The organism is Brevibacterium otitidis (assembly GCF_042429315.1).
GTDB classification, from domain to species: Bacteria; Actinomycetota; Actinomycetes; order Actinomycetales; family Brevibacteriaceae; genus Brevibacterium; species Brevibacterium otitidis.
Window position 1 is genome coordinate 1 of record NZ_JBHMAU010000046.1, and the last position, 57,380, is coordinate 57,380.

A 57,380-nucleotide genomic window follows, 5' to 3' on the forward strand; every position below is an offset into this window, starting at 1 on the left:
CGTGGTAGATCAGGTGGTTAGCGCTTCTGATCCTCGGGGACCTCGACCCCTACCCGCCAACCAGCACCCGACGAACCTCACCCCCACCGGATGTCCGAAGAGCCGTGAAACCCGCCGCGCGAGCGTCCCCGAGCGTGAAGGCTGGCGCAAGTTCGAGTATTGGCATCCGAGCCTCCTAACTCTTGACACATCAAGTGTGCCTGTAGAGGGTTAGGAGGACAATGCATGTGCGCCTCAACCTCGCCGGCTGGCTGACGATGATCCCGCCGCTGCTCGCCATGGCGTGCGTCGTCGGACTGACCAACGGGGCCACCGCCGCCGAGGTGTCGGTCATCGGCTTGTGCCTGGCGATGACCGCCGCCGCGCACGCACTCACGACGATCTCCCCGAAGCGCCTGTCGACCGGCGGCACCTCGGTGTTCGGCACGACGACATTGACGTTCCTCATCGCCGGCATCATCCTCCACACGCTCGTCGCCCACAGCCTGCCGCTGGGCACACGCCGCGAGCGCCTGGCGATCGGCTGAGGCTCCTCAGCCCAGCCGCTTCTCCAGGATCGCGAACTCCAGATCATCTCGCTTGGGGATCCCGAAGCGCTCATCACCGTACGGGAACGGCTCGATCTCGCCGGTGTCCGTGTAGCCGCGGCGCTCGTAATAGGCGATGAGCTCGCTGCGCTGCCGGATGACGCTCATTCGGATCCGGGTGGCACCCCAGTTCTCCTCAACCCACGCCTCGGCCCAGGCCATGAGCTTCGAACCGGTGCCGGTGCCCTGCGCGATCGGAGCGACGGCGAACATGCCGAGGTAGGCACACGCGTTATCGCGTTCGACGAGCTGCACGGTCGCCAGCGGCGTGCTGTCAATTGCGCGCACGAGGAACACGACGGTGCCGGGTTCGGCCAGGGTCTCGGCGGCCAGCTGCTCATCGAGGCGCTGCCCGTTGAGCAGGTCGGCCTCGGTCGTCCAGCCCGCCCGCGAGGCGTCCCCGCGGTAGGCGGACTCGATGAGCGCCACCCAGTCGGGGATGTCGGCTGCGCCCACCTGCACGGGGGCGAAGACCTCTTCTCCTGCCGGTGTCGTCACCGCTCGAGCGCCTCGTACACGGCTGAGGCGATCGCCAGGTCCTCCCACGACATGCCCGAGGTCTTGAAAACCACCGGCTTGTCCGGATCGAGGATCGCGGTGCCCTTGCTCACGACGTCGCGGAAGGTCACGACGTCGTCGATTGTCAGTTCGTTCTCCGCGATCGCCAGCACCAGGTCTCCGCATTCGGCCGCGGCGGTGTGCTTGGCTTCGACGATGACGGTGCCGCGGCCGAGCAGCTCGGCCGGCAGCTCACGGCTGTCCGGGGAATGGGAGCCGATCGCCACGACGACCGCGTCCTTGCGGATGCTGGCGGCATTGAACAGCGGCTCGGAGGCCGAGGTCGCGGTGATGATGAGGTCGCAGTCGGCCAGTGCCTGCTCGGCCCCTTCGCTGCCGGAGAGGATCGGGGAGCCGCTCAGCCCGCGGTCGGCGAGACCGGAGAGCACCTCATCGGCGCGTTCCAGGCTCCTGACGCCGACCTTGACGTCGCGGATCTGCGTGACCGCCGCGGTCGCGTCGACGTGCGGCAGAGCCTGCGGGCCGACTCCGTAGACCGCCAGGCGCACGCCGTCGGGGAACCGCTGCTCGATGACGTCCTTGACGCCGGCCAGTGAGACGGCCGGGGTGCGGATGTTCGTGATCGCGATCCCGTCGAGGTAGGCGAGAGTGGTGTGGTTGTAGGAGTCGAGCAGCAGGTAGCTGCCCTGGATGCGCGGATGCCCGTCATCGGGGTTGTCCGGGGTGACGGTCAGGGCCTTGAACCCGCAGTAGCGGCCGAGTTCGGCTGGCATGAAGAGGAACTCGCCGCGGCTGAGCTCAGCCGACACCCGCGCGGAATCGTCTGCGGGGTCGAAGCCCCCGGCCAGCGCGTTGCGCAGCGCCTCGATCGCCTGTCCGTAATCCATGTGGGCGAGAATCGTGTCACCGTCGATGATCTTCATGGGTCCTCCCGGGTTGGGCCTGCGGCGGTCTCCCACCAGCCTAGCGGGCAGAGCGCCCCGCGTCCGGGCCGCTCGCATGACGGGAGTAGAGTCATCATCTGGATGCTGACTGCGAGCATGACCGTGGTGCTCATCGCCTGGGTGATACCGCGCGTTAGCCAGCATCTGGCCCGCGGATCGCTGCCGGAGTGGAGCCCCCTTCTCATCGTCGGCATCCTCGCAGCCTTGGCCATCAGGCGGATGCTGGCCATTCAGCTCAGTTTCATGATCCCCGGCGCGCTCGTCGAGCGCAGAGTCGCCGACATGCCCGGGCCTGCACCTGTCCGGGTTTTGGACTTTGTTCCGGCCCTCGCCTCTGCGATCGTCAGAATCGGAAGCATCATCTTGTGCCTGCGCGCTTCTGCGGGAATGGCAGAGAACGCCCAGCTCTATGTCAGCGCCGTGCTCGTCGTCACCGGCATCGCCACTGCAGCGCGTGCCATCGGCGACAGCGTGTCGTGGGTGCTGGAGAGGTGCGCGAGCCTGCGCCTCAACACCCTGTACTGGCCAGCTGCCGACACGGCAGCCAGCGCAGCCTGTCTGACCGGTGCAGCACTGTTGACCGGCACCAGCTTCGTCATTAATTTGGGCTCTTGCGCCGCCGCTGTCTGCATTGCCGTAGCCGTGGCCCGTCGCTCCCTGGGCGACAACCGGCACTCCCCCGGACTCCTCGAGACTTTGTGTCCACGCTTCGACCCAGCACCGATTCTGACGAAAAGACGGTTACGCACATGAGCGGCGAGAGGACGGAGACGAATCGGAGCTGCGGAGCCTACTACGACTAAAGTCCAGATTCACCAACCGATCATGCTGGCCTAAATTGAGCGCATGACGACTGCTACGAAACACCGCAGACCCCCTCTCCGCACTAGCCTCATGACCACCTCCACCGCAATCATCTTCGCTCTGACATTCGGGCTTGCCCCGGCAACCGCTGCGCCATCATCCGCCCACGAAAACCATCAGGTGCAGTCATCGTCGGCCCGTTCCACATCTGCGCATCACACGGCATCCAGCGCAGGGCACATCGGAACCGGCATGTCCAGGCTCGCAACCGGCAACATGTACATGTCAGCAGGAAGTCTCTGTGGAATCGCTGCCGCCCCAGCTCCAATGCACACGAAGCGAGACTGCGACCGACAGCATGACCGGGGGGCAGCGCAGTGCCGCCGAATCAAGAACGCAAAGGCCAAGGCGGTATGCTGGAGTGCCTTGATGGTGAGGTACGCAGCCTGCTTGGCTGGTGCAAACGGATGACTGAGCGCGGCTGGCTGACCCGGGAGTATGAACCGGTCAACGGGAAGCGAGTTCACATCTGCGTCTCCTGGCCGCGCAAGGCTCGACCCGAGCCTGACTCGGAGTGGCTGTCCATCGTCCGCTCCCGCGGCTTGAGCACCGACATCGACAAGGAGATCTACGGAGTCGATGAGGTGCAGGCTATGGAACTGGCGATCTACCTCCTCGTCTCACTGGAAGCCAGCAACGGGCTTTCTCTTCCCGACTGACTTAGCCGGCTCGCCCGGACGTGCCAGCCGTGGTCACGTCCGTGCCGGCCGGTAGTATCGAAACCATGGACAACGTCATCAGGTGAGGACACTGCCGTTCCCGAGGCGGTCGAGACGCCCAGCCGGCCGCCGGCAGGCCGACGAAAGGACGCACATGGACATCACCGTCGACTCCGAGACCTTCACCCTGGCCCACGATGCCGAGGCCGGCCGGTACACCATCAGCCATGACGGCGAGCAGATTGGGTTCGCCGACTACCACCAGTCCGGTCAGGCAGCTGCCGGGGGCATCCGCGACTTCGACCACACCGTCGTCTCCCCTGCGTGGGGCGGACGTGGGCTGGCCGGCGCGCTCGTCGACTACGCACTCACCGACACCGTCGATGCCGGCTACCGGATCCGCCCGACGTGTTCGTATGTCGAGGGCTACGTCGGCAAGCACCCGCAGTGGCAGGACCACCTCGCCTGATCCCCCACCCCAGCTGACCGGCTCCTGCGCCGGTCAGCGCTGCGGTGTCTCATGTGCGCTCAGCCCGGCTTCACAATGTGCCGTCGCGGTCTAGACTGGCAGCGGAACCCCGCAGTTCCATACGAACTCTCGTTTCTCAAGGAGGCGAACATGGACATCCAGCCCATTCTGGACAAGGTCAACACCGGTCTCTTCATCAACGGCGAATGGCGCGATGCCGAAGGCGGCAAGACCATCGACGTCGAGAACCCGGCCACCGGCGAGGTCATCGCCAGCGTCGCCGACGGTTCGGCTGAGGACGCTCTCGAGGCGATCCGCGTCGCCGGTGAGAAGCAGGCCGAATGGGCTGCCGTCCCGGCCCGCGAGCGCGGTGAGATCCTGCGCCGCGCCTATGAGCTGCTCATGGAGCGCCAGGAGGACATCGCCGCAGTCATGACGGCTGAGATGGGCAAGGGCCTCGCCGAGTCCCGCGGCGAGGTCGCGTACGGCGCCGAGTTCTTCCGCTGGTTCGCCGAGGAGGCCGTACGCATCACCGGTGACTTCACCCAGTCGCCTGACGGCAAGAATCGCGTCATCGTCTCCCGCGAACCGGTCGGCCCGGCGGTGCTCGTGACCCCGTGGAACTTCCCGCTGGCCATGGGCACCCGCAAGATCGGCCCGGCCATCGCCGCCGGCTGCACGATGGTGTTCAAGCCCGCCAAGCTCACCCCGCTGACCTCCCTCATGCTCGTCGACGTCCTCAAGGACGCCGGCCTGCCGGCAGGTGTGCTCAACGTCGTCACCTCGGCGTCGGCCCGCCGCGTCGTGACCCCGTGGATGGAGTCGAACATCGCCCGCAAGGTCACCTTCACCGGTTCGACCGAGGTGGGCGTCGGGCTGCTGGAGCAGGCCGCCAAGAACGTCATGAAGCCCTCGATGGAGCTCGGCGGCAACGCCCCGTTCGTCGTCTGCGAGGACGCCGACCTGGACAAGGCCGTCGAAGGCGCGATGCAGGCGAAGATGCGCAACATCGGCGAAGCCTGCACGGCAGCCAACCGCTTCTTCGTCCACTCCTCGCTCGCCGAGGAGTTCGCGCAGCGCATCGCTGAGCGGATGGGCCAGCTGACGATCGGCAACGGTCTGGATGAGAACAACTCGGTCGGCCCGCTCGTCGAGGACAAGGCCCGTGAGAAGGTCAGCTCGCTCGTCGACGACGCCGTGGCGAAGGGCGCAACGGTCCTCACCGGCGGCAAGAAGGTCGACGGCCCCGGCTACTTCTACGAGCCGACCGTGCTGACGAACGTCTCGGAGGACTGCGAGATCCGCCGCGAGGAGATCTTCGGCCCCGTCGCCCCGATCTTCACCTTCGACACCGATGAGCAGGCCATCGAGATGGCCAATGAGACTGACTTCGGTCTGGCCGGCTACCTCTTCACCGAGAACCTCTCACGCGGCCTCAAGCTCTCCGAGCAGCTGCAGTGCGGCATGGTCGGCCTCAACACCGGTCTTGTGTCGAACCCGGGTGCGCCCTTCGGCGGCATGAAGCAGTCCGGCCTCGGCCGTGAGGGCGGCCGCGTCGGCATCGAGGAGTTCCTCGAGGTCAAGTACATCGCCACGCCGCGCGCCTGACGCCGGCACCTGCGCAGCTGAAGAGCCCCGAACCACATCGGTTCGGGGCTCTTCTGCGTCTGTGCTGGCAGCGGTCTGTGCCGACCTCAGCCTGTGCTGGTCTCTCTGCGTGTGCTAGTGTGCCGTCGGCCGATGGCGGCCGACGGCTTCACCGGCAGCCGGTTCAGGCGCGGCGCCGGGCGAGCACGTCGTCGATGCTGGCCACGCCAGCGCCGGAGTCCGTGCCGGTGGCCTTGAAGCGGATCGCGGTACGGCCATGGGAGAGCGGGCCGGCTGCGTCATCGTCCCGCGCGGCATCCTCGAGCTCCGGGCGGTAGCCGAGCTCAGCGGCGAACATCTCCGCCAGCGATTCGCGCGACTGCGGTTCCAGCGTGAACGAGCTGGCATCGGCCACGACCGGCTCCGGCTGCTCGCGGGCGACGACCGGGGCGTCGACGTAGGTGGGCTTGGGCAGCGGGTTGGGCTTCCAGCCGGTTGCCTGCAGGCGCTGGGCGAAGGGATCGGCCATCGCCGAGGTGTCGGTCGCCTCGGCGTCCGCGCCAGCCTCAGCATCGTCAGCGATCTCGGCATCGGCTTCGGCATCGTCAGCGGCTTCAGCAGTGGTGGCGGCTGCGTCTGCGGAGTCTTCGGCGGCGCGCGGCTTCGGTCCAAAGCTCAGCGACAGGGACTCCGGGGTGGTCCGCGAGATGGTGACGGAGGTATCCGTCTCCGCTGCGTAGTCCTCGCCGGAGGTGTCCTCGGTGGCTTCCGAGGCCGGGGGGTCCTCAACGGCGGCGGTCTCGGCTTCCGGTGCAGACTCCTCTGCGGCCGGCTGGGCGGTGTCCTTCGCAGCGGCTTCCGCTGCGGTGGACTCGGTCTCAGATGCCGGCGACTCCGGCTGGGCTGCGTCGACATCGATGATGTGACGGGGGAAGCGGCGAGCCTGGGCAGACGGGCGTGGGGCGCGCGCTGCGGCCGGTGCCGGGCGTTCGGCATCGCTCTGGGCAGTCGCCTCAGCCTCCACATCTGCGCGGGCCTGCACGGCCTCGCGGGTCTGCCCGGCTTCGCTGGCCTGGGCGGTCTCATAGGCGCGCGGAGCCTCGGCCACCGGGCTGGCAGCCTCCTTCCGCAGGGCGCGCACCCGCTTGTTGAGCTCACCGACGAGCAGCACCGCACCGCCGGCGAGCACTGCTGCCAGCAGCGGCACAGCCCAGGGCAGCACGCTGAAGGCTGCGAGCACGGCGGTGACGAGGGCAGCGGCGAGCATGCCGAGGAACACGACGGAGATCATCGGGATGACCGAGCGGATGCCGGCGATCTTCTCAGCGGTCTTCGCATCGACCGGGGCAGCCGGCCGGCCCGCGGGGCGAGCGGCACGATCTGCGGGGGCACCGCCTCGGGAACGGTGGGAACCGGGACCACCGACCGGGCCGGCGCTGCCCGAACCCGAGATGCGGGCGCCGGCGGCAGCTCCCGCGGCGCGGGTGCCGGCCGGGCGGGCGGAGTCGAGGTGACGACGCAGGTGAGCCGGCATGGCGGCAGGTCGGCCGCGGTGCGAGGTGGTGGGTCCGGCTTCAGTGGTGTTCGTCATCGTGGCATCCAGAGGGTTGAAGGGTCGGCGGTCGCGTGGCGTCATCGTCTGTGCTGCGGAGTGCAGCTGCGTCAGGGAGAGGGTCTCTCCGACAGCCACCGGGAGTTCGATGCACTCCGGTTCGGCTGCTGGCGCCTGCACCGCATCGGCAGGCTCCGCACCGCCGTCGATGATCGACAGGGTGGGGGCGGGACGGCGCAGGCTCAGCTGGGCCGGTTCGGAGACGACATCGACTGCTGGCGGTGGTGCGAAGCGGACAGCCGGGGTGGAGGCGGTGAAGAGCTCCGGGCGGGCGGGTTCTGCAGTGCAGGGCTCGGCTGCCGGAGGCTGGCAGATCTCGGCGGTTTCCGGCACCTCATTGAGCTCGCGCTGTGCTGCTGCGCGCTCCGTTCGCCGCAGAAGAGCCGGCAACGTGAACGCGAAGAGCACGACGAGTGCGATGAGAATCGTGATGCTTGCCTCCACACCACAACTGTAGGTCCGCAGCGACTGTCACGATCGGATCACGATGGGTGTGTCGAGAATCTGCCGCGGCCGCCGCCTGGCGGCCGGCACAGCCGGCAGTTCAGGGGCACCCGGCTCTGAGGCAGGCCAGCGGCTCAGTGGGCGGCCGGGGGCTGGGCGCGGTTCCGATGCCAGTAGTTGAGCAGTCCGAAGGGCACGTCCTCGCGCAGGAGCGCGAAGCTCGCGTGATCGGCCCAGGCACCGTCGATGTGCATATAGCGTTCGCGCAGTCCCTCATAGCGGAAGCCGAGCTTCTCGACCACCCGCAGGCTGGCGGTGTTCTCCGGGCGGATGTTGATCTCCATCCGGTGCAGTCCCAGCCCGGAGAAGCAGTAGTCGGTCGCCAGTGCCACCGCCGTCGGGGTGTGGCCGCGGCCGGCGAGCTGCTCATCGATCCAATAGCCCAGCTGCGCGCTCATGAGCGAGCTCCACTGGAACCCGGAGACCGTCAGCTGCCCGCGCAGCCGCCCGCCGATGTCGATGACGAAGGGCAGCAGCCGGCCGGATTTCGCCTGCCGGTGCAGCAGCCGGCGCAGATGGTGGAAGTCCGCCGGGTCTCCCCCGCGCGGATCGGTCGCCTCCCACGGGCTCAGCCAGCGGTGGTTGCGGATGCGCACCTCTTTGTAGTCCTTCGCATCGCTCCGGGTCATCGGGCGCAGCAGCACCTCATCGGAGCGCAGCTCGACCGGCCAGAATCCGCTCATCGATCCCTCACCGGTCGCGCGGCGGCCCGCTGGGGGTGCGGTTGAGCGGGACGACCTTGGGCCGCAGGTCGTGGACATCGGCCTCGGTATCGGAGTCGGCGCTGTCGTCTGCGGCTTCCTCGTCGAGTTCGTCGAGGACCTCGAGGATGATCGCCCCGACCTCCTGGATCGCCGACTGCACACCGGTGACGTCATCGGGCAGGCTGAGCACGACGGTGGTGCCGATCCAGCCGCAGACCGGGGACTCGAACACCGCGCGGGCATAGCCGGCGTCGAGCTGGGCGCGGCGGATCGCCTGCACCAGCCCCGGCACCTCAGCGTCGAGCGCACCGCTGAGCGCGGCACTCAGCTCGCAGCCCAACCCCACCCCGAGGCGGCCGACGACGGCCACCGCCCGGATGGGGCTGCCAGCCGCACAGGCGGAGGCGAGCCGCTCATGCAGCTCGTCGCCGACCTCGGCGGCGGTCGTCTCGACGTCGAAACCGTAGTCGTCGAGCATCGTCTTCGCCGCCTCGGCTGCGGCCATGAGCCTGCGGCCGGCCAGCGGGTGGGCCGGGCCGGCGGCGATGACGAGAGCCCGATAGGATTCGACGGCCTGCAGCGGTCCGCCGAAGGTGCTGCCGAACAGTCCGGTCACCTGCGGTCTCAGCTGTCGAGGCCGGCGACGTACTCGCGCAGCCAGCCGTTGAGCTCCTCGCCCAGGTCGTCGCGGCGTCCGGCCAGCGTGATGACGGCCTTGAGGTAGCTGATCTTGTCGCCGGTGTCGTAGCGGTCACCGGAGAATACGACACCGTAGACGCCCGTGGAATTCGGGTCGGCGGCCAGGGTCTGCAGGGCGTCGGTCAGCTGGATCTCATTGCCGCGTCCGGGCGGGGTCTTGTGCAGGACGGGGAAGATCTCCGGGGCGAGCACGTAGCGGCCGATGATCGCCAGGTTGCTCGGCGCCTCGGACGGGTCGGGCTTCTCGACGAGGCCGGTGACGCGCACCGCGCCGTCGACGTCGGTCTCCTCGACTGCCGCGCAGCCGTAGAGGCTGACCTCGTCCTGCGGGACCTCCATGAGCGCGACGACGGAGCCGCCGGTCTGCTGCTGGACGGCGATCATCTTCTCCAGGATCGGATTGGCCTCATCGATGAGATCGTCGCCGAGCATGACGGCGAAGGGCTCACGGCCGACATGCAGTTCGCTCTTGAGGACCGCATGTCCGAGTCCGAGCGGATCGCCCTGGCGCACGTAGTGGATGTTCGCCAGCTCCGAGGAGTGCTGCACGGCAGCGAGCTTCTTCGCATCGCCCTTGGCTTCGAGTGCGCGCTCGAGGCCGTCGACGCGGTCGAAATGGTCCTCCAGCGGGCGCTTGTTGCGGCCGGTGATCATGAGGATGTCGTCGAGTCCGGCGTTGACGGCTTCTTCGACGACGTACTGGATAGCCGGCTTGTCGACGACCGGCAGCATCTCCTTGGGGGTGGCTTTGGTGGCCGGCAGGAAGCGGGTGCCGAGGCCGGCGACGGGGATGACAACCTTGCGCACGGGGGCGTTGCTATTCTCAGTCATGTCCCACAGTCTACGCATGCGAAGGGAACCCCGATGACCCGCACCGGGGATGCAGCGGCCAAGGCGCAGCTGCGCAGCCGCATCCGCGCTGATCGCAGGGCCCGTGACGGCTCCGGCGCCGACTTCGCTCGCGTGCTCGACTCCTGCCTGCCGGACGCCGGTGCGATCCTGGCCTATGCGGCGCTGGCTGGGGAGCCGGATCTCGATGCCTTCCTCAATGCCGCCCGCGCGCGCGGGCGCACAGTCTATCTGCCTGTCACCACCCCTGGTGAGCCGCTGCGCTTCGGCCGGCTGTCCGGCCCGATGGCCGCGCTGCCGCGGGTGGGCCGCTGGCAGATCCGGGAGCCGGAGGCTGAGCTGACCGCCGCCGAGGTGGTGGCTGGGACCGAGCAGCATCCTGCCGTCGGCGTGGTGTTCGTGCCGGGGCTTGCCTACAGTTCCGCAGGCGCCCGGCTGGGCAATGGGGGCGGGTTCTACGATCGGACCTTCGGGCCCCAGGGGCAGGTGCCGGCCGGCTCGGCGGGGGTGCCGTTCATCGGTGTCTGCTACGCCGCTGAGGCCGGGCTGGCGGTGCGGGCCGAGGAGTGGGATCTGCAGGTGAGCGCGGTGGCGACGGAGCTGGGCGTGCGGCCGGTGGCGGCCGGCAGCGGCGCCGGCGCATGCGAGTAGGGCTATACTTCTCTACGGATTTTCGCCCGTCAGAGAGGTCTGCTGTGCCCACCTACGCCTACCGCTGCACCGAGTGCTCCCATCCCTTCGATATTCATCAGGCCTTCACTGACGATGCACTCACCGTCTGCCCGGAGTGCCGCGGACGGCTGCGGAAGGTGTTCGGTTCGATCGGTGTGAGCTTCAAGGGTTCGGGCTTCTACCGCAACGATCACGGTGCGACCTCCGGCGGGTCCGGCTCTGATGGTTCGAGCGGGTCCGGCGCGGACAGCGGTTCCTCCAGCACAGGTAGCGGGAGCGGTTCGGCCTCGGGTGGGTCGGCCTCCGGTGACTCGTCGGCGAGCGGGTCATCGTCGAGTGGGAGCTCCGGTGCGGCGAGCCCGCCATCTGCAGGCGCTGCATCGACCTCGTCGTCCTCTGCGTCATAACCACCCGCCAACATCCCCGTCATTCCGGCATCCCTGCAGGTCAGCACTGCTGACGACCGCCGAACGGCTGTGGATGGACAGGGTGCGCTCATCCACAGGCCACCGGCAGAGCAGCCGCAGATGCCGCACCGGTCCCGCATGCTCGGGTCATGATCTTCTCGCGCATCCGCCGTCTCCTGCCCTTCGGGCAGCCATCGCCGCCTGCCTCCGGGCCCACCGCACACACAGCGACCGGCACCTCGGCTGCGACACACACCGGTGTGTCGCTCAGGCGCCGGCGCATCCTCGGCGCGGCGGCACTGGCGGTGGCGACGATGCTCGCTGTCTGGCTCATCATTCCGCGCACCGGCGGCCAGCAGGTGCTCATCGCCAGCGCGCCGATCGCAGCCGGAGCTGAGATCACCGCCAGCGATGTCTCACTCGCCCGGTTCCCTGCTGAGCTCGTCCCGGAAGGCGCGCTGACCGATGCAGCCGCTGCGGTCGGATCGACGGCGACCGCCCATGTGGCCTCCGGCGCGGTGCTGACCGAGCAGACGATCCTCGCCCCGCGAGCCGAACCGCTGCCGGAGGGCATGGTGGCGCTGCCGGTCGAGGTCGGCGACGCGGCAGCAGCGCACGTCCTGCAGCCGGGACATCATGTGCGAGTGTTCGCCGCCGGGGCCGGTGGCGAGCTGCCCGATGCAGACGGTGATGTGCCGGCAGGTCTGGGGCGCGGCTCAGCGGTCGTCGAGTCGGCGGTGGTGGAGTCTGTGCAGCAGACCGGTGCCGGACGCTCACCGCTGGATCGCTCGACGGTCGTGGTGCTGCGGGTGCATTCGGACGAAGCCGCAGCTTTGGCCGATATCGCCGGTTCCGCCCTCAGCTTCGCGGTGCTAAACTGATCCGCTGCGCACCACCGGAGGCGCAACGATATGACTGTGGTCACGATCCGGTGCCTGAATGCGCATTTCTGCATATATGTGTGCCGCCTGAGGGTTAGTTGAAACCTGAATTCCTGTCCCGTGGCGGGTACGATCTATGTGTCAATGAGACAGTCGGCGTGTGCTTGCGCGCCCAAGCTGCTGTACACCCGAAAGGACTTCCACAATGCTCAAGGGCTTCAGAGACTTCATTCTCCGCGGCAATGTCATCGAACTCGCGACCGCGGTCATCATCGGCGGCGCCTTCACAGCGATCGTCACCGCGATCTCCGACAAGGTCATCAACCCGCTCATCGCTGCGATCGGTTCGGCCGAGTCGCCGGCCCTGTCGTTCTACCTGCGTGAGGGCGTCGAAGCGACCAAGGTCGACATCGGCGCGGTCATCACCTCCTGCATCAACTTCCTCATCGTCGCTGCTGTCGTCTACTTCGTCATCATCATGCCGATGAACAAGATCAACGAGCTGCGCAAGCGCGGCGCCCCGGAGGACGAGGTTCCGCCGACCTCCGAGGAGCTGCTCACCGAGATCCGCGACCTGCTGCAGAACCAGCAGAACGCTGCCGGCGGCGCCGGCCCGGACATGCCGAACTCCGCCGGCGACGGGCAGCCGCGCCACTGATATACGGCCAAGCCTCATGCACAGGGCCGGGAGGGATCATGCGGATCCCTCCCGGCCCTGTGTGTACCCCGTAAAGTGCCCGCGCTCAGCTGTCCTCACTGTGGGCAGCGGACTAATCTGTAGACCATGACCGACAACGAGTGCGGGATCCCCGACGACAACCAGCAGCCCGAACCGGCCGCTGCCCCATCCCCACGCGCCGAACAGCTCACCGACCCCGACGCCGCCGCCCCCGGCACTCCGGCCGCTGCCGAGGAACAGCCGGCCGACACCTCGGGCGCGGCAGCGGAGCAGGCACCTGGCGAGCCGCAGTCGTGGCAGGACGTCGCCCCCTGGCAGGGCAAGGCCACACCGGTGGACAAGCTGCTGCTCTTCGGACTCATGGGCGTGCCGCTGTTCTACATGGTGATGCTGCCGTTCCGCCCGCAGCTCATCGCCAGCCACCCGGTGCTGTTGGAGTTCCTCACCGGCGCGAAGTCCGCGATCGTCGGCGCTGCCGCCTTCGCTCGGATCGGCGAGCTGCCGCTCACCCTCGTGTTCATCGCCGGCCTCATCGGCATGGCGAAGCTCGACTGGATGTTCTGGCTGGCCGGCCGCCGCTGGGGCGATGGCGCCGTGGACCTCTTCGCCCAGTCCGACCGTCAGCGCAAACGCTTCCGGCAGCTGAAGAACGTCCCGACCTGGCTGCTGCTGTTCTTCATCTTCATCTCGCGCGTGCCCGGCTTCCCCGGGCCGATCGCCTGGCTCGTCGCCGGTTACAGCCGGATGCCGCTGTGGCTGTTCCTCACCGCCCAGATCGCCGGAGCGGCTGCGATGACGGCGGTGTGGACCGCGCTGGGCTATCAGCTCGGGCAGGCCGCAGTCGATGTCATCCAGGTCATCGACCGCTATGCGGTGTGGATCTCGCTGGCGCTCGTCATCGGCATCGTCGGGTGGTCGACGGCCAAGACCATGCGCAGCGAAGCGAAGAAGGCCAAAGCCGCTGAAGCTGACGCAGCGGCAGAGGGCACAGCAGAGGCCTCGGCCGAGAACGAGATTCAGCGCTGAGCGCCCAGCAGTAGACTGACCGGCATGTCGATCGTTCCCACCCGCGATGAGATCGCTGCCGCCCATGCGCTCATCGGCGTGCGCATCCGCCGCACCCCGCTCATGGAGGTGCACCTGCCCTGCGGCACCCCGGTGAGGCTTAAGCTCGAGCTCTTCCAGCACACCGGCAGCTTCAAACCGCGCGGCGCCTTCACCGGTGCGCTCACCGCTGCCGAGGCGCCGCAGTCTCTCGTCGCCGCCTCCGGTGGCAATCATGGTCTGGCCGTCACCCATGTGGCTGCCGAGCTCGGCATCCCCGCACAGATCTTCGTGCCGAGCACCGCGCCGGAGGCTAAGGTCTCCCGACTGCAGGCGATGGGCGCGCAGGTGACGGTCACCGGCACGGTGTACGCCGATGCCTTCGCCGCCAGCCAGGAGGCCGCCGCACAGCCCGGCGCGCTCGCCCTGCACGCCTACGACTCCCCTGCCACCGTCACCGGCCAGGGCACGCTGGGCCGAGAGCTCGACGAGCAGCTGAGCCGCGAGCGGGCTGCTGTCGCTGGCAGCCCCGGCGCCGAGGTCGGCCGCCCGACCGTGCTCGTCGCCACCGGCGGTGGCGGTCTCGTCGGCGGGGTCGCTGCGTGGTTCGGTTCCAGCGCCCGTGTGGTGCCGGTCGAACCGGTGGGCTGCGCTGCACTGCACACCGCGCTGGCTGCCGGTGAGCGCACTGCCATCAGTCCGGCCGGCATCGCTGCTGATTCGCTCGGCGCGAGCACCATCGGCGAGATCTGCTTCGCCGTCGCCCAGCGCGATGACCTGCATCCGGTCCTCGTTGAGGATGAGGCGATCAGGCAGGCGCGCACCTGGCTGTGGCGCCAGACCCGCATCGCGGCCGAACCCGGCGGCGCGGCCGCTCTGGCCGCACTGCTGTCAGGCGCCTATCAGCCGCAGCCCGATGAAGATGTCACCGTCATCGTATGCGGCGCCAACGCCGACCCATCGGACCTGCCGCTGGTCTGAGGTTCATTCCTCGCGCTGCTCAGGTGCTGTCGCCGTCGGCTGCAGCGCCTGCTGGATGAGGGGTCCGACCATCGCCACGACCTCGCTGCGGTCCATGCTCGCCAGCGGCTCGAGGCGCAGCACATAGCGGATCGTGCAGATGCCGAGCAGATGTGAGAACGCGAAGATCGTGCCGGGCAGCTCGACATTGCCCGGCAGCATCTGCGCACTCCGTGGCGCTTCGGCGCTGATGACGTCCTGCAGGAGGGCGCGAGCCTCATCTGATTCGAGCGCTGTGCGCAGCACGGCGCGCGGGATCGCCGCGGACGGTTCCCTCTCCCAGACGTCCAGCCAGGCTTCGACGAGGCGCACACCGATCTCATCGATGTCGGCATCGGCAAGAGATTCCAAGATCACATCGCGCATCGCCGCCTGCTCCAGCACTGCCTCACGGAAGAGCCCTTCCTTGTCGCCGAAGAAGTGCCGCACGAGCGTCGGGTCGACACCTGCCTCCGTCGTGATCGCACGCAGCGACGTCCCGCTGTAGCCGGTCTCGGCGAACCGGCGCGCCGCGATCTGCAGCAGCTCCTTGCGTGTCTGCGACTCCCCAGGCGGCCGGCCCGTGCGCTTCTTCTGACTGCTTGCCATTCTTCACCCGCGCTGCAGATTCTGAGTCTGGAGACGAGCAGGCAAAGACCGCTTCACCACAGGACGACACCAAGCACACACCGTGGCCGGTGGCCGTCGGACTCGGCCTGGCAGTCTCCGTCCTCGTCGGTCTCGTCGCTGCAGCATTCCTGTGGCCGATCACGACCGGCAGCCCTCAGCACGTTCCGCTCGCCATCGCTGGGCCTGCCCCGGCAGTCTCAGTTGTTGAGGATCAGCTCGCGGCTCAGGATGAGGATCTTTTCGACCTCACCGAGGTGGCTGACCGCGATGCTGCCGTCGAGGCGATTGAGAAGCGGGAGGTCGTCGGCGCCATCGTCGTCGGCCCCGAGACAGAGATCCTCACCACCAGCGCCGGCAACCCGCAGGTGGCGCAGATGCTGGCGAAGATCGGCGAGGCAATGGAAGCCGCGCAGGCTGGCCAAGCCGCGCCGCCGGCCGGCGGCCAGCCCGGTGCTGAGCAGCCAGGCGCTGGTCAGCAGCCGCCCACAGTGAAGGTGACCGATGTCGTGCCCGCCGGCAGCGTCAGCGTCGCAGCCAACCTGACGATGATGCCCGGACTCATCGGCGGAATGGCCGGAGCCGTCGTCTCGCTGCTCGTCGTGCGCACGCCGATCCGACGGTTCGCAACCCTCGCCGCGGTCGCGACAGCAGGCGGACTGGTCGGTGCCGCAGTGCTCGGGCCTTGGTTCGATGTGCTCCAGGGCAACTACTGGCTCGCAGCCGCCGCCTTGGGCATGGGCATCCTCGCCATCAGCAGCTTCATCTCCGGCCTCGGCACAATGCTCGGACGCGGCGGCATGGTGCTGGGCATCCTCACCATCTTCTTCATCGCCAACCCGTGGGCCGGACTCTTCGCACCGCGGGAGTTCCTCTCCGAACCGATGGGAACGATCGGCGCCTATATGCCCAACGGCACCTTCGTCGACCTGCTGCGCTCGATCAGCTTCTTCCCCGATGCGCCCACCGGCGGCCACTGGCTGGTGCTGGCGATCTGGGCGGGTGCCGGGCTCCTCATGCTCGGCATCGGAGCTGCCCTCCAGCACCGTCGCACTGCCCGTCAGACTGTCTGACGACATCAGCGAAGCGCCGGGCGGGAGCATGCGTGCTGCCGCCCGGCGCTCGTGGCGCCGGCCGCTCATCCGGCTGGCGCCGTGCCGGCTCACGCGCAGTCGACTCACGTTAAGCTGTCTCGGTGGCACTCAGAGATCTGTTAGCGGATACGCGACCGCTGCGCACACCGACGTTCTGTCGGCTGTGGACGGCGAACATCGTCACCGTCATCGGCGCACAGATCACGATCGTTGCGATCCCAGCCCAGCTCTATGCAGTGACCGGACAGTCGAGCTATGTCGGTCTGGCCGGACTGTTCGGGCTCATTCCGCTGGTGATCTTCGGCCTCTACGGCGGTGCGCTGGCCGATGTCATGGATCGGCGGCTGCTCATGCCCGGCTCCGGTTTCGGGCTCGTGGCCGTCAGCTTCGCGCTCTTCGTCCTCTCTGCACTCGGCGCGCCGAATGTGTGGCTGATTCTGTCGGTCTATGCGCTCCAGCAGTCGTTCTTCGCGCTCAACCAGCCAGCCCGCACCGCGATCCTGCCGGCGCTCCTGCCCGGTGACCAGCTGCCGGTGGCCAATGCGCTGAATATGACGCTCATGACCTTCGGCGCAGTCGTCGGCCCGCTCGTCGGCGGCATGCTCATCCCGGTCATCGGGTTCTCCTTCCTCTATCTCTTCGACGCCTGCGCGCTGCTCGTGTCCGTGTGGGCCATCTGGCGTCTGCCGTCCCTGCCGCCGCAAACGGCCGCTGACACCGCTGACGCCGATGACGCTGCTGCTGCCGCTGAGGGTGGCACGCCGTCGCGGCGGCGCCGGGCCGGAGTGCGCAGCGTCATCGACGGATTCGCCTATCTCTTCACCGCGCCGGTGCTGCTCATGAGCTTCGTCGTCGACATCATCGCGATGGTCTTCGGGATGCCGCGCGCACTGTTCCCGCAGATCGCCCACGAGACCTTCAACGGCCCCAGCTCCGGCGGCGCTGTCTTCGCGATCCTCTCAGCCGCGGTTCCCCTCGGCGCGCTGCTCGGCGGGATCTTCTCCGGCTGGGTCTCCCGCGTCCACCGGCACGGCCTGGCGGCTGTCATCTGCATCCTCGTCTGGGGTGTCGGGATGACCGGCTTCGGGCTCATGCTGCCGGTGGCCGGACACTGGTGGATGCTCGCGCTCATCGGCGCGGTCGTGTTCCTGGCGATCGGCGGTGTCGCCGATGTGGTCTCCGCGGCCTTCCGCACGACGATCCTGCAGCAGGCCGCCGATGATGCCGTCCGCGGCCGCCTCCAGGGTGTCTTCATCGTCGTCGTGGCCGGCGGCCCGCGCATCGCCGATGTCCTCCACGGCTACGCCGCCACCGCCGTCGGCACCACCTGGGCGACCGCCGGCGGCGGGTTCCTCGTCATCATCGGCGTGCTCATCGCAGCCGCTGCCGCCCCGAGCTTCATCCGCTACCCCGCCCGCGGCTGACACAGCCTGGGCCCACCGGCTCCCACAGCGCTCAGGCCTGCTGGGCGGCAGCGAAGGGCAGCACCGCGGCAGCGCCTGCCTGCAGGAGTTCGCGGGCAAGCACCGTCATCGTCCACCGGGAGACGACGAGCGCATCGACAAGCAGCACCGCCCGGCCCTTAACGGCAGCCGCCTGCTCTGCGCTGAGCCGGTAGGCGCCAGCGAGGTTCTTGACGCGGAAGGCGGAGTTGACGTCCGGGCTGCCGGGATCGGCGAGCATCTCGAAAGCGCCCAGATCCTGCATCTGCCCCACCGCGGCCAGCCCGGCGGCCAGGGAGCGGGTGAAGACCGGCCGCAGTGTGTTCGGCACCGAGATCACCGCCTCGGGACGGGTGGGCCAGTCCCAGTCGGCGAGCACCCGCACTGCCGCCTGGCCGATCGCCTTGGGCACCGGAGCGTCCTCGGCTCCAACAGCGAAGGCTGCGGCCAGCTGCTGGCCGATCCCCAGATCGGTCAGGCGGGCGATGACCCGGCCTTCGGCTGGCCGCTGAGCGGGCGGGATCGTGCCGCGCAGGTCGATGCCGAGGCGTGCGAGGCCGCTCGGCCATTGGGCGCGTGGGGCGACCGGCAGGCCGACGGCGGCGAGCTGACTGCCGGCTGTCTGCAGTCCGGCAGCGCTGATCTCGGTGGCGAACCAGGTGCCGGCGCAGGTGTCACAGCGGCCGCAGTCAGCGGTCGTCTCATCATCGAGCTGGCCGGTGAGATACCGCATCCGGCACAGCTGCGTCGTCTCATACTCCCGCATCGCGTCGGCCTCACGTGTGCGCGTGGCAGCGACTGCGGCGTAGCGCTGGGCGTCGTAGGTCCAGCCGGCCCCGGTGGTGACGAATCCGCCGCGCACGCGGTCGACGGCGCCGTCGACCTGCAGGATCTTGAGCAGCAGCTCGAGCCGGCTGCGCTTCTCCCCCACCACGGTCTCGAGCGCCGGGATCGACATCGGCTCGTCTGGTCCGAGGGCGGCGAGCACCGTGGCGGCGGTCTCCTCGTCGGGCATCGTTGCGGTGGCGAAGTACTCCCAGATCCGTTCGTCCTCCGGCCCGGGCATGAGCAGCACATCAGCTGAATCGGTTGCGCGCCCGGCGCGGCCGACCTGCTGGTAGTACGCCACTGGTGAGGACGGGGCGCCGAAGTGGATGACGAAGCCCAGATCCGGTTTGTCGAAGCCCATCCCCAGCGCCGAGGTTGCCACGAGCGCCTTGACCTCGTTGGCTTTGAGCGCAGCCTCCATGCCGGCCCGCTCATCGGCGTCCGAGGCGCCGGTATAGGCGGCGACATTCCAGCCGGCCTGGCTCAGCGCCCGCGCGACATCCTGTGCCGCGGCGACGGTGAGCATGTAGATGATGCCCGAACCGGTGAAATCGCCCAGATGCTCGCTCAGCCAGGCGAGGCGGCGGGCCGGCTCGGCCTTCTCCATCACGCCCAGGCGCAGGGAGTCGCGGGCGAGCTGTCCGCGGATGACGAGCGCATCCTGGCCGAGCTGTTCGGCGACATCAGCGACGACCCGCGAGTTCGCGGTCGCTGTCGTCGCCAGCACCGGGATCGTTTCGGGCAGCTCCGCGAGGATCGCGCCGATGCGCCGGTAGTCGGGCCGGAAGTCGTGTCCCCAGTCGGAGATGCAGTGGGCTTCGTCGATGACGATCATCCCCAGATCGGCCATGAGCCCGGGCAGCACCTCGCTGCGGAAGGAGGGATTGGCCAGTCGTTCGGGCGAGATGAGCAGCACGTCCACGGTGCCGGCGGCCAGTTCGGCACGCACCTGGTCCCACGCCTCGGCGTTGGCGGAGTTCATCGTCACCGCCCGCACTCCGGCGCGCTCAGCGGCAGCCACCTGGTCGCGCATAAGCGCCAGCAGCGGGGAGATGATGAGCGAGGGCCCGCGGCCGGCCGACCGCAGCAGAGTCGCGGCGACGAAGTAGACGGCAGACTTGCCCCAGCCGGTGCGCTGGACGACGAGCGCCCGGCGGCGGTCGGCGACCAGTGCTGAGATCGCCTCGAACTGGCCGGGGTGGAACTGCGCGTCAGCCCGGCCGGTGAGCTCGCGCAGCACCTCCAGGGCCGCTGCATGCAGCTGCGGGTCGGGTGCCGCCGCCGAGGCGGTCGCTGGCTGGGGTGCAGATGCGTCGGTGCTCATGTGGTCGAGTCTAGGACGCCCGCCCACCCACACCCGCTCATCAGCGGAGCCAACGACGATTTCTCGCAGACCGTCTATGCGTGCGAAGTCGGGGCGAACCACGCGGACGTGCAGCCAACGCAGCCAAAGGAGGATATGATCACTTAGATTGGGCGTCTCGCGCCCCGCATTATAGAAGGATCGAAATGCCCCCTCGTAATCCCCGTCGCCCAGTACATACTATTACCTCCACCTTCGTTCTAGGCCTGCTGCTAATAGCTTCACCGGCCTCGGTTCTTGAAGTTAATTCAAAGATCCCCGACAGAATCTTCATCCAGAGCGACGACCGACTCCGAACTATTAGTCAGAATGACGGCATTACGCCATTCAGTACCGACGCTGTGACTTCGAGCCCGCACGGCGCGCGAGATCTTAATCGCGACTCTAAACTCGGGGCTGAACTGGACACCGAAAGCGGCGTAGTGCAAATTTCAACCAGCGAGAAAATTCAATCGCAACGGATGGTGAAGTCGAAGAGCTTTCTGGTAGGAGAAGACCGCAATGGCCTTGGCCATATACGCGCTTTCAAAAATAACGGCGACATCCAACTCGGAGCTATATTGCCAGCCCCGATGCCGACCGCGGAAATCTCTTACGACGTCGACGTTTCTGGAGGCGGAAGGTAGTGACAGACGGTAAAGCCGCAGTCGTCATTGCTCCAGATGGTCAAATGGTTGGCGGATTTGATACCGCGTGGGCACGCGATTCCCGAGGGCGACCTGTCGACACAGAATATGTCGTTCGCGGGCGCACACTTGTCCAGAAAGTCCATTTAAGCGACGAGTCGATTGCATACCCCGTCACTACCGATCCTCTGTTTAAAAGAGGCATGATCCGTCGAGTAAACCATGAAAAATGGAAGCGGGGAGCCTGGGTGGTGCAAGTTGAGGTCACCGGCGCCGCCAGGCTAATGAGGGCTTACAATTGGCGACAAGCCGCAACTCTAGGTTACGCGGATCTTGTTGATCATTATCCACGCTCAATGAAAAAGGCAACTATGCGCCAGCAATGGGACTGCCACATCCTCGGCCTCTACGGCACGTTCAAGATTGACCTTGAGGGATATAGGAAAAGCAAGCCAAATTGGGCTAGAACTGAGATCTGCAAATCCGTAAAATTGGCGTATAAGAAAAAGAAGGCCTCAGCAGTAGCGAGGGCTTGCAATTGGTGGCTCTTCAGAGTTGAGTGTGGGGTGAGGCGTCCAGACCCCCGCCGATGAGGAGCATTCGTAGCTGGTAGTGCTCGAAGTTGCGGAACCTGCGAGCGATCCGCCTGCCGAGCTCGATGAGCCCGTTGACCGCTTCGGTGCCGCCGTTGCTGGCAGCACTGGTATCGAAGTACGCCAGGATTGTCGTCTTCCACTTCCGCAGCGTTCTGCCCAGTCTGGCGATCTCCGGGATCGGGTATGTCGGCAAGGCCTCGATCACGCGGGTGGCCAGCCTGCGCCCTTGCGCGTGAGTGTCTTGGTGGAACATGTCACGGACGTCCTGGGCGCACTGGTAGGCGACTTCGACACTGATGTGGTCCTCGTGCGCAGCGAACGCCGCTTCGAGTCTCGTACGCTGCCGGTCGGTGAGGCGTTCTCGGCCGGCCCGTAGAAGGTTGCGGATGCCGTAGAGCGGATCGCCCTTCCGGCCCCGGTGCCTGAGTGTCTGCTGCTGGACGCGCCTGCGGACGTCATCGACGGCGCTGGTGGCGAGCTTGACGATGTGAAAAGCATCGAGCACACAGGTGGCGTCGAGTTGGTCATCGATCGTGTTCTTGTATCCCTGGAACGGGTCCAGCGTCGCAACCTGCACACCGTTGCGGAAGCTGGGCCCGCGTGCGGCGAGCCAGTCCTTGTACACCGTTGCTGAGCGTCCCGGGACGAGATCCAGCAGACGTGCCGTCGGGTGCTGGTGGCAGGAGAGACCGACCATGCCGGTGAGTTCCTTTCGGCCCTCGCCGGCGGGGGTCCGTGTGGTGCCAGACGTGCTCGTCGACGCCCAGGACTTCGACGCCGTCGAACCGTGCCGGATCGTCAGCGGCGGTGTTGAGCACTGGCCGGATCTGGGACCACAGGGTGTTCCAGGTCGTGCCCAGCTGGCGGGCCAGTCCCTGGATAGAGGCGTTCTCATACCGCAGCTGACGGATCGCCCACCGGACCGCGCGGGTTGTCAGCAGGGCGCGTGGTGCGGCGACCTGCGGGTTCTGCTCGGTGAAGGTCACGACCGGGCAGGCGGACTCGCGGCAGATCCAGCGGTGCTTGCGCCATCGCAGGCGGGCAGGACGTCCAGCGGATGGGGCGTCGACCAGGGTCACAGTGACGCGTCCGTGGCCGGTCGGGATGACGCCGCATCCGGGGCAGCCGGTCAGCGGGTCGCAGGCCTCGATGTCGAGGACGACGGCGGTGTCGGTGACCTCGGCGTGGATGAGGTGGAAGTCAGGCAATCCGAGCAGGACGTCACACCTGGCACAGCGATCCAGAGCAACAGCGCAGGGACACGTAGGATTAGGCACTGTCGAGGTCCTTGAGATCAGCAGGGGGGGTTAAAGTCCACACATCATCAGGGACCTCGATACTTATCCCCAGCACCCCTGCCCGACCGGCATGCCCACACTCAACTCTGAAGAGCCCAATTGGTAGGCCGCTTCTTCTGGGTCTGCATCAGCCCTGTTGCTGCCCTGCTCGCAGTTGTCTTCTTCACCGCTTTCTGTTTCGATGCTCGCGCGCTTCCGGCGCAGTTGCTTGAGGCTGCCGCGTTCCCGTACGTCTTCTGGTCCGTGATCTCGGTCGGTTGTTCACTCATGGTGGTTTGGCTGGTGCCGCGATTCTTCGCTTCGGCCCCGAGCGCACGATGGTGCGGGTTCGGCTTTCTGCTCTGCACTGGAGTCGCGATGACCTTGTCGCCGGTCTTCTCACTGCCGTGGACCCTACTGATAGACGATGGAGGATTCGAACCGTCAACTGTGGATGCCGTGATTTCGGGGATGTGGGCGCCTGGAATCGGTGCAGTCGGTCTGGCTCTGCTTCTTGGCCTGTGGCGGGGCCGCCGGAGCAGTATCGAGCCTCACCGCACTGATGGTGCTTGACCGTGGTTCTTCGTCCGCGCAGCTCTGACACCCCGCTGACGGTCTGAGAACCCGGGGGCGGGTTCAAGATGTTGCGACGGCCAGTGGAATCCGCCGGGCCCGCTCCACTCCGTATGATGGTCAGCGAAACCATCCCCGTCCCCTGACAGGAGGCCCTGTGGCTGCGCATCCGCATGGTCATCCCGGTGCCGCGAGCACTCAGCAGTCCCCGCTGCACCCGCAGCTGCGGCGTGCTGTTCCGGGCTGGGTGCTGGCCGCCTCGACAATCGCGGCATGGGCGCAGACGGGCGCGACTGCGTTCCTGTTCTTCAGCCTCGGTTCGGCCCTTGATGTGCTCAGCTACGGCGAGCGCCTCCTGCCGGCTGAGATCATCACCCTCATCCTCATCGCCGCAGCCGCTGCCATCTGGGCCACACTCGGCGCAGGCTTCTCCGCCTGGGCCGCCTCAGATGCCGAACGCCAGCTGCGTTCAGCCGCCCTCAGCAGCCTCTACCGCCTCGGCGCCGTCGACGTGCAGTCACGGGCCGGGTCCCTGCTGTCGCTGCTGACCGACGGAGTGCAGCGCACCGCGAACTACCGCGCGGTCTTCCTCGGCCCGATGATCGGGGCGCTGACGACCCCGCTGCTCGTCCTGGCGATCATGGCGCTCACCGTCTCCGGGAAGATCGCCGGGATCCTCGCTCTGCTGCTGCTCATCGTCCCGATCGTCATCGGCGCCTTCCGCCGCGCGGTACGCCCGATCGGCCGGTCCTACCGGATGACCCAAGGCCGGCTGACGGCAGCGTTCTTGGAGGCGATCCAGGCCCTCGACACGCTCGTCTACGCGCGCGCGGCCGGCCGGTCGGCTGCGGATCTGGCCCGCCGCGGTGAGGAGCACCGGTCGAGCATCATGCGGATGCTGGCGGGCAATCAGCTGCTCATCTTCGTCGTCGACGCCGCGTTCTCCCTCACCGTCGTCGTCGCGGCCGCCGTCCTGTCCGTCCAGGCCCTGTCCGCCGGGACGCTGAGCCTCGGCGGTGCGCTGGCGATCCTGCTCATGACCACGCTTGTCATCGGTCCGGTCGACATCATCGGCCGGTTCTTCTACATCGGCATCAGCGGCCGCGCCGCCCAGCGCAGCCTCAGCGACCATCTGAGTGCTGGCACCGCGCCCGAGGCGCCTGGCGCCTCGAGCACGAAACGTCCCCGCGGGGACGTCGAGACGGGGTCCGAGGAGACTGTCGGTGCGGCAATTTCGCTGCGAGATGTCGCCGCCGGCTGGCCGGGTGGCCCGCCGGTGCTCGCCGGGCTGAGCATCGACGTCGAACCCGGCGAGCACGTCGCGCTCATCGGACCCTCCGGGGCAGGGAAGTCGACGGTCGCCTCCCTCATCCAGGCACACCTCCTGCCGCGCTCCGGCCATGTAACGGTCGGCGGACTCGACACCCGGGACGCCGAGCCCGAGGCGGTGCGAGAACAGCTGGCCGTCGTCGAACAGCAGACGTTCCTGTTCATGGGCACGATCGAGGACAACCTGCGCATTGCCGCGCCTGAGGCCGATGACGATCAGCTGTGGGATGCGCTGGAGACCGCCGGACTGGCGGCCGATGTGCGGCAGATGCCCGCCGGGCTGGCGACCCCGGTCGGTGAGCACGGCCGGCTGCTCTCCGGTGGTCAGGCCCAACGGCTGGCGATCGCCCGCGCGGCCCTGCGCGATGCCCCGATCCTCATCCTCGACGAACCGACCAGCCAGGTCGACCTCGCCGGCGAAGCCGAGATCCTCCAGGCGCTGCGGCGGCTGGCTGCGAAGCGCACGGTCCTCATGATCGCTCACCGGCCGCTGGCGGTGCTCGGCGCCGACCGGGTCATCGACCTGCGTGAGGCCACCGGGAAGGCGGTGTCATGACGTCTCGCACGGCGAGCCGCCGAGAGCTCACCGGCTGGCTCATCAACCACACCCGCGGGCTGCTCAGCCCGCTCGTCTTCGCCGTCATCGCCCGGGTGCTCGGACAGCTGCTCGGCGTAGCCCTCTTCGTCCTCGCAGCGCACCTGCTCATCCAGGCCGCTGATCTGCACGTCTTCGGTCTGCAGTCTGCCGGGCAGCAGCCGGCCGAGCAGGTTCGGATCAGAACTGCGATCGCATGGCTGGCCGGCATCGCGATCGCCAAAGCCCTGCTGCGCTACGCCGAGCACTATGCCGGCCACTATGTCGCCTTCACCTCCCTGCAGCGGCTGCGCGATGCCTTCTTTCAGCGCCTCATCCCGCAGGCGCCGGCGGCCACACAGGGCCGGGCAGGAGCAGAGCTCACCAGCCGGGCCACCTCGGACATCGACCGCATCGAAGTGTTCTTCGCCCACACACTGCCGCCGGCGGTCTCGGCCGTCGCAGTGCCGGTGCTGGCGCTCATCTGGCTGGCAGTCACTGTGAGCCCGGCTCTCGCGCTGGCCCTTGCGGTAACAGTGGCTGCACTGCTGGTGCTGCCCGTGGCGACCCGGCGCGGCGCCGTCGACTCAGCCGCTGCGCTCGCCCGCGTGCGCGGGGACATCGCTGAGCGCCTCGGCGATGATGTGCAGGGCATCCGCGAAGTGCTCGGTTTCGGCATCGAGTCCCAGCGGCTGGCCGGGCTTGCCGAAATCGACAGCACGCGTGGCGCGGCGGCCTCCCGGGTGGGTGCCAGCCAGGCGATCCGAGGGGGGCTGTCGGCGCTGCTGCAGGGCGGCGGGCTCATCGCTGTCGTCCTCGTCGGCGCTGCCACAGACGCCAGGGCGGCTGCGATCATGACGGCGCTGGCCGTCGGCGTCGCGCTCATCGGTCCTGCCCGCGGTTTCGAGGACTACATCACCGGGCTCGACAACGCCTTCGCTGCCACCGCCCGCATCCGCGAGATCATGGACGCTGCCCCGACGGTCACCGATCCCGACCCTGCCGCGGAACCAGCCACCACCTCGGAACCGGCCACCGCCTCGGGCGCGGATGTCGTCTTCGATGCCGTCACCTTCAGCTATGCGCCCGACTCCGAGCACCGTGCGCTCAGCGATATCAGCCTGCACGCCAGCGCCGGCTCGTGGACTCATATCGTCGGGGTCTCCGGCAGCGGCAAGTCGACTCTCGCCGGTCTGCTGCTGCGCGGCTGGGACCCGGTTGCAGGCAGTGTCCGGCTCGGCGGCCGTAAGGTGCGTGAGCTTCCGCTCGATGAGCTGCGCTCACGCATCAGCCTCGCCCCGCAGCGGCCGACAACCCTCAACGGCACCCTGCGGCAGAACCTCACGCTCGCCGCGCCGAAGGCCACCGACGAACAGATCGCTGCAGCGCTGACCGTGGCCGGCTTAGCCGATTGGGGCGAACGCCTCGATGAGCGGATCGGCCCGCGCGGGCTGAGCATCTCCGGCGGACAGCTGCAGCGCCTCTCTCTGGCCCGAGCGCTCCTGCCTGAACCACAGGTCCTCATCATCGACGAGGGGCTCAGCCAGCTCGACGCGGACACCGCTGCCGAGGTTCGGCAGCGACTGCAGGAGCTGCCGGATCTGACGATCATCGAGATCACTCACCGCGCTGATCTCATCCCAGCCGAGGCGCCCGTCTGGGTGCTCGATCTCGGGCAGGTCGTCGAGCACGGCACCGCTGGGCAGCTGCGCGCGGGCACGGGGCCCTTCAGCCGGCTGGTCGCGCGGATGACCTCGGCTCAGCTGTCCGACTCGTCCTCGTCTGCGCGGTCTGTGTCGGCGCGGTCGGCGTCGTCGGCCGCATCTGCCGCCGGGCGCGAGGCCTACGCCGGCCGACGGACGAGCCGCGACTTCGGCGCCCAATGAGGAGGCCGTTCGGCCAGCAGGTGCTCATCACCGCTCGTCTCCGCTGATGTCGGAGCGGACGATGCTGATTCGTTGCGCAACGTGCGGCGGTAGGCTTCGATGAGCGCCTGCACCCGCGGGTCCTTCGCCACCGGCTCAGGACTTCCCATCGTCGGTGGCGCTGTCGTCACCGGCGTCGCTGTCATCAGCAGTGTCGCCGTCGGTGCTGTCCTCGCCGGTGCTGTCGGCATCAGCGTCCGCTTCAGCGTCCGCGCCCGAGGCGGTGGGCGCCTCGGCGTTGTCAGCCTCGGCTTCCGGCTCGGTCTCGGTCGCTGCGGTGTCGACATTGTCGTCATCACTGCCGTCGCTGCCGCTGCTGATGAGACCGGCATCAAGGAGCTGCTGTTCGCGCAGCTTGCCGGTGTCGTACTGCGGCATGACGGCGGCCTGATCCGGGCCTGCATGGGAGGCCGGCACGAAGACGTCCTCTTCGCGCTGGGAGGCTCCAGCATGGCTGGACTTGCGCTCATTCACTCGGCGGCGGCAGCGCTGCACCGCCTCCGACAGAATGCTCTCGGCCCGGCTCGCGCGGCTCTTGACGGCCAGCGCTTCACGCAGCTGGTCCTTGAGCGCACTGTCGCTGCGCGAGACACCATCGGACTGGATCCAGTCGAGCATCGCGTCGAGGTCGTCAGCCTCATAGGTGTAGATCGGCAGGCCGGGGGGCACGCGCGGGCGGTTGCCCTGCCGTCCCACCACAACGGCGGCGGCGCGGGCAGCGTTGAGAACCGCCTGCGGAGAGAGCTGTTCGACCGTGTCCTTCCAGACCTCGAAGATCCGTTCGGCTTCGCTCTGTGGGTCGACGAAGGCATCGGTCGTCCAGACGCGCAGGGAGCGCCAGCCGTGGCGGGTGAGCGCCTCGGGGCGGAGGCGTTCGCGTTCGCGGATGCTCATGCGGTTGGCGTAGGCGACACCATCCGATTCGACCGCAACAGCCATGCCGTCATCGCCGTCAGCTGAGACAGACACAGCCAGGTCGATGCCGTTGTATCCGGCATGCGGTTCGACACCCATCCGGATGAGGCGTTCGGCCAGATCGTCAATGACGGGAGCGACATCGTCGTAGTGCGACAGCGCCAGCACCGTCTCTGCCGATCCGGTGTTCTCCTCGGCTTCAGCATCGCCGGCAGTCTCAGCATCGCCGGCAGTCTCAGCATCCCCGGCATCCGCAGCCTCCGCGGCACTGTCCGTAACATCTGCAGAGGCCGAGGCATCCGCACGGCCGGAGGCGAGCGCCTCGGCTTCGGTGCCTGCCGCCTCGGGAGCGGTGTTCTCGCGGGTCTTCGGGCTCAGCCCTCCTGCCGCCACAGCGGCCAGGAGGTCCGGCAGCAGGGTGGCGCCGTGGCGCAGCCGGGCGGGATCGAAGTCGTCGGATTCGAAGCAGGAGACGAGCGTGAGCTTGCGGCGGGCGCGGGTGACGGCTGCCGCGAGCAGCTTCTCGCCGCCGGGTTCGGAGAGCGCACCGAAGTTGCAGATGACGCGGCCCTGGCGGGTGCGGCCGTAGCCCAGGGAGAAGATCACCGCATCGCGGGCCATGCCCTGAATCTGCTTGCAGTCGGTGACGACGAAGGGCTCCTTCGAGCTGTCGGAGAAGAAGGCGGCGACATACGGGTACTGGCGGATCGCCTGCTGGATGCCGGCGGCCACCCGCTTGGCATGCCACGGCGTCAGAGTGATGACGGCCAGCGACTGGCGGGCGTTCGTGCGCGCGTGCTTGATGACGAGGTCGACAACCCGCTGCACTTCGACATCGAGGCTCTCGACCTGTCCGGTGGCGGTGTCCGGGGAGCCGAAGGCATCAGGCACATAGGCGAATTCGAGGCCGGTGCCCTCATTCGTGTGCGCGCTCGGCAGGCCGACGATCGTGCCGTCGTAGAACTGTTCGTTGACGAGCCCGAGGAGGCCGGCCGGGGCCAGCCGGTAACTGGTGTGGAGTCGGCGGGTGGGCAGGAAGGCGCTGAGCTCGGCGAGCACGCTCGGGGTGCCGGCGCCGTTGGGCGTCGAACGGCGGTCGACGGCGACGCTGAAGTCGCGCGGCCCGAGCAGCCGGTCATCGCCCATCGCGATCACCTGCTTGGCCCGTGCGATCGCCGGGAGCACCTCGGGCACGGCCATCCGGCCGGCATCAGCGAGGATGACGGTGTCGAACAGCGGCAGATCAGCGAAGTACTGCGGCACATCGAAGGGGCTCATGAGCCACACCGGGGCGAGCGAGCTGAGCACATCCGGGGCGGACTGGCTCAGCGGCTCGACGCGGAACTGCCGGGAGCGCAGCGCAGTGCGCAGCGCCTGGGCCTGCTGGGCGTGCTCGCCGATCGCATGCTTCCAGCCCTGGGCGTGCGACCACTGCAGGCGCTGGGCGCCGGCAGCCACGTACTGGCGGTCGCAGATCCGGAACTCGGCAGCCGTGCGGCGCATCCGCGCGGAGTCGTGCTGACCGATCTGCGGGTCCTCCGCAGCCAGGCGCTGCAGCACGGTCGCCCAGTAGGCGAGGTCGAACTCCTCGCCGACGAGTTCGTGATCGACGCGGCGCTCCCGCAGGTCGTCGATGAGCGCGGCGAGCCCGTCGCGGCGCAGCTCGGAGTCGAGGTGGGTGCGCGCAGGCAGATCCGCGAGCGCCTCCTTGTCCTCGCCCATCGCCTGCAGGCGGGCATGCAGCTCCTCGACGAGCATTCCGGCCAGATCGCCGCCATCCGGGGTGTCGTCCATGACCGGGGAGAGCTTGTCGAGGTCGGCGATGACCTCCTGGTACTTCTCATCTGCCTCGAGCAGGCCGCGCGGCACCTTGAGGCGGGTGCGACCGCCGGCCAGATCCTTGAGCGCGGCGCGTTCATCGCGGGCGGCGATGAGTGCGGCGTGCAGGTCGTCGATGTGGGCGCCGGGACGCAGGAATTCGCGGGCGGCCCTCTTCAGCCGGCGGCGCTCCATCATGCCCATCGGGTTGTCGTGTTCGGCGCGGTAGTCGCTCGAGCCGGTCGCGGCGATGAGCTCGCTGAGGTTGTGCTCGTAGACATCGGGCGAGAACTTGTCGAGGGTGCGGCGCACGCCCAGCAGCACCTTGAGCGCCTGACCCCAGCCGGCGACGGTGCGTTCGGGGTTGAGGCCGGCATCGCGCAGCACCGGCTCGCACAGCTCGGTCAGCTCCGGGATCTTCGCGGCCACCCGTTCGGCCACACCGCGGGCGGCCTCAGCATCGGTATCGGAGTTGAAGCGGGCGCCGAACCACACAGTGTCCTCGACATCGAGGGTGAAGGCTCCCAATGTCGAGAGGCGCAGCAGCTTCTCGCGCAGCGCACTGCGGTAGCTGGGCTCGGCGGCCATGATGTCATCGCCGAAGCGCACCGAGGTGGTGGGGCCGGGCTGCTGGGCGGTGAGCCGGGCCAGATGCTGCATCGTCTGGTGGACGGAGACGTTCCACGGCTGGCGGATGCGGTGCAGGGAGTCGGTGTGCTGTGCGAGGACCTCGCGGTGCTCGTTGAGCTGCTGCAGCAGGGTCGCCAGCGCGGGCCGCTCGGCCTTCTCCGCCTGGGCGATGAGGCGGATGAGCTGACGGTGGATCGACCGTGCCGAGTCACGGCCGTCGATGGCCAGATCCGGCAGTCCGGCCGCTTCCATCCGGGCGGCGAAGTCATCGAGGGCATCGGAGTTCTGCGCCACGTAGAGCACGCTGCGCCCGGTGTGCGCGAGCGTCGTGGCGATCGCGGTGGCCAGCTGGGTCGCGCCGGTCCCCGGCGGCGTGTCGACGACAAGCGACTGGCCGGCGACGACGGCATCGACGACGGCCTGCTGGTCGCCGTCGACGTCGATGGCGAGGAACTCCTCCTGCGGCCGGCGGTCCGGCAGCGGCACCGGGCCCGAGGTGTCGGTCGCCTCGGCAGCGGCGGTGGCCGTCGCCTCGGGCAGGGCGCTCGTCTCTCCGGCCAGAGCACGGAGGATCGGATGGGCCTCCGGCAGGTTCTCGCCGCTGAAGGGGCTGGCGATATTGGCGAAGGTCGAGACGATGAGGCGCTGGTTGACGAGCAGTCCGGGCACGCCGCGCGAGACCTCGCGCAGCCGCTCGACGACGGGGTTGGGGTCGAAGCCGTGGCTGTATCCGGTGGCGGCGATCCACTCATCGACGTCGATGGTGATGTCGTGTTCGCGTGCGAGGAAGTCGACGAGTGCCGGGTTGATGGTGATGCTCTCGTCGAGGATGATCTCGTAGTCCTCAACGCGGGAGCCGCGCGGCACGAGGCGGACGTGGCGCAGCATGACGGGGGCGGCGTAGTCGAGGCGGGATCCGGTCTCACTCTCCTCGCTCCAGCTGGCGAAGCCGATCGCCAGATGCGCGGTGTTGATGCCGCGCTCACTCGCCAGCTGCTCGGCCTTCTGTCGGATCGAGCGGGCCCGGCGCCGGGCGTCGGAGAGCTGGTCGTGGTCGCGGATCAGGCTGGACAGACGGGTGGGCCGTCCTGCCAGCAGCTGTGCCAAGCCCGAAGGATGCGCACCGGTCAGCTCGATGGAGCCGTCGCGGGAGTCCCGATACTGCAGCATGGTGTCGCGCCCGCCGATCTTGGCAGCGCGAGCCTTCCACGCGGCAAAGGCTTCGCCGACTGTGGACTGTGTTGCTTGTTCGGTTGATGACACATATCGAGCCTAACCACTCGGCAGGCGATTGTTGCGCTGGCGCACCGGGGAACCGTGATTTTCCGCCGCGCTGGTACACTGGGCTGGTTGCTCAGCCGCGGCCGGACGCGAGGCCGCGAGCCGGGTTCTCAGCCCCCGTAGCTCAGGGGATAGAGCACCGCTCTCCTAAAGCGGGTGTCGCAGGTTCGAATCCTGCCGGGGGCGCACACTCTGACCAGGGAAACCGCGGACACGGCGCGGTTGCTCTCGGCAGCGCCCTCGCCCGCGCCAACGGGAATGCATCATGGGTTCCTCACACGTGCACACTGAACCCAACCCGGTGACGTCCATCACATTTGAAGCAGGCGGCGGATACCCGCACTGCCCGCGGCCTCACCGCTGGACTACAGTGGAGGTGTTCAGTCCCGGCACACCTGATGCAAAGGAATCCCCATGTCAGTCTTCCAGGCCCCTCCGGGTATGCACACCCCGATGTACGGTGTCGACTTCAGCGTCGGCCTCGTGCGCATGGTGCGCAAGGCCCTCGTCTTTGTCGGCCGCGCCAGCCGCAGCGAATACTGGTGGGGACTGCTCGGCCTCATCATCGCCGATGTCGCGATCTCCATCGCCAAAGGCCTCATCCTCGGCCCGGCGACCCTCATGTCCGGCGCCTTCGGCTCCAACCTGTTCATCGGGTTCAGCGATCTGGCGACGGTTCCGCTGGAACTGCTGAGCCTGCTGCTCTGCATCCCGCAGCTCTCGCTGAGCTTCCGCCGCCTGCATGACGCCAACACGACCGGCTGGCTCGGACTGCTCATCCTCGTCCCCGGTCTGGGCTGGATCGCCTCCCTCATCTTCGGGTTCCTGCCGACCACGGAGAACGAGCGCTTCGAGAACTCCGTCTGATTCCCCGCTCGCTGACGAACAGCCGCCGCATCGATCGATGCGGCGGCTGTTCTCGTCTCAGGAGGCGACTCTGCCGAAACTGCCGGAAGGGCGAACCCCGCCCCGGGCCCGAGGTGTCCCGCCCCGGGCCCGTGGCCTCGGCTCAGTCGTCGACGGCGTCGCGTCCGCGGCGGACGATGTTGGGATCGGCTTCGTAGACGACCGAGGTGTCCTTGCCGGCGTAGTCGAACTGGTTGAGGTAGTAGCGCATCGCGTTGAGGCGGGCGCGCTTCTTGTCATTGGACTTGATGGTGATCCACGGAGCGTGGTCGGTGTCCGTGCGGCGGAAGGTCTCCTCCTTCGCCTTCGTGTAGTCTTCCCAGCGGTCGAGGGACTCCAGGTCCATCGGTGAGAGCTTCCACTGCCGGACCGGGTCGATCTGGCGGATGGCGAACCGGGTGCGCTGTTCGGACTGGGTGACGGAGAACCAGAACTTCGTGATGTGGATGCCGGAGTCGATGAGCATCTTCTCGAACATCGGCGCCTGCACCATGAACTCCTCGTACTGCTCATCGGTGCAGAAGCCCATGACGCGCTCGACATTGCCGCGGTTGTACCAGGAGCGGTCGAACATCACGATCTCGCCGTGGGTCGGCAGGTGCTGCACATAGCGCTGGAAGTACCACTGGCCCTGCTCGCGGTCGGAGGGCTTGTTGAGGGCCACCACACGTGCGGCACGCGGATTGAGGTGCTCGGTGAAGCGCTTGATCGTCCCGCCCTTGCCGGCTGCGTCGCGGCCTTCGAAGACGATGACGTGGCGCAGGTCGTTGTCCTGGCCCCAATACTGGAACTTCAGCAGCTCCACCTGGAGGCGGTACTTCTCCAGCTCGTACTCCTCGCGTCCCATCCGCTCGTCGTACGGATAGCCCTCACGCCAGGTTTCGACGGCTTTGCCCATCGGGTCGATGAGATCCGGGTCCGGGTTGTGTCCGTCGGCGACGGTGTAGCCCTCGGTGTTGAGACGGTCGATGTATTCACGGAGATTCTCACGCTGTGAAAGATGCACTGGTCAACCTTCTTCCTCTGCAGCTGATGTGGCGTCTGGGGATGCGGCACCGGCGCTCTGCGGATGCACAGCGCCGGCCGAGGCGGTCTCAGGCGGTGCCGGGCGGCCCCGCCTGCGGTCAGCGGGAGACCCGCACGACCATGGTCGGGCATTTGGCGTACGGCAGCACGGACTGCGAGGTCGAGCCGAGCAGCAGGCCGGCGAAGCCGCCGCGGCCGCGCGAGCCGATGACGAGGACGTCAGCGGTGTCCGAAGCGCGCACGAGCACTTCGGCCGGCTGGCCGTCGAACAGGGTCCAGCGCACGGTCAGCTCCGGGTGCTTCTCCCGCAGCGCCTCGCGGGCGTCGACGAGCGCGCCGGAGCTCTCGTCGATGAAGCGGCGCATATCACCGGTGCTCGGCAGCCACTCGGGTCCGACGACAGCGGTGATCGTCACGCCGATGATGTGCAGCGGCGTGCCGCGCTGCGCAGCCAGCGAGGCGGCCTCCCACAGGGCCGGGGAGTCCTTGCCGAGGGAGTCGACACCGACGACGACAGAGCCGGAGAAGTCCATGCCGGGCACGGTCTCCATCTCCGAATCGGTGTCGATGACGCCGTGTTCGTAGTGGCGGATCGGCCGGGAGGCGGTCTGCTTGGGTGAGCGCTCAGCATCGGCGCTCCAGCCGACGGGGATGACGACGGTCGGGCAGGCGGCGTGGGCCGGTAGCGCCGAGGAGACGGTGCCGAGCAGGCGTCCGGCGAAACCGCCTCGGCCGCGGGAGCCGACGACGGCCAGCGACGCAGCCTTGGACTCTTCGACGAGCACACCGGCGGCATCGCCGATCTCGATGACGGCCTCGACGGGGATGTCTGCGGCCTTGACCTCAGCGGCGGCCTCCTTGAGGGTCGCCGTCACCGAGGCGCGGATCGCCGTGTCATCGATCGGGACGTAGGAGACGTCGATGGTGGCAGCGGTGACGCTGGGGATCGTGTACGCGCCGACGAGGCGGATGGAACGGCCCAGCGACTTCGCTTCGCCGATCGCCCAGCGCAGGGCGTTGCGGCTGGCTTTGGAACCGTCGATGCCGACGAGAATCGCTTCCGGGTCGGCGACATCGGAAGTGGACGGGGACTGTGTGTTCGCGTCTTCGGTCATGGCAACTCCTAACAGCGGATTGTGACTTCCACAATACCGCCTCAGACCGCCTGTGGACCCGGCGGGGCACTAGCTTGGTCGGCCGGTTCTCGCGATGCGGTCGACAAGCGCCGCCTGCGCATCCGGAACGTGCCGCCAGGCAGCGGCTCGCATATGAGACTGGCAGCGGCGCGCTTGTGGGAACTGTCACCTGCTGCGTACCCCGGATCACCCCACGGGTGCAAGGCGCCTTGATAGCATCGAGTGGCAAGCGCAGGATCCGCTCAGGACCTGACCGGCTGATCCCTCAGCCGGGACGTAGCTTCCACGAAAGGACCGAATATGGGTTTCCTCGCATTTCTTCTTCTCGGCCTCATCGCCGGGGCCATTGCCAAGGCGATCCTGCCCGGCCGTCAGGGCGGAGGCTGGCTCGGCTCCCTCATCTGCGGTGTCATCGGCGCGATGCTCGGCGGGTGGATCGGCACGGCTCTCTTCGGCACGGGCGTCGACAAGTTCTTCTCGCTCAGCTCCTGGCTGCTGGCCGTCGGCGGCTCGCTCATCGTGCTCATCGTCTGGGGATTCATCTCCGGGCGCTCACGCGACTGACGGCACGCGCCGCGGTCTGACGGCCGGCGGCGCATAAGACGCCGTGCGAGAGGCGGTCTGCTCCATCCCGGAGCAGACCGCCTCTCGCATTCAGCACGAGCTCGCGCTCACGATGAGCTGCTCAGGCGGCAGTGGCGTAGGACAGGAACGGCCGCCACTGTTCGGCGGGGTTATCGAGTTCACGCAACCAGAACCGGCCAGTGCGCGGCGGTCCTGGCGTGAAGGACAGCGTCCAGCCCATCTCCTCCGGTGTGCGGTCACCCTTCTTGTTGTTGCACGCACGGCAGCAGGCGACGAGGTTCTGCCAGGTGTTGCCACCGCCTCGGGAGCGGGGCAGCACATGGTCGACGGTGTTGGCGTGTCCGCCGCAGTAGGCGCAGGTCGCATTGTCCCGGCGCAGCACCCCCCGGCGCGAGAGCGCCACCGAGGCGTTGGCGGGCGGGCGGACGTAGCGGGTGAGCAGAATGACCGAGGGCTGTTCAAGGGACAGCATCTCGCTGCGCACCTGCACGCATTCGTCTGCTGCGAGAACGGTTGCCTTCCCAGCGAGGACGAGGATGATCGCCCGTCTGAAGGACACGACGGACATCGGCTCGTAGCCGGCATTGAGCACCAGAGTCTTCACAGGTTCGCTCCTCTGCTGAGAACACACAAGGCGCTGCACGACTGTGCAACGCCTTGGAACTGGGAGATCTGCCGAGCAGGCACGGCAGGTATCGAGTCGACTATGGAGTCGACTATCGAATCGACGATGTCGAAGATGTCGACGGCGTCCACGCACTCCGGCAGCAGACCTGAGGCGGTCACGGTATGTGCCGTCGTCATGGCCTGGCTCCCTTCTCTGCTCGGTTGCGGTTTCGGCAGCTGACGGCCGCCGCGGCTGGACATCGTCCATTTCACTGCGCACTAGGGTAGCCGAGAGCGGCGGTTTTCGCCTCCGACGCGCACATCTTCAGCCCGTCGGTCGCTGAAATGTGGAGCAGAGTTCACCATCGTTCACCGGCGGTTCGCCGGAGCACAGCCGCCGCGCATGGGAGGCGGCACACGCGCATCGCGGCGTCACGTTCGCCCCGGGGCCCGGAATGCCGAACGCCCGCCGGCTGCCAGGACCATGGCAACCCGCGGGCGTGAGGTGTGAAGCTGTGGATCAGAGGACGCGGACGAAGACGGCGCCCTGCTTGACCATCCAATCGATCGAGCGGTACGAGGTGCCGACGCGCGCATTGCCGGCGTCGTACATCATGCCGTTGCCGGCGTAGATGCCGACGTGTCCGGGCGACCAGATGAGGTCACCGGGCTGTGCGGCCGAGCGCGAGACCTGGGGGCCTGCGCCCTTCTGTGCACCCGAGGTGCGCGGCAGGTTCACGCCGACCTTGCCGTAGACGAAGGAGGTGTAGCCGGAGCAGTCCCAGCCGCTCGGCGAGGTTCCGCCCATGACGTACGGGGTGCCGACGTACTGCTTGGCGATGCCGAGGACCTGCTGGGCCTTCGAGCCGTTCGGGATCTGAACGTCATCGGAGCCGGAGTCGTCGCGGTCGCTGCTGCGCGAAGCCTGGCCCGAGTCGCCGCGGTCGGCGGTCTGGTTCGAGGCGCTGGCGCTCTGGGAGGTGGAGCTGGAGGTCGGTTCCGGGGTGGGCTCCGGCTTCGGAGCGGCCTTGGCGGAGCCGGTCTCGACATCAGCGGTCGAGTTCTTCAGTGCGGCGTCGGCATCCTCAGCATCGGGAGCGGTGACGCTGGCCTGGTTGACGAAGTCAGGGGTCTCGTTGGCCTCGGACTCCTGTGCGACGACCTTGCCGTCAGCTTCTGCAGCCGAGTTGGCGGTCGGCAGAGCAACTGCTGCCATGAGGCCGCCGGCTGCGGCGACGACGGCCGCGCGGCGTCCGACGGCACCGGAGTTGGCTGCCAGAACGTCGGTGAGTTCAGTGAGTGGGGTCTTGACCGGTGCGTCTGCCCGGCGGCGACCACGCTGCTTAACTGCCACGGAATTCTCCTCCAATTCCTACGGGGTGAGCTGTCGGGCTCGAGCTGGAGATGCCCGGTTCCGCTTCGGAACTTAGCCCCGAGCTTCCGCGGCCTGTCGGCTTGGGAAGCGGAGGTGGTTCCCCCGTTGCCGCAACGGTCCTGTTGTGCTTGTCTTCCGCTCTGAGTGCGGCACTCGGATTCTCAAAGCAGAAGCGGGTTCTCGCAACCCGCGATAGCAACAGTAACCGATCTACCGACCGAATGTCACGTTCTTGTCACGAGGATGTGAACAGCGCCGTGACCTTGCGGACATCCTCCCAGGTCAGAGGCCATAAAATTTCTTCAAGAAAATGTTACGGAAGCGCCGCAATCGCTGCGGCGCTTCCGTGATCCAGGTCATTTCCGGCCCTGTTCTGCCGGCGGATGTCACGCCTGGGTGACGAAGATGTGCGCGGCGGTCTCGATCGGCAGGTCGAGGACATCCTCGACATCGGGGGCGCGCAGCGTGAGGTAGTCGCCGGTCGGTTCGCAGTCGGCGGTGACGCCGGGCAGGATCCCGGTCTGCTTGAGCTGGCCGAGCAGCATGTGGTCGGTCTGCAGCGGTTCGGCGATCCAGGCGATCGTCACCGTGCAGCGGCGGTCGCCGGGGCAGGCCTCGGACAGGGCGATGATGTCGTCGCTGGGCTTCGGAGCCTCCCCGAGGGATTCGCGACTGGGCACCGGGTTGCCGTAGGGGCTGGTGGTGTGGTTCTCCAGCAGGCCGAGGAGCTTCTCCTCGACCTGGTCGCTCATGACGTGCTCCCAGCGGCAGGCCTCGTCGTGGACGAGCTCCCAGTCCAGGCCGATGACATCGGCGAGCAGCCGCTCGGCCAGGCGGTGCTTGCGCATCACCGAGGTGGCCAGGTCGCGGCCTTCGGGGGTGAGGATGAGGTGGCGGTCGGAGCCGACGATGAGCAGGCCGTCGCGCTCCATCCGGGCGACGGTCTGCGAGACGGTGGGACCGGAGTGGTCGAGGCGCTCGGCGATGCGCGCGCGCAGCGGCACCACGCCCTGCTCCTCAAGTTCGACGATGGCCTTGAGGTACATCTCGGTGGTATCGATGAGATCATTCACGAGCTTGGTCCATTTCCTTTCCGGCTGCCACCAGTCTATCCCAGGGCAGGAGACCCAGCGACTTTTATCTGGAACTGTTCCAGTTTACCCCGTGTGGGGTGAAAAATCATCCCGAGCGCATCCGTTGCAGCCCCGACTCCAGCACGCACGCTGGTCGGCGTGGGCTGGAACGTCAGCGACGCCTCGGGACCGGGCCCGAGGCGCCTGCTGAGTCACAGCCGTCAGGTCGCGTTCAGGGATTGACGTAGATGGTCTTGTGCAGGGTGAAGAACTCGCGTGCCGCCCGGCCCTGTTCGCGCGGGCCGTAGCTGGAGCCCTTCCGCCCACCGAAGGACGTGTGGTAGTCGACGCCGGCGGTCGGGGCGTTGACCATCACCATGCCCGCCTGGGAGTGGCGCTTGAAGTGCTCGGCGTGTGCGAGGGAGCCGGTGAAGATGCCCGAGGACAGCCCGAAGGTCGTGCGGTTGGCCACCGCGAGCGCCTCGTCATAGTCAGCGACCTTGATGACGCTGGCGACCGGCCCGAAGACCTCCTCCTTGTTGATCGTCATGTCCTCGGTCGTCTCGGTCACCAGCGCCGGGGCGAGGAAGTAGCCTTCGGTGTCGGCTTCGACCCGCTCGCCGCCGTGGACGGCGCCGCCCTCATCAGCGGCCAGCCGGATGTACTCCTCGTCCTGCTTGAGCTGGTCTGCCGACACGACCGGGCCGATGACCGTCGACTCTGCACGCGCGTCACCGACGGTCAGTCCGCTCATCCGCTCCTTGAGCTTGGCGACGAACTCATCATGGACATCGGCGGTGACGATGAGGCGGCTGGAGGCGGTGCAGCGCTGGCCGGTGGAGAAGAAGGCGCCGTTGATCGCAGCATCGGCGGCCGCATCGAGGTCGGCGTCGCCGAGCACGATGAGCGGGTTCTTCCCGCCCATCTCGCACTGCACCTTCGACCCCGCGGCCGAGGCGTTGGCGATGACGCCGGCACCCACGCCGACGGATCCGGTGAACGTGACCGCATCGACGTCGCGGCTGGTCGAGATCGCATCCCCAACCACCCGGCCGGGGCCCATGACGAAGTTGAGCACGCCGTCGGGCAGGCCGGCCTCGCGCAGGATGCACACCAGCGCATGCGCGCTGGCCGGGACGATCTCGGCGGGCTTGAACACGATCGTGTTGCCGTAGGCGAGCGCCGGGGCGATCTTCCAGGCCGGGATGGCGATCGGGAAGTTCCACGGGGTGATGATGCCGACGACGCCGACCGGCTCGTGGAGCATCTCGACCCGCAGGCCGGGGCGCACGGAATCGACGACCTCGCCGGTGTTGCGCAGCGTCTCACCGGCGAAGAACTTGAACAGCTGGGAGGCGCGCAGCACCTCGGCGGTGGCCTCCTTGAGCTGCTTGCCCTCTTCGCGGGCGAGCAGCTCGCCGAGCTGGTAGGCGCGCTCCTTGATGAGGGTGCCTGTGGTGTCGAGGATGTCGAAGCGCTGCTGGATGGGGCTGTGCGCCCACGTCTCGGATGCCTGCTTGGCGGCGGCGATGGCGCGTTCGACGGTGGCGGCATCGGCGCGGGCGAACTGGCCGAGGACATCGGAGGTGTCCGAGGGGTTGATATTGCGGCTGCGGTCCTCCGATGGGACCCACTGACCGGCGATGAAATTGTCGAACAGCGCATCCGGTCCATAGGCAACCGGCTGATTCTCCGTCATGGCAGCATCCTCCCTGATTCGCAGCAGGCCGCGGTGGGTGCGGCCGTCGCGGCCATCCTATCGCCGCCTGGGAGTGTCTGCCCGGGCTCCCGGCTCAGGGGTTGAGGCGGGTGATCGACCAGCGGTCGGCGGCGGCGAGGTCGGCGGGCCGGCCATCAGTGCTCATGTAGACGAAGCGGTCGTGGAAGCGGTTCTGCCGACCCTGCCAGAACTCGATCTCGAAGGGCCGCACCCGGTAGCCGCCCCAGTTCTCAGGGCGGACCACCTCGGCGTCGGCGAACCGGGCTGCGACCTCGTCATAGGCCCGCTGCATCTCTTCGCGGCTGGCGACCGGCTCCGACTGCCGGCTCGCGACCGCCCCGAGCTGCGCGCCGCGCGGCCGCAGCGCAAAGTAGTCGTCGGATTCGGCGGCCGAGACCTGTTCGGCCACACCGCGGATGCGGACCTGGCGCTGCAGGTGCAGCCATGGGAAGGTGAGCGCGACGATCGGCTGGGCGGCGATCTGCCGGCCTTTGGCGGAGTCGTAGTTGGTGAAGAAGGTGAACCCGGAGGCGTCGAAGCCCTTGAGCAGCACGAACCGCGCCGCAGGTCCGGCCGCATCCGCGGTGGCCAGCAGCATCGCATTGGCCTCCGGGCCGGCCTCCTCGGCATCGGTCAGCCAGGTGCGGAACTGAGTGCAGGGGTCGGCGGCGACCTCATCGAGGTGGTCGCTGCCGTATTCCACGCGCTGGCGGGCGAGGTCGGCGATCGCGTCATGCCCGGTCAGCGGCGCCTCGGGAGTGTCGGAAGTCATGGCCCCAAGCCTACTCCGCGACCCGGCCTGCGCGCGGCGGCGGCCGCTCAGTAGACTCGGCCAGGTGAGTGATGCAGCGAAGACCGTGAAGATCCCGTCCGAACTCCTGCCTGCCGATGGCCGCTTCGGCTCCGGGCCCGCGCGGGTGCGCGATGCCCAGGTGCAGGCCCTGACGGCCGCCGGGCGCGAGGTGCTCGGCACCTCCCACCGCAAGTCGCCGGTGAAGAAGCTCGTAAGCCGCATCCGCACCGGACTGACCGAGCTGTTCGACCTGCCCGCCGGCTATGAGGTGGTGCTCGGCAACGGCGGTTCGACCGTGTTCTGGGATGTCGCCGCTTTCGGGCTCGTGCGCGAGCGAGCCGCCCATGCGCAGTTCGGCGAGTTCGGCGCCAAGTTCGCCACGGCGACGAACTCTGCTCCGTTCCTGGCTGAGTCGGCGATCCTCGATGCCGCCCCGGGTACGGGCGCCGTTCCCGAGGCGGTGGCCGGCTGCGATGTCTACGCCTGGCCGCACAATGAGACCTCCACCGGGGTCGCCACGCAAATCCGCCGCCCGGCCGGAATCGCTGAGGATGCTCTCGTCGTCATCGATGCGACCTCGGGTGCCGGCGGCCTGCCGGTCGACATCCGCGAGACCGATGTCTACTATTTCGCCCCGCAGAAGAACATGGGCTCCGATGGCGGCCTGTGGATTGCGATCATGTCCCCGCGGGCGATCGCACGCGCCTATGAGATCAAAGAGTCCGGCCGCTGGATCCCGGCTTCCCTCGACCTCGTGACGGCGATCGAGAACTCGCGCAAGGACCAGACCTACAACACCCCGGCGGTTGCAACATTGCTGCTGCTGGCTGAGCAGATCGAGTGGATCAACGGCAACGGCGGCCTGGAGTGGGCCGCTGCGCGCACCCGCGGGTCCTCGGATCTCGTCTACCAGTGGGCGCAGCGCTGCGAGGTCGCTCGCTGCTTCGTCGAGGATCCGGCGGACCGCTCCGCTGTCGTGTGCACCATCGACTTCGATGATGCCGTCGATGCCGCGGTCGTCGCTGAGGTGCTGCGCGCCAACGGCGTCGTTGATGTCGAGCCCTACCGCAAGCTCGGCCGCAATCAGCTGCGCATCGCGACCTTCGTCTCCGTTGAGCCTGCCGATGTGCAGGCGCTGCTGTCCTGCATCGACTTCGTGCTCTCAGCTGTGCAGAAGTGACCTCTCCGCTCAGGCGGCGACGGCCACGATGATGTTGACGGCGACGAAGACCGTCAGCGAGGTGACCGCGCAGAGGAATTCGATGATCATGCCGATGCCGAAGGCTTTGATCGCCGTCCAGCTGGAGCCCCAGGCGGCCTTCGCGTCCTTGAGGCGCTGCAGCTCGGCCAGGTAGAGGCCGGCGACGAAGCCGACGAGCATGCCCAGCAGCGCGCCGACGCCGAAGACGAAGATGCCGAGGATGAAGCCGATGACCAGGCCGAGGATCCCGAAGAACAGCGAGGAGTTGGGGATCTGACGGTCCTTCAGGCGCTTGCCTGTCAGCACCCATGAGGCGGTCATGCCGATGCCCACCAGCAGCAGGATGACGGCGAGCACCACCCAGCCGGTCATCGATCCCTGCACGATCGCCCACACGATCGCGGAGATCGCGATGAGGATGGAGCCCGGCAGCACGGGGACGATGATGCCGATGCAGCCGACGAGCATCGCCAGGCCGGCGATGATGGTCGTGATGATCTCTGCGCTCACAGCGGTCTCAACCTCAGCTGCTCGGGAACGGGATGCGTTCTCAGTCTACGAGCACCCCGCCCCTGCCTGCAGGCAGCCCGCGCCGTGAGACACCGCCGTCTGCCCGCCGACCGCCTCAGGGCCTGCCGTCGTAGCTGATGTGGACGAGGCGGCGGCGTCGGCGCGGTCGATGCACCCGCAGGTTCTTGGCGAAGACCATCCAGCCGAGCCCGATGCACACGCCGATGACTCCGGCCAGCCCGCCGACGATGAGCGCCGCCCGCGGGCCGAGGGTGTCGGCGACGAGGCCGGCGACCGGCCCGCCGAGCGGGGCACCGCCCATGACGACGGCAGCGTAGATGGCCATCACCCGGCCACGGTAGCCGGCCGGCGTCGTCGTCTGCACGTACGCATTCGCCGAGGTCATCATCGTGATCGCAGAGAAGCCGACGCTCGTGAGCACAACGGCGAACGCCCAATAGCTCGGTGTCGCGGCGGCGAGCATGCAGGCCACGCCGAATCCGCCGGCTGCGCCGAACACCATCCGCAGGCGCGGCTTCTCCCGGCGGGCCGCCGACAGCGCCCCGGCGACCGAGCCGATCGCCATGACGGAGGACAGCAGGCCGAAGCCGCTGGCGTCCTGATGGAACTCGATCTTCGCCATCGTGGCGGTGTAGACGCTGAAGTTGAAGCCGAAGGTCGAGACGATGCCGAGGATCACGAGCACGACGATGATGTCGGGTCGGGTGCGGATATAGGTGAATCCGCCGAGCACCCCGCGCTTGCCCATCGTGCGGGTGCTCGTCGCGTGCAGCCGCTTCCGGTCGAGGGTGAGCAGCACGCTGATCGTCGCCCCGAAGCCGAGCCCGGAGATGAGGAACACCGGTTCAGCGCCGATGAGGGCGGTGAGCCCGCCGGCGATCGCCGGACCGAACATGCGCGCGCCGTTGAAGGATGCGGAGTTCAGCGATACGGCATTGGGCAGCAGCCGCTCGCCGACGAGCTCGGAGACGAAGGCCTGCCGGGCCGGGGTGTCGATGGTGGCGACCATGCCGAGGGAGAAGGCGAGCACATAGACGTGCCAGAGCACGAGCAGATGTGTGATCGCCAGCCCGAAGAGCAGCAGCCCGCAGGTGCCCATGAGCGCCTGGGTGAGGATGAGCAGCGAGCGTTTGGGGAACTTATCGGCGATCGCCCCGGCGACGGGGAACATGATGAGCTGCGGTCCCAGCTGCAGGGCCATGCAGATGCCGAGGGCGGTGGCGTCGTTGTCCGTCAGCTGCGTCAGGACGATCCAGTCCTGCGCGGTGCGCTGCATCCACGTTCCGGTGTTCGACACGAGCGCACCCGAGAACCACCTGCGGTAGTTGGGCTCGCTCAGCGAACGGAACATGGAGCTCATCGGCTGGCGTAGGCCTCCTCGTGTTGGGAGGCAGCGGCATCGGCGGCCTTGGCATCAGCCCCGGCGGCATCCGCGGTCTTCGCCGTGCCCGAGGCGGCGGCGTCCCGGGCGGCGATCATGTCGAAGTCTTCGGACAGGTCGTCGACGACCGGTTCGGAAACCGGGGTGGGGCGGCGGCGCTCATCGGTCTCCGAGTGCGCACCGCAGCCGTTGTCGAGGGCGACGACGCGGCCGTCGAAGGGGGACCACTCATTGGCGCACACCCCGAACTGGGTGCGCAGCGAACCGGCCATCGGCATGAGGTAGCCGCAGGTCGAGCAGTGGGCGGCGGCCCGGCGGGCGAAGTCGCCTTCCGGTCCGGCATCGGAGCTCTCCCAGCGGGTCGCGGCGTTGGCGATCCCCTCACGGGAGAGCACCCGGCGGCGGCCCAGGCCCCATTCGAAGTTCGGGATCTGGTCGATCTCGTCGTCCGGGCTCAGCCCGGTGTCCTCACCGCCGACCTGTTCAAAACCCTGTTCGAGGTTCGGGTCGTCGACCACCTTGGGCAGCACATCGCGGGCTCCCATATCGCCGGGCTGCAGGCGCTCCGCCCACGGCACCCAGCGGGGTGCGACGAGTGCGTCCTCACCGGGCAGCAGCGCGGTCTCGCACACGGTGACCTTCTTGGCGCGCGGGGCGCGGGCGAGCACGGCGATCCAGTGCCAGCCGCGGTAGCCGGGCATGGTGCAGGCGAAGGAGTGGGTGGCCAGGCGCTGGCCCTCCATCACGGCTGAGAGGTGCTCGCCGATGTGCTCGGCCTCTGCGACCTCGGCGATCGCAGCCCGGGCGGTGTCGATGGCAGCCAGCAGCAGCTGATCATCAGCCGGCTTGGCCGCCCGCCGCGCCGGACGCTGTTCGCCAGCCGCCGCCTCGGGCGCGGCCTCACCGGCAGGCGCGCCGGCAGCGCGGGTGCGGCTGCTGCGCATGGCGGTGAGCCAGTCATCGAACAGGTGCGACATCAACCCTCCAGGTCGTCGGCGATCGCGCGGAGCACTTCTGCCACCTTATGCGAATGTGCCGAATCGGGGTACCGTCCCCGGCGCAGACCGGCGGCGGTGTCGTCGAGCATCCGGATGACGTCCTCGACCATCACGACCATCTTCTCCGGGTCGCGGCGGACCTTGCGCGGGGCTTCGAGCAGGCGGGCTTTGAGCACCTGCTTGCCCTTGCGGCCGTCGACGATGTCGAAGTCGAGGCGGGTGCCGGTGCGCACCTGCGCTCCGGCGGGCAGGGCCGAGCCGTGGAGGAAGATCTGCTCGCCGTCATCGGCGGTGACGAAGCCGAATCCCTTGCTTTCGTCGAACCATTTCACGCGTCCGGTGGGCATAGTGTCCTTTCACATGCGAGGCTTCTGGCGGCAGGTGTGCCGCAGCAGAAGCGGATTGTTCTGAGTTGGTGGGGTGGTGCGGCCGGTGGACCGGTGGTGCGGTGTGTGCCGCGGGTGCCGGGTGGCTGTCGTGTGCTGGCGGGCCGGGCGGTGGGCTCCGGCGGGCCGGTTCAGCTGCTGCGGCGGCGCAGTGTGGCGCGGATGAGCACGGCCAGCATTCCTGCAAACCCGATCGGCAGGCAGATCATTCCCGTGTAGGTCATGAGCGCCGAGGGTCTGGCCTGCATGGCGGCCTGGATGAGCACGACCGCGATCGCAAGCACCCCGATGAGCGAGAAGATCACCGCAGCTGCTGTCAGCACGGCATCGGCGCGCGAACTCGCACGCCTGTGCGGCGGTGCGCTCTGCGCCGGTGCGCTCACCGTGGCCACCTCCTTCTGCTGCGTGCGGGCCTGTTGCGGCTGGCCAGACCATTGTAGCCGAGGCCCGGGCCGGGTGCGGCGGCGGTACTAGACTGGGTCCGATGGCTACGCTGACCTCCTTCGCCGCCTGGCTGCGCGAGCTTCCCGATGCGGACTTCGCTGCGTTCTCCCGCGCCCGCCGGGACCTCATGCGCACCGACCTGCCCCGGCTGCGCGATGTCGCCGCAGCCGCCGGGTCGCGCACCGCGGTGGCCACCGGTCTCGAATCCCTCGACACGGCCGCCCTGCAGGCGGTGCACCGGGCGGCGTGTGCGACCCGTGTCGATCCTGCCGTGCCGGCATCCACGCTGGCGGCCGCGCCCGAGGTGGTGGAGACGCTCAAGACCCGCGGGCTGTTGTGGCCGGTCGGGGATCGTGCATATCGCACGCATGCGGAGACGATGAGCCTGCTGCCGACCTCGGCGGCGGAGCTGCGCTCTCCCCCGGACTGGGTGGCAGCCACCGCCCCGGCCGATCCGGCCGAGTACACCCGGCCGGTCTCCGAAGCGCTCGCTGCCAATGCCGAGGCAGCGGCCGCCTCGGCGACGGTGTCCGGGGTGCTCTCGGCTGTCGACGCTTTCACCTCTCATGAGGTCTCCCAGCTCACCAGCGGCGGGGCCGGCAAACGCGATATGCAGGCCATTGCCCGCGCACTCGGGGCGAGCTTTCCTGATGCGGTGATGCTGACCGAACTGGCCGCAGCCGCCGGGCTGCTGGGCATCGGCGGCACCGAGCTCGACCCGCGCTGGCTGCCGACTGCGGCCTTCGACACAGTGCTCGCCGCCGAACGCAGCGAGGTCTACGCGATGCTGCTGCAGACCTGGCTCACCGGTGCCGTCGATACGACCCATGTGCTGGCCGGGCGCACCGAGCGCGGGGACCGACTGCAGTCGCTGGCCGCCTCGGCCGGGCTGCACCGCAAGGCCGCCTATGCCGGGTTCCCGCAGTCCCAGCCGCCGCTGCCGCACGCCCGGTACGCGCTGCTGCACACGCTGGCGGAACTGACAGACGACTCAGCTGGCGGCGGCAGCGCTGGAGACGATGGCACCCATCTGGCGGTGCCCGATGACCTGCTCATCGCCCACATCCAATGGCGCCACCCGCTGCTGGCCGCCGCCAACACCGCCACGCTCACCCGGCTCATCGACGAAGCCGCGCTGCTCGGGCTGCTGTGCACCCCGCTGGCCGACGGCCGCGCCCACGCGCTCACGACTCTGGGCCGGATGCTCGCCTCTCACCTGGCCGAGGCGATGGACACCGCCCGTGCCGTCACCGGCTTTGACATCACTGCGGTCTCGGTGCCCGAATCGATTCCCGCCCGGGTCGACGGGATCCTGCCCGAGCTGCAGACCCGCGTCGTCGTGCAGTCCGACCTCACCGCGATCGCCACCGGCCCGCTGGCGCCGCAGATCCACGCTGCGCTCACCGAGCTCGCCGAGGTCGACACCCGCGGGCAGGGCACTGTGTACCGGTTCACGGAGACGACGATCTCCGATGCCCTGAAGTCCGGGCTGCGCGCCGATGACATCACCGCCCGGCTGCGCGAGGTCACCGGACAGGAGACGCTGCCCCAGCCGCTCGAGTTCCTCATCACCGAAACAGCCGGGCGGCTCGGCCGCATCCAGATCGCTGCCGCCCGCAGCGTCATTGTCGTCGACGACGAAGCCGAACTCGCCGCGATGCTCGCCGACTCCGCTCTCGTCCCCGCCGGGCTCACCCGCTTGAGCGCGACGGTCGCGGTCTCAAACGTCTCGCGCGAACGGCTGGCGATGCTGCTCGAAGCCGCCGAATACCAGACGATGGCCGCCGCCCCAGAGAACCCCGCTCCCCCGCGCGCAGCCAGCCTCGCCCGCCGGCCGGCCACCACCCGGCGCACCACCCGAGTGCCTGACTCGCGCTTGTCCTCCTATATCTCCTCTCTGCGCTCCGGCAGCGAGGAACCGGAGACCGAATCACCGTCGACGATCGCCGATGTGCTGCGCGAAGCCGCAGCCACCGGCACCGAGGTCGACCTCACCGTCGTCGGCCGCGAGGGTTCCCAGCGCCAGGTCCGCATCGCCCCGATCCAGGTGGCAGGCGGGCGGGTGCGCGCCCGCACCGGCCCGGCCCGCGACACCGAACTGACCTTCGGGCTCGCCCGCATCATCTCCGCCGCTCCCGCCGGCACAGGTGACGGCGGCACCACACCCACCTTCGCCTCGGACACCCCCGCCTCGGACAACCCCGCCTCAGGAACCCCCACCTCGGGCACGGGCAGCGAGGTCACGGACAACAAGGACAGCCTGTGAACGGTCCCCTCATCGTCCAGGCCGATCGCACCGTGCTGCTCGAATCGACCCACCCGGAGGCTGCCGAGGCGGCGATCGCAATCGCCCCGTTCGCGCAGCTGGCCAAGACGCCCGAGCTCATCCATACGTACACGATCACCCCGCTCGGGCTGTGGAACGCTCGGGCCAGCGGTCACGATCCCGAATCCGTCATCGACGCACTGCTCGAATACGCCAAGCACCCGGTCCCGCACGAGCTGCTGCTCGACATCGTCGAAACAATGGAGCGCTTCGGGGTCCTCACCCTCGAGCAGTCCCCCATCCACGGGCTCGTCCTGCACAGCCAGGACACGGAACTGCTGAGTGAGCTCATCGCGCATCCGGAGATCGTCTCACTGGTGGGCACCCGCATCGATGAGCACACGGTGCGCGTGCACCCCTCGGAGCGCGGCGAGCTCAAGCACCGGCTGCTGCGGCTTGCCCACCCGGTCTCCGACCACGCCGGCTACGTCGATGGTGAGAAGCATGAGATCGAGCTGTCGGCCACCACCGGGGACACCGGCACCGAGGCGACGGGCGCCTCGGGTGCGGAGGGCAGCGGTGCCTCCGGAGCAGAGGGCAGTGGTGTCGTGGGCAGCAGTCAGCCGTGGCATCTGCGCGAGTACCAGCAGCGGGCCGTCGATGCGTTCACCCACGGGGAGTCCGGGGTCGTGGTGCTGCCGTGCGGGGCCGGCAAGACGGTCGTGGGAGCTGCGACGATGGCCGCCGTCGGCACGACGACGCTCATCCTCGTGACGAATTCGGTGGCGGCCAAGCAGTGGAAGGCCGAGCTGCTCAGGCGCACCAGCCTGACCGCCGACGAGATCGGCGAGTACTCCGGATCGGTCAAGGAGATCCGCCCGATCACGATCGCGACCTACCAAGTCCTCACCACCCGCCGGAAGGGCTCCTACCTCCACCTGGAGCTCCTCGATGCCCGCGACTGGGGGCTGGTGATCTACGACGAAGTGCATCTGCTGCCGGCCCCGGTGTTCCGCCTCACCGCAGGCCTGCAGGCCCGCCGCAGGCTCGGCCTGACCGCCACTCTCGTGCGCGAGGACGGACGGGAGGAAGAGGTGTTCTCCCTCATCGGCCCCAAACAGTTCGAAGCGCCGTGGAAGGAGATCGAGGCCGCCGGCTTCATCGCTGAAGCCCACTGCTACGAGGTGCGGGTCCGGCTCGACACCGGCACCCGGCGCGCGTACGCACACGCCGATGGCGAGGATCGCTACCGGCTGGCAGCTGCGTCAGATGCGAAGATCCCGGTGGTCAAGAAGATCGCCGCCCAGCACGCCGGCCAGCAGGTGCTCGTCATCGGCCAGTACCTCGACCAGCTCGAAGAGCTCGGCGAGGCCCTCGACGCCCCCGTGCTCACCGGCAGGACACCAGTGAAGGAGCGCACGGAGCTGTTCGCGCAGTTCCGCGCCGGGGAGATCTCAGTGCTCGTCGTCTCGAAGGTCGCGAACTTCTCCGTCGACCTGCCCGAGGCCTCGGTCGCCATCCAGGTCTCCGGCTCCTTCGGCTCCCGGCAGGAAGAGGCCCAGCGCCTCGGGAGGATCCTCAGACCCAAGCCGCACGCTGAAGCTGCGACTTTCTATACGGTCGTGGCGGCCTCGACCGTTGATGAGCACTTCGCCGCCCACCGCCGCCGATTCCTCACCGAGCAGGGATACAGCTACACCATCCTCAACGCCGAGCAGCTCGGACGGTGAGGATCGCCGGTGAGCCGTAGACGTCGGCCGGCATGTATCGTAAGGGGAAGAGCACCGAAGACGAAGGAGTCGTGATGCGATAGAACCGCTCACCCTGGACTGACGTCTGGGGAAATGCCCACCTGTTCCCCATCGCCCTGGCGACTGTTGCCAGCGGCCTGGGCTTCTACGTCCCGGTCAGTGCGCTGTTCCTGTTGAGCCGGGGTCAGTCTCTTTCAGACATCTTCATCTTCGAGACGATCCTCGGTGCGAGCATCCTCGTCGCGGAGGTGCCCAGCGGCATCGTCGCCGATCGCATCGACCGCAGATGGGTGATCATCGCAGGGTTCGGCTTCAACGCTGTCGCCGAGACCTTGTTCGCATTCGCGGGGTCCCATCTCGCTTTCAGTGTCTCCTTTGCCCTCAGCGGTTTGGGCATTGCCATGCTCACCGGCGCACTCGACGCCTATATCTACGACGCGCTCGACTCTGCAGCTGAGGACCGAGGCGTCGGAGTGTGGGGACACCTCAGCTCACTGGAACTGACCGCCGGAGTCATTGCTTCAGCCTGCGGCGGCCTGCTCGCTGCGGTCGATATCACCTGGCCAGCGATCGCCACCGCAGTCGCAGCCTCAATCGGCGCTCTCGCCACGGGCCTGCTGCCAGCCCAGCCGACCGGCACGAGTTCACCGACGCGTGAGAGCGAATCCTCGCTGGACCAGCTGCGGCAGGGAGTCGTCCTGCTCTTCTCCACCCCGATCCTGCTGCATGTGGTTGCGGCCTCAGGTGCGTGCTTCGTGCTGTTCAATGCAGTCTTCACCTTGAATCAGCCGCTTTTCGCTGCCTCCGGCGTCCCGGTGGCCGCGTGGGGATTCATCGCTGCGGGTGCGCAGCTGGCTGCGGCCTTCTACAACCACTGGGCCGGCTGGATCGAGGCAGCGATCGGCAGGAAGCGCGCCCTGCTGCTGGCGATGGGCTGCGGGGCAGCAGGATTCGGGCTCATGGCGGTGCCCCACAGTGTGTGCGTCATCAGCGGTTTCGTCCTCGTCGTTATCGGTATGCACGCCCGCGGCCCGATCACCCTGGCGGTGGCGAATCAGGTGATACCGAAAGCACGCCGGGCGACCGTACTCAACATCGCCAGCTCGTTCGGCAGCCTCGTCGGGATCGCCGTCAACCCGATCATCGGCGCAGCAGCCGACGTCAGCGCGCCGCTGGCGTCTGCAGGGATCGCAGCGGTTCTGTTCGGCGTTGCCGTGTCCTGGATCCCGGTGGTCAACCGGTATCTCGATGACCGGAGGCCACCTGCCGAACGCGACGACGATGCCGACTGAACCGGCCGGAGGTCAGGCGCCAACTGCCTCGGCGGCGGCACTGCGGGTGCGCACCGCCTCGGGAACGGCGACATGCTCGATGACCGGCAGCGAGGCGACCGGCACATCGGAGACGACGACCTCGCGGGCGGCAGTGCGGCTCTCGCCGATCTTGATGAACACGACGCCGGCGAGCAGGAGCAGACCGCCGACGGCCTGGGCGTAGACCGGAAGTTCAGCGAGAACGACCCAGGCGATGACGACGGAGAACGGCACCTCGATGAGGTTGACGAAACTGGCGACCGTCGCACCGATCATGCGGATGCCGAAGGCGGCGGTGACGTAGGCGCCGGCGGTGACGAGCACGATGAGGGCGATCGCCTGCCACCAGGTGACCGGCACTGACCCCAGCGACATGGGCGCGGTGGTCAGCTGCTGGGCGCGCGGACCGGCGAAGGCGTAGACGCCCACGGCGGCAGCGCCGACGAACATTCCGAATCCCACGAGTGCGATCGGCGGAACCGGCATCTCAGCCTTGGCCGAGTCGAGGAAGTAGCAGGCCAGGCAGACCGCTGCGCCGAGGGCCAGCAGCACCGAGCCGAGGTGGAGCTGTGCGCCGCGCGGGTCGAGGATGAAGGCCAGGCCGAACATCGCCAGGCCCATGCCGACGAAGGTGAGCGAGCTGGGGCGGATACGGCTGCGCAACCACACCCAGACGACGATCATCAGCGGGGCCGTCATCTCGAGCAGCAGCGCAATGGCGACATCGAGGTGCTCGACCGACATGAAGAACAGCAGCTGCACTCCGGCGACGGACACGATGCCGAAGGTGATGACATCACGCCAGGTCTGCCAGCGGGCGAACGCGTGCCAGCGGCCGTGCATGGCGATGAGCGTGGGGATGAGGAGGACGAGGCCGGTGCCGAGCACGCGGAGGAACACGACGACCTCCGGGGTCCAGCCGCCGGCATACATGACCTTGCCGATCGGCGCGGCTGCGGCATAGCAGAAGGCGGACAGCAGGATGAGCACAAGACCTGAGACAGCCTGACGATTCACGGTTTCCCTCCCCACGACGAACGGAGTGGCGTGTCATGAGTGTTACCACTTTGACTCATGACTCACTGACATATGTTCTAGTGAACAGCAGGCAGGGCTCACGAGTCAACGCGACTATGATCGTGACGCGGCAGATTTCGCGTGAGCTTGATCACAGGCTGTATTCGCTACACTGTGGCCAGCATGTCTCTCACCGATGAAAACCGCTCCGTCCTGGTCATGCTCGTAGACCTCATCAACTCCGGGCGCAACGACCAGGAGCTGCTGGCCGATGCCGGAGCCATCGAGGAGTTCGCGCGTCGGCACGACTTCTCGGCCCCGATCGCGGCGACGAGCTCCGACGTCGACCTGACCCACGCGGTGCGGGAGGACTTCGAGACCGTCTTCGACTCCGATGCGATCGAGGATGTGGTCGCGGCGGTGAACTCGACACTGCTGCGCTGCAACGCACTCCCCCAGCTCGTGCGCCATGACGGCTGGGACTGGCACCTGCACGGCACCGCCCAGACCGCGCCACTGCCGGACCGCTTCGCTATCGACATCGCGTTTGCGCTCATCGACCTCATCCGCGAGCACGAGCTCTCCCGCCTGCAGGTGTGTGCGGCCGAGGACTGCAACGCCGTGTTCGTCGACTTCTCACGCAACCGATCGAAGCGCTTCTGCGACACCGGCAACTGCGCCAACCGCACCCACGTGGCCGCTTACCGCAAACGACAGGAGGAGCAACCGGCCTGACCCGCCCGCCGGCAGCGTGAAAAGCAGGGCACATTCCTCCTCAGGCAGCTCTGCTTTGGTCGTAGGCTAAAGAATATGATCGCGATCGGTATCTTCATCGGCATACTCTTCGTCATGGCGGTCGGTGCGGCAATGGCGCTGGCACTCAGCCCGTGGTGGTGGATCCTCGTCTTAGCCGCAGCCATCCTGCTGCTCGTGGCCGTCTACGACGTGGTGCAGCACCGATACGCGGTGCTGCGCAACTTCCCGGTCATCGGCCACGGCCGGTACATGATGGAGGCCATCCGCCCGATGGTCCAGCAGTACTTCGTCGAGCGCAACTACGACGGCAAGCCGTTCGACCGCGACGTCCGCGACCTCATCTATGAGCGCGCCAACGGCACCCACTCGGTCAAGTCCTTCGGTACCGAGCTCGAGGTGCGTGCACCGGGTTATGAGTATCTCATCCATGCCGCTCAGCCCGGCCCGATCCCGGCGGGGGAGCACCGGGTGCGCATTGGTGGACCGCAGTGCAGCCAGCCGTACGACTCCTCGCTGTTCAACATCTCTTCGATGAGCTTCGGCTCCCTGTCGAAGAACGCCGTGATGGCGATGAGTCAGGGAGCAGCCCGCGGCGGGTTCGCCCAGGAGACCGGAGAAGGCGGGCTGACGAAGTACCATCTCGAAAGCGGCGCCGATCTGATCTGGGAATTCGGGTCCGGCTACTTCGGCTGCCGTGATTCCGAGGGCAACTTCAATCCCGAGCAGTTCGAGGAGAAGGCCCGCCACCCGCATGTCAAGGCGATCTCGATCAAGCTCTCCCAGGGCGCGAAACCCGGTCTGGGCGGCGTGCTGCCGGCGGAGAAGATCACCCCGGAGATCGCTGAGGCCCGCGGCGTACCGCTCGACGAGGACTGCATCTCCCCGCCTGCCCATTCGGCATTCCAGACCCCTCGCGAGCTCATGGAGTTCATTTCTCAGCTGCGCGAGCTCTCGGGGGGCAAGCCGATCGGGTTCAAACTGTGCGTCGGTATGCGCCGTGACGTGCTCGGCATATGCAAGGCGATGCTCGAGACCGACATTCTGCCCGACTTCATCGTCATCGACGGCGCCGAGGGCGGCACCGGCGCCGCGCCCCTGGAATACGAAGACCATATGGGCACCCCGCTGACCGAGGGCCTGCACGTTGTGCACAACGCGCTCGTCGGCGTCGGGCTGCGCAAGCACATCAAGCTCGGGGTGGCGGGCAAGATCGCCTCAGGCAACGACATCGTCCGCCGGCTCATCCAGGGCGCCGACTTCTGCCTCGCGGCCCGGCCGATGATGATGGCAGTCGGCTGCATCCAAGCACAGCGCTGCCACACCAACCACTGCCCTACCGGTGTGGCCACGCAGGACCCCAAACTCGCCCGCTCGCTGCACGTGCCCTCGAAATCCGTAGCCGTCCACAACTACCACAAGGCCACCGTCGATGAAGCCAAGCAGATGCTCTCGACTCTCGGCGTCGCCCGACCGGACCAGCTTTCGCCGAAGATGCTGCGCAAGCGCGTCTCCCAGACCGAGGTGATGTCCTACGCACACGTCTTCAATTGGATGAAGGAAGGCGAGCTGCTCAAAGCTCCGCCGCGCGGGTGGCTGGAGGACTGGAACGAGGCCACCGCCGACTTCTTCGGACCCAGCTGGGTCCATCAGGAGGAAGGCGAGGGCGAGACCGTCCACCCCGATGTCGAAACCGATGGCAAACCGGCCGAATGACATGTGATTCATGCCATATTCGTATCCAGCCAGAGTTCAGAAAACTTCCAGACTCATGTGCCAGGATGGAGTCATGACTTCAGGACATCTCGAACACGAAGACATTGAGGCCACCCTGCTGGTCGTCGATGATGAGCCCAATATCCGCGAACTCCTCTCCACCAGCTTGCGCTTCGCCGGCTTCGACGTCATCTCCGCCGGCAACGGCACTGAGGCCCTGCGCCTGGCCGAGCAGAGCGAACCCGACCTGCTCGTCCTCGACGTCATGCTCCCGGACATGGACGGCTTCACCGTGACCCGCCGGCTGCGCCAGACCGGCCGCCACATCCCGGTGGTGTTCCTCACCGCCCGTGATGACACCTCGGACAAGATCACCGGCCTGACCGTCGGCGGCGATGACTACGTCACCAAGCCCTTCAGCCTCGAAGAGGTCGTCGCACGCATCCGCGCGGTGCTGCGCCGCACCCACAGCGTCGAGGAGGACGAGGGCGCTGTCGTGCAGGTCGGTGACCTGGAGCTCGATGACGACACCCACGAGGTGCGCCGCGGCGGGATCCTCGTCGACCTCTCCCCCACGGAGTTCAAGCTGCTGCGCTACCTCATGCTCAACGCCAACCGCGTGCTGTCGAAGTCGCAGATCCTCGACCACGTGTGGGAATACGACTTCGGCGGCGACACCGGCATCGTCGAGTCCTACATCTCCTATCTGCGCCGCAAGATCGACACCGCCCCGGAGACCGACGAAGCTGGCAATCCGGTGCACGCCGAATGGCGCCCGATGATCCAGACGAAGCGCGGTGTGGGCTACATGCTGCGCACGCCTGAGAGCAAATGAGCACCTGCACACCCGCCCGCCTCCGACTGAACTGAGAATCGCCGCCCTGTGAATCGTCACCGCAAGAGCAAGCAGACCGTCATCTGGGAAGAATGGTCGCTCACCACCAAGCTGCTGACGATCATGATGACCCTCATGCTGCTCGTGCTCACCGGCACGAGCGCCTGGGTGCTGGAGAACATCCGGGCCAGCCTCATCGAACGCACCGATGAGCGCCTCATCAGCGCCTCGGATGCGCTCGCCATCCAGGCTGCTGAGCAGGTGTTCCTGCCGGCACCGCTGCAGGGCGGCGATCAGGTGCAGTCGAATCCGCAGGAGGAGTCGCTGCGGAATCTGCTGCCGGGCTCCTACTACGTGCAGTTCTATTCCGCTGACGGCAATACCGCCTTCGAGCCGGTCGCCCCGGATCCGACGAATGTCCCCTATCTGCCGGACATCAACCAAGCGGTTGTGGGCGAGCGCGCCGGCCGCCCGTTCACCGTCGAAGGCACGAGCTCGCACTGGCGGGCACTCGCCCTGCAGGTGCAGGGCACGCCGTGGCTGGTGGCCGTCGCCGTGCCCTTCGACCGCGATGTCGACGACATCAGCGAACGCGCCCGCAACACGATGGTCGGCATCGGTCTGCTGGCGCTGGCACTCGTGGCCGGGGTGGGCTACTTCGCCATCACCAACACCTTCCGGCCGCTGAAGAACATCGAGGAGACCGCCTCCCGGATCGCCGCCGGCGATCTGTCGCAGCGCGTGTCGAAGTATCCGCGCAATACGGAGCTCGGCCGGCTGTCAGCGGCGCTCAACACGATGCTCGGGCGGATCGAGGACTCCTTCGACGGACAGACCCGCTCGGAGAAGCGGATCCGGCAGTTCGTCTCCGATGCCTCCCATGAGCTGCGCACCCCGCTCGTGACGATCCGCGGCTATGCCGAGCTCTACCGCCAGGGCGCGCTCAAGGATCCCGAGCACATCGGTCAGGCGATGGACCGCATCGAGGCCGAGGCCAAGCGGATGGGCGTGCTCGTCGAAGACCTCGTCATGCTCGCCCGCCTCGATGAGCGCAGGGAGGCCGAGCTCGGCCCGGTCGATGTCTGCGCGATCGTCCGCGATGCTGCCGCCGATGCGGCTGCGCAGGACCCCGACCGCGACATCAGCTTCATCGGCCTGGACGGCGAGGATGCTGATGAGACGGGCGTCCCGAACGTCTACGGTTCGGAAGCCAAGCTGCGCCAGGTGATCGTCAACCTCGCCGGCAATGCCGTCCGCCACACTCCGCCGCAGACGGCGATCGAGTTCGCCGTCGGCGTCCGCGGCGTGCCCGAGGTCGTCCCCGCTCCCGAGGCGGAGGACGCGAAGCCCAAGACCGCCAAGCCGAAGGCCCCGGGCTTCGTCACCGGCCCGGTGCGGATCTTCCGGCGCGATAAGGACAAGGCGGAGAAGGACAAGGCGGAAAAGGACCGGACCGACACGGCGGCCAGGGTCGACGCTGACCGCGAGCGCGGGCAGCCGGCGGCAGGCGCTGACCAGCCGATCGTCCCCGATGTCTCGGCGGCCGGCGGTGTCCATGTCGGCGACGAGCTCGCCGGATTCCCGGCCGGCCGGGTCCGCTTCGAGGTCCGCGACCACGGCGATGGCATCGACCCGGAGGAGGTGCCGCGCATCTTCGAGCGGTTCTACCGCCTCGACGCCTCACGCAACCGCGATACCGGCGGATCGGGCCTGGGCCTGTCGATCGTCAAAGCGATCGTCGAGTCCCATCAGGGCCGGATCTCGGTGCACCCGACACCCGGCGGCGGCGCGACGTTCCGCGTCGACCTGCCTATTCCATTCGAACAACCCGCTGCGACCGATGCGCAGGAAGAGGACCACCATGAGCCACACACCTGAGAACCCCGAGGAGAGCTTCACGCGCCCGACGCGAACGACCCAGCCGCGAGCACCTCAGCCGGGCCGCCACTCCCAGCAGAACCGACGGACCTTCCCAACCGACGACGCCGAGG

The 57,380-nt window shown here is 67.9% G+C and carries 48 protein-coding genes, 1 tRNA gene, 2 pseudogenes and 1 riboswitch (1 of these 52 running past the window's edge); of the genes and pseudogenes, 27 read left to right on the top strand and 24 right to left on the bottom strand.

The window, feature by feature from the left end; all coding sequences use genetic code 11:
• The first annotated feature begins 221 nt into the window (after positions 1-221).
• Positions 222-527 carry a hypothetical protein gene (locus tag ACFFN1_RS06430; RefSeq protein WP_376839668.1) on the top strand — a complete coding sequence of 102 codons (306 nt, stop codon included), beginning with the start codon at positions 222-224 and terminating at the stop codon, positions 525-527.
• 6 nt (positions 528-533) lie between these two features.
• Here the strand turns inward: ACFFN1_RS06430 and ACFFN1_RS06435 are convergent, their stop codons facing one another.
• Together ACFFN1_RS06435 and ACFFN1_RS06440 are read right to left on the bottom strand one after the other, a co-directional pair.
• Positions 534-1,085 (bottom strand): GNAT family N-acetyltransferase, encoded by a 552-nt coding sequence (locus ACFFN1_RS06435; protein ID WP_376839670.1) that lies wholly within the window; start codon positions 1,083-1,085, stop codon positions 534-536.
• Positions 1,082-2,029 (bottom strand): ornithine cyclodeaminase family protein, encoded by a 948-nt coding sequence (locus tag ACFFN1_RS06440; protein WP_376839671.1) that lies wholly within the window; start codon positions 2,027-2,029, stop codon positions 1,082-1,084. Before ACFFN1_RS06440 ends, ACFFN1_RS06435 begins: the two co-directional genes overlap by 4 nt.
• Before the next feature lie 117 nt (positions 2,030-2,146).
• On the opposite strand from ACFFN1_RS06440, the gene ACFFN1_RS06445 reads away from it, so the two are divergent.
• The 4 genes from ACFFN1_RS06445 (at position 2,147) to ACFFN1_RS06460 (ending at position 5,650) form a co-directional block, all read left to right on the top strand.
• Entirely contained in the window at positions 2,147-2,803 is a 657-nt protein-coding gene (locus ACFFN1_RS06445; protein ID WP_376839673.1) for a hypothetical protein, read from the top strand.
• 518 nt (positions 2,804-3,321) lie between these two features.
• On the top strand, positions 3,322-3,573 hold the full coding sequence (locus tag ACFFN1_RS06450) for a hypothetical protein (protein WP_376839675.1): 252 nt from the start codon (positions 3,322-3,324) through the stop codon (positions 3,571-3,573).
• 154 nt (positions 3,574-3,727) lie between these two features.
• Positions 3,728-4,042 carry a GNAT family N-acetyltransferase gene (locus tag ACFFN1_RS06455; RefSeq protein WP_376839677.1) on the top strand — a complete coding sequence of 105 codons (315 nt, stop codon included), beginning with the start codon at positions 3,728-3,730 and terminating at the stop codon, positions 4,040-4,042.
• Positions 4,043-4,192: 150 nt separating this feature from the next.
• Positions 4,193-5,650, top strand: a complete 1,458-nt coding sequence (locus ACFFN1_RS06460; RefSeq protein ID WP_376839679.1) for an NAD-dependent succinate-semialdehyde dehydrogenase — start codon at positions 4,193-4,195, stop codon at positions 5,648-5,650.
• A gap of 163 nt (positions 5,651-5,813) precedes the next feature.
• On the opposite strand, the gene ACFFN1_RS06465 is transcribed toward ACFFN1_RS06460, so the two are convergent.
• From ACFFN1_RS06465 to galU, 4 genes are all read right to left on the bottom strand, one after another.
• Positions 5,814-7,685: a hypothetical protein gene (locus tag ACFFN1_RS06465; protein WP_376839681.1), complete on the bottom strand. Its 1,872-nt coding sequence runs from the start codon at positions 7,683-7,685 to the stop codon at positions 5,814-5,816.
• A gap of 134 nt (positions 7,686-7,819) precedes the next feature.
• Complete coding sequence (locus tag ACFFN1_RS06470; RefSeq protein ID WP_376839683.1) at positions 7,820-8,428, bottom strand: GNAT family N-acetyltransferase; 609 nt, start codon at positions 8,426-8,428, stop codon at positions 7,820-7,822.
• Positions 8,429-8,435: 7 nt separating this feature from the next.
• Positions 8,436-9,065, bottom strand: coding sequence for a hypothetical protein (locus tag ACFFN1_RS06475; protein ID WP_376839685.1), 630 nt, complete (start codon positions 9,063-9,065; stop codon positions 8,436-8,438).
• A gap of 8 nt (positions 9,066-9,073) precedes the next feature.
• Positions 9,074-9,979, bottom strand: a complete 906-nt coding sequence (galU, locus tag ACFFN1_RS06480) for a UTP--glucose-1-phosphate uridylyltransferase GalU (protein WP_376839687.1) — start codon at positions 9,977-9,979, stop codon at positions 9,074-9,076.
• A gap of 33 nt (positions 9,980-10,012) precedes the next feature.
• Between galU and ACFFN1_RS06485 the strand changes: the two genes are divergently transcribed.
• Both ACFFN1_RS06485 and ACFFN1_RS06490 read left to right on the top strand, forming a co-directional pair.
• Complete coding sequence (locus ACFFN1_RS06485) at positions 10,013-10,648, top strand: 5-formyltetrahydrofolate cyclo-ligase (RefSeq protein ID WP_376839688.1); 636 nt, start codon at positions 10,013-10,015, stop codon at positions 10,646-10,648.
• Positions 10,639-10,833, top strand: a pseudogene (locus ACFFN1_RS06490) (FmdB family zinc ribbon protein); the annotation flags it as partial. The gene ACFFN1_RS06485 and the pseudogene ACFFN1_RS06490, both read left to right, overlap by 10 nt.
• Before the next feature lie 26 nt (positions 10,834-10,859).
• Here the strand turns inward: ACFFN1_RS06490 and ACFFN1_RS06495 are convergent.
• Positions 10,860-11,099 (bottom strand): hypothetical protein, encoded by a 240-nt coding sequence (locus ACFFN1_RS06495; protein WP_376839970.1) that lies wholly within the window; start codon positions 11,097-11,099, stop codon positions 10,860-10,862.
• A 126-nt stretch (positions 11,100-11,225) separates the two neighbouring features.
• Between ACFFN1_RS06495 and ACFFN1_RS06500 the strand changes: the two genes are divergently transcribed.
• The 4 genes from ACFFN1_RS06500 to ACFFN1_RS06515 all read left to right on the top strand — a co-directional run bounded on the left by ACFFN1_RS06500 (position 11,226) and on the right by ACFFN1_RS06515 (position 14,661).
• Complete coding sequence (locus tag ACFFN1_RS06500; RefSeq protein WP_376839689.1) at positions 11,226-11,957, top strand: SAF domain-containing protein; 732 nt, start codon at positions 11,226-11,228, stop codon at positions 11,955-11,957.
• Positions 11,958-12,162: 205 nt separating this feature from the next.
• Positions 12,163-12,615, top strand: a complete 453-nt coding sequence (gene mscL, locus ACFFN1_RS06505; protein WP_376839691.1) for a large conductance mechanosensitive channel protein MscL — start codon at positions 12,163-12,165, stop codon at positions 12,613-12,615.
• Between the two features lie 126 nt (positions 12,616-12,741).
• Complete coding sequence (locus tag ACFFN1_RS06510) at positions 12,742-13,662, top strand: DedA family protein (protein WP_376839693.1); 921 nt, start codon at positions 12,742-12,744, stop codon at positions 13,660-13,662.
• A gap of 24 nt (positions 13,663-13,686) precedes the next feature.
• A complete protein-coding gene (locus ACFFN1_RS06515) occupies positions 13,687-14,661 on the top strand; it encodes a serine/threonine dehydratase (protein ID WP_376839694.1) in 975 nt (324 codons plus the stop codon).
• Between the two features lie 3 nt (positions 14,662-14,664).
• On the opposite strand, the gene ACFFN1_RS06520 is transcribed toward ACFFN1_RS06515, so the two are convergent.
• Positions 14,665-15,288 (bottom strand): TetR/AcrR family transcriptional regulator, encoded by a 624-nt coding sequence (locus tag ACFFN1_RS06520; protein ID WP_376839696.1) that lies wholly within the window; start codon positions 15,286-15,288, stop codon positions 14,665-14,667.
• Between the two features lie 89 nt (positions 15,289-15,377).
• Here ACFFN1_RS06520 and ACFFN1_RS06525 point away from each other — a divergent pair, with 89 nt between their 5' ends.
• Together ACFFN1_RS06525 and ACFFN1_RS06530 are read left to right on the top strand one after the other, a co-directional pair.
• Positions 15,378-16,379: a hypothetical protein gene (locus ACFFN1_RS06525; protein ID WP_376839698.1), complete on the top strand. Its 1,002-nt coding sequence runs from the start codon at positions 15,378-15,380 to the stop codon at positions 16,377-16,379.
• A gap of 122 nt (positions 16,380-16,501) precedes the next feature.
• On the top strand, positions 16,502-17,824 hold the full coding sequence (locus ACFFN1_RS06530) for an MFS transporter (RefSeq protein ID WP_376839700.1): 1,323 nt from the start codon (positions 16,502-16,504) through the stop codon (positions 17,822-17,824).
• Between the two features lie 31 nt (positions 17,825-17,855).
• On the opposite strand, the gene ACFFN1_RS06535 is transcribed toward ACFFN1_RS06530, so the two are convergent.
• Both ACFFN1_RS06535 and ACFFN1_RS16865 read right to left on the bottom strand, forming a co-directional pair.
• Complete coding sequence (locus ACFFN1_RS06535; protein ID WP_376839702.1) at positions 17,856-19,994, bottom strand: RecQ family ATP-dependent DNA helicase; 2,139 nt, start codon at positions 19,992-19,994, stop codon at positions 17,856-17,858.
• Between the two features lie 1,214 nt (positions 19,995-21,208).
• Positions 21,209-22,532, bottom strand: a pseudogene (locus ACFFN1_RS16865) (ISL3 family transposase).
• A 730-nt stretch (positions 22,533-23,262) separates the two neighbouring features.
• On the opposite strand from ACFFN1_RS16865, the gene ACFFN1_RS06550 reads away from it, so the two are divergent.
• Both ACFFN1_RS06550 and ACFFN1_RS06555 read left to right on the top strand, forming a co-directional pair.
• Positions 23,263-24,990 carry an ABC transporter ATP-binding protein/permease gene (locus tag ACFFN1_RS06550; RefSeq protein ID WP_376839707.1) on the top strand — a complete coding sequence of 576 codons (1,728 nt, stop codon included), beginning with the start codon at positions 23,263-23,265 and terminating at the stop codon, positions 24,988-24,990.
• On the top strand, positions 24,987-26,894 hold the full coding sequence (locus ACFFN1_RS06555) for an ABC transporter ATP-binding protein (protein WP_376839708.1): 1,908 nt from the start codon (positions 24,987-24,989) through the stop codon (positions 26,892-26,894). Before ACFFN1_RS06550 ends, ACFFN1_RS06555 begins: the two co-directional genes overlap by 4 nt.
• A gap of 135 nt (positions 26,895-27,029) precedes the next feature.
• Here the strand turns inward: ACFFN1_RS06555 and ACFFN1_RS06560 are convergent, their stop codons facing one another.
• Positions 27,030-31,559, bottom strand: coding sequence for a PDDEXK-like endonuclease domain-containing protein (locus tag ACFFN1_RS06560; RefSeq protein ID WP_376839710.1), 4,530 nt, complete (start codon positions 31,557-31,559; stop codon positions 27,030-27,032).
• Between the two features lie 131 nt (positions 31,560-31,690).
• Between ACFFN1_RS06560 and ACFFN1_RS06565 the strand changes: the two genes are divergently transcribed.
• A tRNA-Arg gene (locus tag ACFFN1_RS06565) sits at positions 31,691-31,763 on the top strand.
• A gap of 228 nt (positions 31,764-31,991) precedes the next feature.
• Positions 31,992-32,444: a DUF805 domain-containing protein gene (locus ACFFN1_RS06570; protein WP_376839712.1), complete on the top strand. Its 453-nt coding sequence runs from the start codon at positions 31,992-31,994 to the stop codon at positions 32,442-32,444.
• Between the two features lie 142 nt (positions 32,445-32,586).
• Here ACFFN1_RS06570 and ppk2 read toward each other — a convergent pair whose 3' ends face one another.
• Both ppk2 and ACFFN1_RS06580 read right to left on the bottom strand, forming a co-directional pair.
• Positions 32,587-33,489, bottom strand: coding sequence for a polyphosphate kinase 2 (ppk2, locus tag ACFFN1_RS06575; RefSeq protein WP_376839714.1), 903 nt, complete (start codon positions 33,487-33,489; stop codon positions 32,587-32,589).
• 118 nt (positions 33,490-33,607) lie between these two features.
• Positions 33,608-34,624, bottom strand: coding sequence for a universal stress protein (locus tag ACFFN1_RS06580; RefSeq protein WP_376839715.1), 1,017 nt, complete (start codon positions 34,622-34,624; stop codon positions 33,608-33,610).
• A gap of 321 nt (positions 34,625-34,945) precedes the next feature.
• On the opposite strand from ACFFN1_RS06580, the gene ACFFN1_RS06585 reads away from it, so the two are divergent.
• The gene (locus ACFFN1_RS06585; RefSeq protein ID WP_376839717.1) at positions 34,946-35,209 is read left to right on the top strand and encodes a GlsB/YeaQ/YmgE family stress response membrane protein; all 264 of its coding nucleotides are present in this window, start codon (positions 34,946-34,948) and stop codon (positions 35,207-35,209) included.
• Between the two features lie 121 nt (positions 35,210-35,330).
• Here ACFFN1_RS06585 and ACFFN1_RS06590 read toward each other — a convergent pair whose 3' ends face one another.
• From ACFFN1_RS06590 to pdxH, 5 genes are all read right to left on the bottom strand, one after another.
• Entirely contained in the window at positions 35,331-35,834 is a 504-nt protein-coding gene (locus ACFFN1_RS06590) for an HNH endonuclease (RefSeq protein ID WP_376839719.1), read from the bottom strand.
• A gap of 522 nt (positions 35,835-36,356) precedes the next feature.
• On the bottom strand, positions 36,357-37,190 hold the full coding sequence (locus ACFFN1_RS06595; RefSeq protein WP_376839720.1) for a C40 family peptidase: 834 nt from the start codon (positions 37,188-37,190) through the stop codon (positions 36,357-36,359).
• A 1-nt stretch (position 37,191) separates the two neighbouring features.
• A riboswitch (cyclic di-AMP (ydaO/yuaA leader) is annotated at positions 37,192-37,338 on the bottom strand.
• Between the two features lie 259 nt (positions 37,339-37,597).
• The gene (locus tag ACFFN1_RS06600) at positions 37,598-38,284 is read right to left on the bottom strand and encodes an iron-dependent transcriptional repressor DtxR (protein WP_376839722.1); all 687 of its coding nucleotides are present in this window, start codon (positions 38,282-38,284) and stop codon (positions 37,598-37,600) included.
• Between the two features lie 232 nt (positions 38,285-38,516).
• Positions 38,517-39,983 (bottom strand): aldehyde dehydrogenase family protein, encoded by a 1,467-nt coding sequence (locus tag ACFFN1_RS06605; RefSeq protein WP_376839724.1) that lies wholly within the window; start codon positions 39,981-39,983, stop codon positions 38,517-38,519.
• Between the two features lie 94 nt (positions 39,984-40,077).
• Positions 40,078-40,776, bottom strand: coding sequence for a pyridoxamine 5'-phosphate oxidase (gene pdxH, locus ACFFN1_RS06610; protein ID WP_376839726.1), 699 nt, complete (start codon positions 40,774-40,776; stop codon positions 40,078-40,080).
• Between the two features lie 64 nt (positions 40,777-40,840).
• On the opposite strand from pdxH, the gene serC reads away from it, so the two are divergent.
• Entirely contained in the window at positions 40,841-41,977 is a 1,137-nt protein-coding gene (gene serC, locus ACFFN1_RS06615; protein ID WP_376839728.1) for a phosphoserine transaminase, read from the top strand.
• A 9-nt stretch (positions 41,978-41,986) separates the two neighbouring features.
• Here serC and ACFFN1_RS06620 read toward each other — a convergent pair whose 3' ends face one another.
• From ACFFN1_RS06620 to ACFFN1_RS06640, 5 genes are all read right to left on the bottom strand, one after another.
• A complete protein-coding gene (locus ACFFN1_RS06620; protein WP_376839729.1) occupies positions 41,987-42,508 on the bottom strand; it encodes a DUF456 domain-containing protein in 522 nt (173 codons plus the stop codon).
• Between the two features lie 115 nt (positions 42,509-42,623).
• A complete protein-coding gene (locus tag ACFFN1_RS06625; protein WP_376839731.1) occupies positions 42,624-43,889 on the bottom strand; it encodes an MFS transporter in 1,266 nt (421 codons plus the stop codon).
• Positions 43,886-44,887: a DUF3027 domain-containing protein gene (locus ACFFN1_RS06630; RefSeq protein ID WP_376839732.1), complete on the bottom strand. Its 1,002-nt coding sequence runs from the start codon at positions 44,885-44,887 to the stop codon at positions 43,886-43,888. The genes ACFFN1_RS06625 and ACFFN1_RS06630 overlap by 4 nt, the downstream gene beginning before the upstream one ends.
• Positions 44,887-45,255, bottom strand: a complete 369-nt coding sequence (locus ACFFN1_RS06635) for a cold-shock protein (RefSeq protein ID WP_376839733.1) — start codon at positions 45,253-45,255, stop codon at positions 44,887-44,889. Before ACFFN1_RS06635 ends, ACFFN1_RS06630 begins: the two co-directional genes overlap by 1 nt.
• A gap of 170 nt (positions 45,256-45,425) precedes the next feature.
• Positions 45,426-45,677, bottom strand: coding sequence for a hypothetical protein (locus ACFFN1_RS06640; RefSeq protein WP_376839735.1), 252 nt, complete (start codon positions 45,675-45,677; stop codon positions 45,426-45,428).
• Between the two features lie 101 nt (positions 45,678-45,778).
• On the opposite strand from ACFFN1_RS06640, the gene ACFFN1_RS06645 reads away from it, so the two are divergent.
• From ACFFN1_RS06645 to ACFFN1_RS06655, 3 genes are all read left to right on the top strand, one after another.
• Entirely contained in the window at positions 45,779-48,004 is a 2,226-nt protein-coding gene (locus ACFFN1_RS06645; protein ID WP_376839737.1) for a helicase-associated domain-containing protein, read from the top strand.
• Positions 48,001-49,734, top strand: a complete 1,734-nt coding sequence (locus ACFFN1_RS06650; RefSeq protein WP_376839739.1) for a DNA repair helicase XPB — start codon at positions 48,001-48,003, stop codon at positions 49,732-49,734. The genes ACFFN1_RS06645 and ACFFN1_RS06650 overlap by 4 nt, the downstream gene beginning before the upstream one ends.
• A gap of 137 nt (positions 49,735-49,871) precedes the next feature.
• Positions 49,872-51,047, top strand: coding sequence for an MFS transporter (locus ACFFN1_RS06655; protein ID WP_376839963.1), 1,176 nt, complete (start codon positions 49,872-49,874; stop codon positions 51,045-51,047).
• A gap of 12 nt (positions 51,048-51,059) precedes the next feature.
• On the opposite strand, the gene ACFFN1_RS06660 is transcribed toward ACFFN1_RS06655, so the two are convergent.
• Entirely contained in the window at positions 51,060-52,085 is a 1,026-nt protein-coding gene (locus ACFFN1_RS06660) for an EamA family transporter (RefSeq protein WP_376839741.1), read from the bottom strand.
• A gap of 183 nt (positions 52,086-52,268) precedes the next feature.
• Here ACFFN1_RS06660 and ACFFN1_RS06665 point away from each other — a divergent pair, with 183 nt between their 5' ends.
• The 5 genes from ACFFN1_RS06665 to ACFFN1_RS06685 form a co-directional block, all read left to right on the top strand.
• Entirely contained in the window at positions 52,269-52,820 is a 552-nt protein-coding gene (locus tag ACFFN1_RS06665; protein ID WP_170274437.1) for a CGNR zinc finger domain-containing protein, read from the top strand.
• 75 nt (positions 52,821-52,895) lie between these two features.
• A complete protein-coding gene (locus tag ACFFN1_RS06670) occupies positions 52,896-54,554 on the top strand; it encodes an FMN-binding glutamate synthase family protein (protein WP_376839743.1) in 1,659 nt (552 codons plus the stop codon).
• 73 nt (positions 54,555-54,627) lie between these two features.
• On the top strand, positions 54,628-55,389 hold the full coding sequence (locus tag ACFFN1_RS06675; protein WP_376839745.1) for a response regulator transcription factor: 762 nt from the start codon (positions 54,628-54,630) through the stop codon (positions 55,387-55,389).
• A gap of 126 nt (positions 55,390-55,515) precedes the next feature.
• Entirely contained in the window at positions 55,516-57,267 is a 1,752-nt protein-coding gene (locus ACFFN1_RS06680) for a sensor histidine kinase (protein WP_376839965.1), read from the top strand.
• On the top strand, positions 57,251-57,380 hold the beginning of the coding sequence (locus ACFFN1_RS06685; RefSeq protein ID WP_376839747.1) for a trypsin-like peptidase domain-containing protein. The gene runs 1,439 nt beyond the window's last position; the window shows 130 of its 1,569 coding nt (coding positions 1-130); it begins with the start codon at positions 57,251-57,253; its stop codon lies off the right edge, out of view. The genes ACFFN1_RS06680 and ACFFN1_RS06685 overlap by 17 nt, the downstream gene beginning before the upstream one ends.

Coding starts and splice junctions, on each gene's coding strand:
- ACFFN1_RS06430 (WP_376839668.1), top strand. CDS start 222: ATGCATGTGCGCCTCAACCTCGCCGGCTGGCTGACGATGATCCCGCCG.
- ACFFN1_RS06440 (WP_376839671.1), bottom strand. CDS start 2,029: ATGAAGATCATCGACGGTGACACGATTCTCGCCCACATGGATTACGGA.
- ACFFN1_RS06445 (WP_376839673.1), top strand. CDS start 2,147: ATGACCGTGGTGCTCATCGCCTGGGTGATACCGCGCGTTAGCCAGCAT.
- ACFFN1_RS06450 (WP_376839675.1), top strand. CDS start 3,322: ATGACTGAGCGCGGCTGGCTGACCCGGGAGTATGAACCGGTCAACGGG.
- ACFFN1_RS06455 (WP_376839677.1), top strand. CDS start 3,728: ATGGACATCACCGTCGACTCCGAGACCTTCACCCTGGCCCACGATGCC.
- ACFFN1_RS06460 (WP_376839679.1), top strand. CDS start 4,193: ATGGACATCCAGCCCATTCTGGACAAGGTCAACACCGGTCTCTTCATC.
- ACFFN1_RS06470 (WP_376839683.1), bottom strand. CDS start 8,428: ATGAGCGGATTCTGGCCGGTCGAGCTGCGCTCCGATGAGGTGCTGCTG.
- galU (WP_376839687.1), bottom strand. CDS start 9,979: ATGACTGAGAATAGCAACGCCCCCGTGCGCAAGGTTGTCATCCCCGTC.
- ACFFN1_RS06485 (WP_376839688.1), top strand. CDS start 10,013: ATGACCCGCACCGGGGATGCAGCGGCCAAGGCGCAGCTGCGCAGCCGC.
- ACFFN1_RS06495 (WP_376839970.1), bottom strand. CDS start 11,099: ATGACGGGGATGTTGGCGGGTGGTTATGACGCAGAGGACGACGAGGTC.
- ACFFN1_RS06500 (WP_376839689.1), top strand. CDS start 11,226: ATGATCTTCTCGCGCATCCGCCGTCTCCTGCCCTTCGGGCAGCCATCG.
- mscL (WP_376839691.1), top strand. CDS start 12,163: ATGCTCAAGGGCTTCAGAGACTTCATTCTCCGCGGCAATGTCATCGAA.
- ACFFN1_RS06510 (WP_376839693.1), top strand. CDS start 12,742: ATGACCGACAACGAGTGCGGGATCCCCGACGACAACCAGCAGCCCGAA.
- ACFFN1_RS06515 (WP_376839694.1), top strand. CDS start 13,687: ATGTCGATCGTTCCCACCCGCGATGAGATCGCTGCCGCCCATGCGCTC.
- ACFFN1_RS06520 (WP_376839696.1), bottom strand. CDS start 15,288: ATGGCAAGCAGTCAGAAGAAGCGCACGGGCCGGCCGCCTGGGGAGTCG.
- ACFFN1_RS06535 (WP_376839702.1), bottom strand. CDS start 19,994: ATGAGCACCGACGCATCTGCACCCCAGCCAGCGACCGCCTCGGCGGCG.
- ACFFN1_RS06555 (WP_376839708.1), top strand. CDS start 24,987: ATGACGTCTCGCACGGCGAGCCGCCGAGAGCTCACCGGCTGGCTCATC.
- ACFFN1_RS06570 (WP_376839712.1), top strand. CDS start 31,992: ATGTCAGTCTTCCAGGCCCCTCCGGGTATGCACACCCCGATGTACGGT.
- ACFFN1_RS06580 (WP_376839715.1), bottom strand. CDS start 34,624: ATGACCGAAGACGCGAACACACAGTCCCCGTCCACTTCCGATGTCGCC.
- ACFFN1_RS06585 (WP_376839717.1), top strand. CDS start 34,946: ATGGGTTTCCTCGCATTTCTTCTTCTCGGCCTCATCGCCGGGGCCATT.
- ACFFN1_RS06605 (WP_376839724.1), bottom strand. CDS start 39,983: ATGACGGAGAATCAGCCGGTTGCCTATGGACCGGATGCGCTGTTCGAC.
- pdxH (WP_376839726.1), bottom strand. CDS start 40,776: ATGACTTCCGACACTCCCGAGGCGCCGCTGACCGGGCATGACGCGATC.
- ACFFN1_RS06625 (WP_376839731.1), bottom strand. CDS start 43,889: ATGAGCTCCATGTTCCGTTCGCTGAGCGAGCCCAACTACCGCAGGTGG.
- ACFFN1_RS06630 (WP_376839732.1), bottom strand. CDS start 44,887: ATGTCGCACCTGTTCGATGACTGGCTCACCGCCATGCGCAGCAGCCGC.
- ACFFN1_RS06635 (WP_376839733.1), bottom strand. CDS start 45,255: ATGCCCACCGGACGCGTGAAATGGTTCGACGAAAGCAAGGGATTCGGC.
- ACFFN1_RS06645 (WP_376839737.1), top strand. CDS start 45,779: ATGGCTACGCTGACCTCCTTCGCCGCCTGGCTGCGCGAGCTTCCCGAT.
- ACFFN1_RS06665 (WP_170274437.1), top strand. CDS start 52,269: ATGTCTCTCACCGATGAAAACCGCTCCGTCCTGGTCATGCTCGTAGAC.
- ACFFN1_RS06670 (WP_376839743.1), top strand. CDS start 52,896: ATGATCGCGATCGGTATCTTCATCGGCATACTCTTCGTCATGGCGGTC.
- ACFFN1_RS06675 (WP_376839745.1), top strand. CDS start 54,628: ATGACTTCAGGACATCTCGAACACGAAGACATTGAGGCCACCCTGCTG.
- ACFFN1_RS06680 (WP_376839965.1), top strand. CDS start 55,516: ATGACCCTCATGCTGCTCGTGCTCACCGGCACGAGCGCCTGGGTGCTG.